Origin of the sequence: Actinomadura sp. SCN-SB, from assembly GCF_043906805.1 — a bacterium.
In the GTDB taxonomy this organism is placed as follows: domain Bacteria; phylum Actinomycetota; class Actinomycetes; order Streptosporangiales; family Streptosporangiaceae; genus Spirillospora.
In genome coordinates, this window is record NZ_JBIMPP010000040.1 from 1 (window position 1) to 54,595 (window position 54,595).

At 72.3% G+C, this 54,595-nt stretch carries 56 protein-coding genes, 1 tRNA gene and 1 pseudogene (1 of these 58 cut by a window edge); 32 read left to right on the forward strand and 26 right to left on the reverse strand.

Going from position 1 to position 54,595, the window contains the following annotated elements; translation table 11 throughout:
• A pseudogene (locus tag ACGWYJ_RS23935) lies at window positions 1-342 on the forward strand (alanyl-tRNA editing protein); the annotation flags it as partial.
• On the opposite strand, the gene ACGWYJ_RS23940 reads toward ACGWYJ_RS23935, so the two are convergent.
• On the reverse strand, window positions 332-973 hold the full coding sequence (locus tag ACGWYJ_RS23940; protein WP_395108554.1) for a TetR/AcrR family transcriptional regulator: 642 nt from the start codon (window positions 971-973) through the stop codon (window positions 332-334). The pseudogene ACGWYJ_RS23935 and the gene ACGWYJ_RS23940 overlap by 11 nt on opposite strands.
• A gap of 71 nt (window positions 974-1,044) precedes the next feature.
• On the opposite strand from ACGWYJ_RS23940, the gene ACGWYJ_RS23945 reads away from it, so the two are divergent.
• Window positions 1,045-3,435, forward strand: coding sequence for an MMPL family transporter (locus ACGWYJ_RS23945; RefSeq protein ID WP_395108556.1), 2,391 nt, complete (start codon window positions 1,045-1,047; stop codon window positions 3,433-3,435).
• Here the strand turns inward: ACGWYJ_RS23945 and ACGWYJ_RS23950 are convergent.
• A complete protein-coding gene (locus ACGWYJ_RS23950) occupies window positions 3,333-3,854 on the reverse strand; it encodes a helix-turn-helix domain-containing protein (protein ID WP_395108558.1) in 522 nt (173 codons plus the stop codon). The genes ACGWYJ_RS23945 and ACGWYJ_RS23950 overlap by 103 nt on opposite strands.
• 65 nt (window positions 3,855-3,919) lie before the next feature.
• On the opposite strand from ACGWYJ_RS23950, the gene ACGWYJ_RS23955 reads away from it, so the two are divergent.
• From ACGWYJ_RS23955 to ACGWYJ_RS23965, 3 genes are all read left to right on the forward strand, one after another.
• On the forward strand, window positions 3,920-4,807 hold the full coding sequence (locus tag ACGWYJ_RS23955) for a hypothetical protein (protein ID WP_395108559.1): 888 nt from the start codon (window positions 3,920-3,922) through the stop codon (window positions 4,805-4,807).
• 126 nt (window positions 4,808-4,933) lie between these two features.
• Entirely contained in the window at window positions 4,934-5,593 is a 660-nt protein-coding gene (locus tag ACGWYJ_RS23960; RefSeq protein ID WP_395108560.1) for a nitroreductase family protein, read from the forward strand.
• Window positions 5,590-6,594, forward strand: a complete 1,005-nt coding sequence (locus ACGWYJ_RS23965; RefSeq protein WP_395108562.1) for an isopenicillin N synthase family dioxygenase — start codon at window positions 5,590-5,592, stop codon at window positions 6,592-6,594. Before ACGWYJ_RS23960 ends, ACGWYJ_RS23965 begins: the two co-directional genes overlap by 4 nt.
• On the opposite strand, the gene ACGWYJ_RS23970 is transcribed toward ACGWYJ_RS23965, so the two are convergent.
• Window positions 6,554-7,672 (reverse strand): GDSL-type esterase/lipase family protein, encoded by a 1,119-nt coding sequence (locus tag ACGWYJ_RS23970; protein WP_395108564.1) that lies wholly within the window; start codon window positions 7,670-7,672, stop codon window positions 6,554-6,556. The two genes, ACGWYJ_RS23965 and ACGWYJ_RS23970, sit on opposite strands and share 41 nt — an antisense overlap.
• A gap of 108 nt (window positions 7,673-7,780) precedes the next feature.
• On the opposite strand from ACGWYJ_RS23970, the gene ACGWYJ_RS23975 reads away from it, so the two are divergent.
• On the forward strand, window positions 7,781-8,251 hold the full coding sequence (locus tag ACGWYJ_RS23975) for a MarR family winged helix-turn-helix transcriptional regulator (protein WP_395108566.1): 471 nt from the start codon (window positions 7,781-7,783) through the stop codon (window positions 8,249-8,251).
• On the opposite strand, the gene ACGWYJ_RS23980 is transcribed toward ACGWYJ_RS23975, so the two are convergent.
• A complete protein-coding gene (locus ACGWYJ_RS23980; RefSeq protein WP_395108567.1) occupies window positions 8,248-9,576 on the reverse strand; it encodes an NAD(P)/FAD-dependent oxidoreductase in 1,329 nt (442 codons plus the stop codon). The two genes, ACGWYJ_RS23975 and ACGWYJ_RS23980, sit on opposite strands and share 4 nt — an antisense overlap.
• A 109-nt stretch (window positions 9,577-9,685) precedes the next feature.
• On the opposite strand from ACGWYJ_RS23980, the gene ACGWYJ_RS23985 reads away from it, so the two are divergent.
• Entirely contained in the window at window positions 9,686-10,168 is a 483-nt protein-coding gene (locus tag ACGWYJ_RS23985; protein WP_395108568.1) for a hypothetical protein, read from the forward strand.
• A 4-nt stretch (window positions 10,169-10,172) separates the two neighbouring features.
• Here the strand turns inward: ACGWYJ_RS23985 and ACGWYJ_RS23990 are convergent, their stop codons facing one another.
• On the reverse strand, window positions 10,173-11,078 hold the full coding sequence (locus ACGWYJ_RS23990) for a cytochrome d ubiquinol oxidase subunit II (RefSeq protein ID WP_395108569.1): 906 nt from the start codon (window positions 11,076-11,078) through the stop codon (window positions 10,173-10,175).
• Entirely contained in the window at window positions 11,075-12,472 is a 1,398-nt protein-coding gene (locus ACGWYJ_RS23995; protein ID WP_395108571.1) for a cytochrome ubiquinol oxidase subunit I, read from the reverse strand. Before ACGWYJ_RS23995 ends, ACGWYJ_RS23990 begins: the two co-directional genes overlap by 4 nt.
• A 91-nt stretch (window positions 12,473-12,563) precedes the next feature.
• On the opposite strand from ACGWYJ_RS23995, the gene ACGWYJ_RS24000 reads away from it, so the two are divergent.
• The 4 genes from ACGWYJ_RS24000 to ACGWYJ_RS24015 all read left to right on the forward strand — a co-directional run bounded on the left by ACGWYJ_RS24000 (window position 12,564) and on the right by ACGWYJ_RS24015 (window position 16,599).
• Window positions 12,564-12,980: a BlaI/MecI/CopY family transcriptional regulator gene (locus tag ACGWYJ_RS24000; RefSeq protein ID WP_395108573.1), complete on the forward strand. Its 417-nt coding sequence runs from the start codon at window positions 12,564-12,566 to the stop codon at window positions 12,978-12,980.
• Window positions 12,977-13,888, forward strand: coding sequence for a M56 family metallopeptidase (locus ACGWYJ_RS24005; protein WP_395108575.1), 912 nt, complete (start codon window positions 12,977-12,979; stop codon window positions 13,886-13,888). The genes ACGWYJ_RS24000 and ACGWYJ_RS24005 overlap by 4 nt, the downstream gene beginning before the upstream one ends.
• Before the next feature lie 7 nt (window positions 13,889-13,895).
• Complete coding sequence (locus tag ACGWYJ_RS24010) at window positions 13,896-15,263, forward strand: GH1 family beta-glucosidase (protein WP_395108577.1); 1,368 nt, start codon at window positions 13,896-13,898, stop codon at window positions 15,261-15,263.
• 79 nt (window positions 15,264-15,342) lie between these two features.
• Entirely contained in the window at window positions 15,343-16,599 is a 1,257-nt protein-coding gene (locus ACGWYJ_RS24015; RefSeq protein ID WP_395108579.1) for an MFS transporter, read from the forward strand.
• Here ACGWYJ_RS24015 and ACGWYJ_RS24020 read toward each other — a convergent pair.
• On the reverse strand, window positions 16,541-18,049 hold the full coding sequence (locus ACGWYJ_RS24020; protein WP_395108580.1) for an MFS transporter: 1,509 nt from the start codon (window positions 18,047-18,049) through the stop codon (window positions 16,541-16,543). The genes ACGWYJ_RS24015 and ACGWYJ_RS24020 overlap by 59 nt on opposite strands.
• An 88-nt stretch (window positions 18,050-18,137) precedes the next feature.
• Entirely contained in the window at window positions 18,138-18,638 is a 501-nt protein-coding gene (locus ACGWYJ_RS24025) for a MarR family winged helix-turn-helix transcriptional regulator (RefSeq protein ID WP_395108582.1), read from the reverse strand.
• Between the two features lie 245 nt (window positions 18,639-18,883).
• Here ACGWYJ_RS24025 and trpS point away from each other — a divergent pair, with 245 nt between their 5' ends.
• Window positions 18,884-19,870, forward strand: a complete 987-nt coding sequence (gene trpS, locus ACGWYJ_RS24030; protein ID WP_395108584.1) for a tryptophan--tRNA ligase — start codon at window positions 18,884-18,886, stop codon at window positions 19,868-19,870.
• Here trpS and ACGWYJ_RS24035 read toward each other — a convergent pair.
• Window positions 19,860-20,477, reverse strand: a complete 618-nt coding sequence (locus ACGWYJ_RS24035; protein WP_395108586.1) for a TetR/AcrR family transcriptional regulator — start codon at window positions 20,475-20,477, stop codon at window positions 19,860-19,862. The two genes, trpS and ACGWYJ_RS24035, sit on opposite strands and share 11 nt — an antisense overlap.
• 25 nt (window positions 20,478-20,502) lie before the next feature.
• Window positions 20,503-21,327, reverse strand: coding sequence for a class I SAM-dependent methyltransferase (locus tag ACGWYJ_RS24040; RefSeq protein WP_395108588.1), 825 nt, complete (start codon window positions 21,325-21,327; stop codon window positions 20,503-20,505).
• Between the two features lie 123 nt (window positions 21,328-21,450).
• Between ACGWYJ_RS24040 and ACGWYJ_RS24045 the strand changes: the two genes are divergently transcribed.
• Entirely contained in the window at window positions 21,451-22,206 is a 756-nt protein-coding gene (locus ACGWYJ_RS24045) for a dioxygenase (protein WP_395108639.1), read from the forward strand.
• A 4-nt stretch (window positions 22,207-22,210) separates the two neighbouring features.
• Here ACGWYJ_RS24045 and ACGWYJ_RS24050 read toward each other — a convergent pair whose 3' ends face one another.
• Window positions 22,211-23,089 carry an NAD-dependent epimerase/dehydratase family protein gene (locus tag ACGWYJ_RS24050; RefSeq protein ID WP_395108590.1) on the reverse strand — a complete coding sequence of 293 codons (879 nt, stop codon included), beginning with the start codon at window positions 23,087-23,089 and terminating at the stop codon, window positions 22,211-22,213.
• Window positions 23,090-23,379: 290 nt separating this feature from the next.
• On the opposite strand from ACGWYJ_RS24050, the gene ACGWYJ_RS24055 reads away from it, so the two are divergent.
• Window positions 23,380-23,889 carry an O-acetyl-ADP-ribose deacetylase gene (locus ACGWYJ_RS24055; RefSeq protein WP_395108592.1) on the forward strand — a complete coding sequence of 170 codons (510 nt, stop codon included), beginning with the start codon at window positions 23,380-23,382 and terminating at the stop codon, window positions 23,887-23,889.
• Here ACGWYJ_RS24055 and ACGWYJ_RS24060 read toward each other — a convergent pair.
• Window positions 23,886-24,335 (reverse strand): universal stress protein, encoded by a 450-nt coding sequence (locus ACGWYJ_RS24060; RefSeq protein WP_395108594.1) that lies wholly within the window; start codon window positions 24,333-24,335, stop codon window positions 23,886-23,888. The genes ACGWYJ_RS24055 and ACGWYJ_RS24060 overlap by 4 nt on opposite strands.
• 56 nt (window positions 24,336-24,391) lie before the next feature.
• Window positions 24,392-25,180, reverse strand: a complete 789-nt coding sequence (locus tag ACGWYJ_RS24065) for a TIGR03084 family metal-binding protein (protein ID WP_395108596.1) — start codon at window positions 25,178-25,180, stop codon at window positions 24,392-24,394.
• 152 nt (window positions 25,181-25,332) lie between these two features.
• On the opposite strand from ACGWYJ_RS24065, the gene ACGWYJ_RS24070 reads away from it, so the two are divergent.
• Entirely contained in the window at window positions 25,333-26,175 is an 843-nt protein-coding gene (locus ACGWYJ_RS24070; protein ID WP_395108598.1) for a class I SAM-dependent methyltransferase, read from the forward strand.
• Here the strand turns inward: ACGWYJ_RS24070 and ACGWYJ_RS24075 are convergent.
• Complete coding sequence (locus ACGWYJ_RS24075) at window positions 26,096-28,759, reverse strand: PEP/pyruvate-binding domain-containing protein (protein WP_395108600.1); 2,664 nt, start codon at window positions 28,757-28,759, stop codon at window positions 26,096-26,098. The genes ACGWYJ_RS24070 and ACGWYJ_RS24075 overlap by 80 nt on opposite strands.
• A gap of 132 nt (window positions 28,760-28,891) precedes the next feature.
• Entirely contained in the window at window positions 28,892-29,653 is a 762-nt protein-coding gene (locus ACGWYJ_RS24080; protein WP_395108602.1) for an SDR family NAD(P)-dependent oxidoreductase, read from the reverse strand.
• 102 nt (window positions 29,654-29,755) lie between these two features.
• Between ACGWYJ_RS24080 and mshA the strand changes: the two genes are divergently transcribed.
• The 3 genes from mshA to ACGWYJ_RS24095 are packed head-to-tail and all read left to right on the forward strand — an operon-like array spanning window position 29,756 to window position 32,422.
• Window positions 29,756-31,063 carry a D-inositol-3-phosphate glycosyltransferase gene (mshA, locus tag ACGWYJ_RS24085; RefSeq protein ID WP_395108604.1) on the forward strand — a complete coding sequence of 436 codons (1,308 nt, stop codon included), beginning with the start codon at window positions 29,756-29,758 and terminating at the stop codon, window positions 31,061-31,063.
• Window positions 31,060-31,578: a YbjN domain-containing protein gene (locus ACGWYJ_RS24090; protein ID WP_395108606.1), complete on the forward strand. Its 519-nt coding sequence runs from the start codon at window positions 31,060-31,062 to the stop codon at window positions 31,576-31,578. The genes mshA and ACGWYJ_RS24090 overlap by 4 nt, the downstream gene beginning before the upstream one ends.
• 22 nt (window positions 31,579-31,600) lie before the next feature.
• Window positions 31,601-32,422 carry a phosphoglyceromutase gene (locus ACGWYJ_RS24095; RefSeq protein ID WP_395108608.1) on the forward strand — a complete coding sequence of 274 codons (822 nt, stop codon included), beginning with the start codon at window positions 31,601-31,603 and terminating at the stop codon, window positions 32,420-32,422.
• 84 nt (window positions 32,423-32,506) lie between these two features.
• Here the strand turns inward: ACGWYJ_RS24095 and phoU are convergent, their stop codons facing one another.
• Window positions 32,507-33,169 (reverse strand): phosphate signaling complex protein PhoU, encoded by a 663-nt coding sequence (phoU, locus tag ACGWYJ_RS24100; protein WP_395108609.1) that lies wholly within the window; start codon window positions 33,167-33,169, stop codon window positions 32,507-32,509.
• 205 nt (window positions 33,170-33,374) lie between these two features.
• Between phoU and ACGWYJ_RS24105 the strand changes: the two genes are divergently transcribed.
• Entirely contained in the window at window positions 33,375-34,571 is a 1,197-nt protein-coding gene (locus ACGWYJ_RS24105; RefSeq protein ID WP_395108610.1) for a sensor histidine kinase, read from the forward strand.
• Window positions 34,572-34,716: 145 nt separating this feature from the next.
• On the forward strand, window positions 34,717-35,397 hold the full coding sequence (locus ACGWYJ_RS24110) for a winged helix-turn-helix domain-containing protein (RefSeq protein WP_395108611.1): 681 nt from the start codon (window positions 34,717-34,719) through the stop codon (window positions 35,395-35,397).
• Between the two features lie 67 nt (window positions 35,398-35,464).
• Here ACGWYJ_RS24110 and ACGWYJ_RS24115 read toward each other — a convergent pair whose 3' ends face one another.
• Entirely contained in the window at window positions 35,465-36,463 is a 999-nt protein-coding gene (locus ACGWYJ_RS24115; RefSeq protein ID WP_395108612.1) for a hypothetical protein, read from the reverse strand.
• Window positions 36,464-36,583: 120 nt separating this feature from the next.
• Complete coding sequence (locus ACGWYJ_RS24120; RefSeq protein ID WP_395108613.1) at window positions 36,584-37,333, reverse strand: hypothetical protein; 750 nt, start codon at window positions 37,331-37,333, stop codon at window positions 36,584-36,586.
• 363 nt (window positions 37,334-37,696) lie between these two features.
• On the opposite strand from ACGWYJ_RS24120, the gene ACGWYJ_RS24125 reads away from it, so the two are divergent.
• Both ACGWYJ_RS24125 and ispF read left to right on the forward strand, forming a co-directional pair.
• Window positions 37,697-38,179, forward strand: coding sequence for a CarD family transcriptional regulator (locus tag ACGWYJ_RS24125; RefSeq protein WP_285701713.1), 483 nt, complete (start codon window positions 37,697-37,699; stop codon window positions 38,177-38,179).
• A 70-nt stretch (window positions 38,180-38,249) separates the two neighbouring features.
• On the forward strand, window positions 38,250-38,726 hold the full coding sequence (gene ispF / locus ACGWYJ_RS24130; RefSeq protein WP_395108640.1) for a 2-C-methyl-D-erythritol 2,4-cyclodiphosphate synthase: 477 nt from the start codon (window positions 38,250-38,252) through the stop codon (window positions 38,724-38,726).
• A gap of 41 nt (window positions 38,727-38,767) precedes the next feature.
• Here the strand turns inward: ispF and ACGWYJ_RS24135 are convergent, their stop codons facing one another.
• Window positions 38,768-39,556, reverse strand: a complete 789-nt coding sequence (locus tag ACGWYJ_RS24135) for a DUF2637 domain-containing protein (RefSeq protein WP_395108614.1) — start codon at window positions 39,554-39,556, stop codon at window positions 38,768-38,770.
• Window positions 39,557-39,737: 181 nt separating this feature from the next.
• Between ACGWYJ_RS24135 and ACGWYJ_RS24140 the strand changes: the two genes are divergently transcribed.
• Genes ACGWYJ_RS24140 through rlmB form a run of 3 tightly spaced genes read left to right on the forward strand, consistent with a single transcriptional unit; the run spans window position 39,738 to window position 42,944 of the window.
• Window positions 39,738-40,535 carry a DUF6585 family protein gene (locus ACGWYJ_RS24140; protein ID WP_395108615.1) on the forward strand — a complete coding sequence of 266 codons (798 nt, stop codon included), beginning with the start codon at window positions 39,738-39,740 and terminating at the stop codon, window positions 40,533-40,535.
• A gap of 51 nt (window positions 40,536-40,586) precedes the next feature.
• Window positions 40,587-41,990 (forward strand): cysteine--tRNA ligase, encoded by a 1,404-nt coding sequence (gene cysS / locus ACGWYJ_RS24145; RefSeq protein WP_395108616.1) that lies wholly within the window; start codon window positions 40,587-40,589, stop codon window positions 41,988-41,990.
• A 33-nt stretch (window positions 41,991-42,023) separates the two neighbouring features.
• Window positions 42,024-42,944, forward strand: coding sequence for a 23S rRNA (guanosine(2251)-2'-O)-methyltransferase RlmB (gene rlmB, locus ACGWYJ_RS24150; RefSeq protein WP_395108617.1), 921 nt, complete (start codon window positions 42,024-42,026; stop codon window positions 42,942-42,944).
• 18 nt (window positions 42,945-42,962) lie between these two features.
• Here rlmB and ACGWYJ_RS24155 read toward each other — a convergent pair whose 3' ends face one another.
• Together ACGWYJ_RS24155 and sigK are read right to left on the reverse strand one after the other, a co-directional pair.
• Window positions 42,963-43,679, reverse strand: a complete 717-nt coding sequence (locus ACGWYJ_RS24155; protein ID WP_395108618.1) for an anti-sigma factor domain-containing protein — start codon at window positions 43,677-43,679, stop codon at window positions 42,963-42,965.
• 8 nt (window positions 43,680-43,687) lie between these two features.
• Complete coding sequence (gene sigK, locus ACGWYJ_RS24160) at window positions 43,688-44,305, reverse strand: ECF RNA polymerase sigma factor SigK (RefSeq protein WP_395108619.1); 618 nt, start codon at window positions 44,303-44,305, stop codon at window positions 43,688-43,690.
• Between the two features lie 137 nt (window positions 44,306-44,442).
• Here sigK and ACGWYJ_RS24165 point away from each other — a divergent pair, with 137 nt between their 5' ends.
• Window positions 44,443-45,327 carry a universal stress protein gene (locus tag ACGWYJ_RS24165; RefSeq protein ID WP_395108620.1) on the forward strand — a complete coding sequence of 295 codons (885 nt, stop codon included), beginning with the start codon at window positions 44,443-44,445 and terminating at the stop codon, window positions 45,325-45,327.
• Between the two features lie 13 nt (window positions 45,328-45,340).
• Here ACGWYJ_RS24165 and ACGWYJ_RS24170 read toward each other — a convergent pair whose 3' ends face one another.
• The 3 genes from ACGWYJ_RS24170 to ACGWYJ_RS24180 form a co-directional block, all read right to left on the reverse strand.
• Complete coding sequence (locus ACGWYJ_RS24170) at window positions 45,341-46,849, reverse strand: AAA family ATPase (protein ID WP_395108641.1); 1,509 nt, start codon at window positions 46,847-46,849, stop codon at window positions 45,341-45,343.
• 96 nt (window positions 46,850-46,945) lie between these two features.
• Window positions 46,946-47,707, reverse strand: a complete 762-nt coding sequence (locus ACGWYJ_RS24175; protein WP_395108621.1) for a hypothetical protein — start codon at window positions 47,705-47,707, stop codon at window positions 46,946-46,948.
• Window positions 47,708-47,769: 62 nt separating this feature from the next.
• A complete protein-coding gene (locus ACGWYJ_RS24180; protein ID WP_395108622.1) occupies window positions 47,770-48,423 on the reverse strand; it encodes an RNA polymerase sigma factor in 654 nt (217 codons plus the stop codon).
• A 141-nt stretch (window positions 48,424-48,564) separates the two neighbouring features.
• Between ACGWYJ_RS24180 and ACGWYJ_RS24185 the strand changes: the two genes are divergently transcribed.
• On the forward strand, window positions 48,565-48,975 hold the full coding sequence (locus tag ACGWYJ_RS24185; protein WP_395108623.1) for a VOC family protein: 411 nt from the start codon (window positions 48,565-48,567) through the stop codon (window positions 48,973-48,975).
• 248 nt (window positions 48,976-49,223) lie between these two features.
• Window positions 49,224-50,066, forward strand: coding sequence for a slipin family protein (locus ACGWYJ_RS24190; RefSeq protein ID WP_395108624.1), 843 nt, complete (start codon window positions 49,224-49,226; stop codon window positions 50,064-50,066).
• Window positions 50,067-50,435: 369 nt separating this feature from the next.
• Here the strand turns inward: ACGWYJ_RS24190 and ACGWYJ_RS24195 are convergent.
• A tRNA-Thr gene (locus ACGWYJ_RS24195) sits at window positions 50,436-50,512 on the reverse strand.
• Between the two features lie 300 nt (window positions 50,513-50,812).
• Here ACGWYJ_RS24195 and ACGWYJ_RS24200 point away from each other — a divergent pair.
• Window positions 50,813-52,615 carry a S8 family serine peptidase gene (locus ACGWYJ_RS24200; protein WP_395108625.1) on the forward strand — a complete coding sequence of 601 codons (1,803 nt, stop codon included), beginning with the start codon at window positions 50,813-50,815 and terminating at the stop codon, window positions 52,613-52,615.
• A gap of 124 nt (window positions 52,616-52,739) precedes the next feature.
• On the forward strand, window positions 52,740-53,042 hold the full coding sequence (locus ACGWYJ_RS24205; RefSeq protein ID WP_395108626.1) for an SHOCT domain-containing protein: 303 nt from the start codon (window positions 52,740-52,742) through the stop codon (window positions 53,040-53,042).
• Between the two features lie 75 nt (window positions 53,043-53,117).
• On the opposite strand, the gene ACGWYJ_RS24210 is transcribed toward ACGWYJ_RS24205, so the two are convergent.
• Window positions 53,118-53,735: a MarR family winged helix-turn-helix transcriptional regulator gene (locus tag ACGWYJ_RS24210; RefSeq protein WP_395108627.1), complete on the reverse strand. Its 618-nt coding sequence runs from the start codon at window positions 53,733-53,735 to the stop codon at window positions 53,118-53,120.
• A 353-nt stretch (window positions 53,736-54,088) separates the two neighbouring features.
• Between ACGWYJ_RS24210 and ACGWYJ_RS24215 the strand changes: the two genes are divergently transcribed.
• A complete protein-coding gene (locus ACGWYJ_RS24215; RefSeq protein WP_395108642.1) occupies window positions 54,089-54,388 on the forward strand; it encodes a DUF3263 domain-containing protein in 300 nt (99 codons plus the stop codon).
• A gap of 61 nt (window positions 54,389-54,449) precedes the next feature.
• Window positions 54,450-54,595 carry the 5' portion of a trehalose-phosphatase gene (gene otsB / locus ACGWYJ_RS24220; protein WP_395108628.1) on the forward strand. The gene runs 661 nt beyond the window's last position, so the window shows 146 of its 807 coding nt (coding positions 1-146); its start codon is at window positions 54,450-54,452; its stop codon lies beyond the right edge, outside the window.

The window sequence follows — 54,595 nt, forward strand, 5'->3', positions numbered from 1 at the left end:
CTTACCGCCCGTATGGACTTCGATCTGCGTGAGGTGCCGCCCGGCTTCAAGCAGGCCGTCGAGGACGCGTGCAACAAGGAGATCGAGGCGGACCGGCGGATCGAGATCAGGACGCTGCCGCGCGCGGAGGCGTTCGAGATCCCCGACATCGTCCGCACCGCGACCAACCTGGTGCCGCCCGAGGTCCAGGACGTGCGGATCGTCGACATCGTCGGCCTCGACACCCAGGCCGACGGCGGCACCCATGTGGCGTCCACCCGGCAGATCGGTCACATCACGGTGGCCAAGGTGGAGAACAAGGGCCGCGGGTTCCGCCGTCTGAGAATCAAGATCACGGACTGATCCGCGGCTCGGTGAGCGCGGCGACCGAGCCGAGGCCGTTCTCGACGATGGCCATGGCGCGGTCGAGGGCCGCGCTCATCGACAGCGGGTCGTAGCCGTGCTTGCGGCAGTGCATGATGACCGCCTGCATGCCGCCGATCGCGATCCCGGACGCGGCGACCGCGTCGATCTCGTCGATGTCCGGGCACAGCTCGCGCAGCCGGCTCTCGATCTCCTCCTGCACGTCCATCAGCCGCTGGAGCGCCCGCGCCCGCAGCCCGGGGCGTTCCGTCACCAGGCGCACCTGGACGGCGCCGTACTCGCCCTGCCCGGTCACCAGCGCCTCGATGATGCCGACGATGCCGCGCCGCATGGTCTCCAGCGGGGCCTCGCCGGGCACGCGGCGGCTCAGCCGCTCGGCGACCTCCTCCAGCCGGTCGTCGATCTCGGCGAAGACCACGTCCTCCTTGCTGGGGAAGTAGCCGAAGAAGGTGCGGGGTGAGACGTCGGCCGCCGCGGCGATGTCGGCGATCGTGGTCTCCTCGTAGCCCCGTTCCGCGAACAGCTTGAGCGCGGCCGTGGCGAGCGCGGCACGGGTCCGCCTCTTCTTGCGGGCGCGCAGTCCCGTGGACGGCTCGCTGGCGTGACGCATATCACGAATATTACCACAACTGCAAAGTTGCATCGGTTGCAGAATTTCGGTCGTTGTGTTGTCCTTCCGGTATGGGGGGATTCCTGGAGAGGCTGGGCCGCTTGTGCGCGCGCAGGCGCACCGGGGTCTTCGCGGTCTGGGCCGTCCTCATGCTGGCCACCGGTGTGATCGGGACGGTGCACGGCGGCGTGTTCGTCCAGCAGAGCACCCTGCCCGGCACCGAGACGCAGCGCGCCATCGACACCCTCCGCGAGGACTTCCCCGCCCTCACCGGCCCCACCGCCACCGTGGTGTTCCACTCGACCCCGAAGGCCGCCTCCGGTGACTGGCGGGTCGCGCTGGCCGTCGGCGAGTCGATCGAGAACATCACCGCCCTCGACCGGGTCGCGTTCGCCGAGAACCCCTACGCCACCGGCATGGGCGGGCTGCGGAGCCACGACGTGGTGGCCATCCGGGTCCATCTCACCGGCGACATGGGCGATGTCGGCCAAGCCGACCTCGACGCGCTCAACCGGGCCGTGGAGCCCGCCCGGATGGCCGGGCTGGAGGTGAAGTTCGGCGGCATCACCGCGATGCTGCTCAACCAGCCGCGCGGCGGCCCGCAGGAGGCGGCCGGGATCGCGCTGGCCATGGTCGTGCTGCTGCTCGCGTTCGGCTCGTACCTGGCGGCGGGCATCCCCATTCTGGTGTCCCTGTGCGGGATGGTGGTCGCGTACTCGATCGTCCACTACTCGGCGTCGCTGTTCGAGGTGCACCCGACCGCGCCGATGGTCGCCGCGATGCTCGGCATCGGCGCCGGGATCGACTACGCGCTGTTCATCGTCACCCGCTACCGGCAGCAGCTCGCCGCCGGCGACGACGTGGAGACCGCGATCGGACGCGCCATGGCCCGCTCCGGGCACGCCGTGGTGTTCGCGGGCGGGACGGTGGTCTTCGCGATCTTCGGCCTGTTCCTGTCGGGCATCGCGTTCATCGCCCGCATCGGCCTGGCCTCCGCCGTCGCCGTCGGGATCATGGTGGTGGCAGCGCTGACCCTGCTGCCCGCCGTTCTCGGCGCCATCGGCACCCGCATCGACCGCTACCGGCTGCCCCGCGTCCGTCCCGAACGGAGCGCGGCCCGCTGGGAACGCTGGGGCCGGCATGTGGACCGCCGCGCCTGGCCGTACGCCATCATCGCGACGCTCGTCCTGCTCGGCCTCGCCATTCCCACCCTCAGCCTGCGCTTCGGCGTGATGGCCGACAGCATGGCCTCCCCGCGCATGGAGTCACGCCAGGCGTACGACGCGGTGGCACAGGAGTTCGGCGCGGGGCACTACAGCCCCTTCGTGATCGTCGCCAAGGTCCCCGGAAAGCCCCAGCGGGTCAAGCCGCCCAAGCCGCCCGCACAGCCGACCCCGAAGCCCAGCCCTCCCGGCGTCGAAGGGCTGGCCGGGCTCACCGGCCCCCCGCCCACCCCCAAGCCGTCCACGAGCACCCGCATCAAGGGCGCCCCGGACCTCACCAAGAAGCCCGACCGCCGGGCCACCCTCCTCGCCCAGGACCTCCAGCGGCGCGTCGCCGAGGTACGGGGCGTGGCGCATGTGGGGGAGCCCGTCATCGTCGGCACCACGGCCACCCTCCAGGTCATCCCGGAAGGCGCACCGCACGACCAGGCCACCACCGACCTGGTGCACCGGCTGCGCGACGTTGAGATCCCGGCCGTCCGTTCCGCGCACCCCGGCTCCGTTCTCTACCTCGGCGGCGAGAACCCCGCGATCATCGACATGGCCGACACCGTGGGGGACCGCATGCTCACCGTGGTCGTCACGGTCGTCGGCGTCGCCCTCCTGCTCCTGGTCGTCGCGTTCCGCTCGATCCTCGTGCCGATCAAGGCCGCGCTGATGAACCTGCTGTCCATCGGCGCCTCGTTCGGCGTGGTCACCGCCGTCTTCCAGTGGGGCTGGGGCATCCGGCTACTGGGCGTGGACCAGGCCATCCCGATCATGTCGTTCGTCCCCCTCTTCATGTTCGCCCTGGTCTTCGGCCTCTCCATGGACTACGAGGTGTTCCTGCTCTCCCGGATCAAGGAGGAGTACGAGCGCACCGGCGACCCGCACGGCAGCGTCGTCACCGGCATCGCCGCCACCGCCCGCCTCATCACCTCGGCCGCCCTCATCATGATCTTCGTGTTCCTGGGCTTCGTCCCCCAGCCCGACCCCACCATCAAGATGATGGCCCTCGGCCTCGCCGTGGCCGTCGCCCTGGACGCCACCATCGTCCGCCTGGTCCTCGTCCCCGCCCTGATGAGCCTCCTCGGCCACGCCAACTGGTGGTTCCCCGGCCGCAAACGCCCGACCACCCAACGCAACCTGGCCGCGCCTCAGCGCGGAACGCCGTCTGGCGCAGAGGGCATCAGCACACCGGACGAGATGCGCGACCAGACCCACTTGCCGCAGGGGCGCGTCCGCTCCACACCGCACTGAGCGGACAACGCCCGGACGATCGGCAAGGCAGGAAGCAGGGCCGCCAGCTCCGAGTAGCGGTCCGAGGAGAACAGAGGCATGGCCGAGGCGAGCGACCGGGCCACGCCCTCTACCGTGGGCTCCTCCGCGACCTCGTCCCGGGGCAACCCGTGCAGCGCTTTCCGCACGTCACGCCATTGCTCCGCATGAACGTCCGACGGGTCCTCCACCTCGGAACGTTCGATCAGCTCGGAGGTCGGGATCTTGAGAGCCGAAGCGAACCTGCGCAGCGTCTCGACCCGGGTGTCCTGCCGTTCCCCCTGTTCGAGCTTCCGGACCAGGGACAGGGACACCCCGGCGAGCCCGGCGAGTTCGCGTTGAGTGATCCCGCGCCGTTTGCGCCATTCCCGCAAACGCCGCCCAACGTTCCGAGCGCTCACAACCCCAGGCTATGCCCGGGGCTCCGGCGTATCGCAGGTATGGGTATCCGAGGTCTCGCGCGGGAGTGCCGTCTGGCAAGTCGTCGCTCTATCAGGACGCCGAGTACGTCACCACTGTCGCTGACTCGCCGGCTCGTAACCGGTACGAGCTGGGCGGCGTGCCACTGGCGGTCGCCGCTGTGGGCCACATCGCACGTGTGGAGAAAGTGCTCAACGGGTCGGGTGACGTAACCCTCCAGCGTGCGGCCTCGGCTCTTGTTAACCAGGCGGCGCTGGTGCTTTATGACGCAGGCAAGCCGGCCGCTGCCGACCAGGCCGACGCTCTTTCCCTGGAATTCGCCGTACGTGCCAAGGATCCCGAAGGGCAAGCCCGAGCGTACGAGGGGCTCAGTCGGATCAGCCTTTACCGTGGTGACTTCGCCCGAGCCGTCTCCTATGCAGAAAAAGGGCTCAAGGTCCAGGGCGCGTCCAACAGCCGGCGCGCGTCGCTGTACATGCGGTTGGGCCGGTCGCTGGCTCACGTTCCCGCGCAACAGCATGCTTCGCGTTCCGCGCTCGATCAGGCCCGTTCCGTGGGTGGCCTTTCCCCGTTCGGTGAGGCCGCTCTGATCGGGGACGTCGGCATCGGTCTTGGCCACCTTCGCGCCTACCGCGAGGCCGGAACGCTCCTTAGTAAGGCGGCCGAGCAGATCGGTCAGTGGTCGCCTCTTTTCCAGGCCCAGTATTTGGGACGGCAGATCCAGACGTCGTTTCGAGCCTCAGATCCCGCGTTCGCGGCCGATCGCATGACGGAACTGGCGCGGGCGCTTCCCTTCGTCGCCTCGGCCAGGGTGAACAGCCGGGTCACTGAGATCCTGAGCACGTCCCGGAAGTGGGAGCGAGTGCCGGAGGGCCGCGAGGCACGCGAGCAACTACGGTCCGTCGTTCCCGAAGGCCCGTCCACGGTGAAGTAGGCCAACTCGACGTTGGCTGTGCTCCGAGCTGGCCGGTCACATCGACGCGATCGCAGCCGGACACGGGGCCGAGCCGGTCTAGAGCCGCGCATCAAGGGAGGCGCGGCCAAGCGGTGGTGGTGCACCATGGGGATCATGGTGACTCTTTCGCTTGGGCCCGATGAGCTGCTGACGACCACGCGTACGGTGCGGAAGCGGCTGGATCTCGGGCGGCCGGTGCCCATTGAGCTGGTGCGTGAGTGCGTGGAGATCGCGGTGCAGGCGCCGTCGGGCAGCAACACGCAGGGGTGGCACTGGGTCGTGGTCACTGACCCTGAGAAGCGGGCGGCGATCGGGGAGTACTACCGGCGCTCGTTCACGGCGTACGCGAAGTCCAGGGCGTTCGCCGGAAGACTCTACGAGGGCGACCGGGGGCGTGCTGAGGTGCAGCGGCGCGTTGGTAGCAGTGCGTCGTACCTGGCCGAGCACATGGGGGAGGTGCCGGTCCTGCTGATTGCGTGCATTGAGGTGCCCAACGGCAAGCTGCCCGAAGGTAACCAGGCGGGTCTGTGGGGGTCACTGCTGCCTGCGGTGTGGAGCTATGCCCTGGCGGCGCGGGCGCGTGGGCTTGGTACCGCTTGGACGACCCTGCACCTGGCGTACGAGAAAGAGGTGGCGGCGCTGCTCGGGCTGCCTCCGGAGGTGCGGCAGGGGGTGCTCATGCCGACCGCGTACTACACCGGTGATTCGTTCAAGCCCGCGCCGCGTGTTCCACTGGACGACGTTCTGCATCTGGATACCTGGTGACCGCGGTACCGGTGGTCGATGTCGGGCCGCTGGTGAACGGCGGGGCGAGGATCGAGGTCGCGCGTGAGATCGAGGTCGCTTGTCGTGAAAGCGGGTTCTTCTACGTCGCGGGGCATGGGATTCCCGGTGAGCTGATCGCTCGGCTCTCCGACGCGAGCCGCCGGTTCTTTCGGTTGCCGCTCGTGGAGAAGATGGAGATCTCCATGGAGCGGAGCGGGCGGGCCTGGCGCGGGTTCTTCCCGGTCGGCGCGGAGCTCACGTCCGGGCGTCCCGATCTCAAGGAGGGCATCTATTTCGGGACGGAACCGCCCGATGACGATCCGCGGGCCGGCACGCCGCTTCATGGGCGGAATCTCTTCCCGAGACAGGTCCCGGAGTTGCGTGATGCCGTCCTGGAGTACCTGGATCGGATGGCCCGGCTGGGGCAGACGGTCCTGGGTGGTGTGGCCTTGAGTTTGGGTCTTCCCGAGGACTATTTCGCGGCGGGTTGCACGGCCGATCCCACCGTGCTGTTCCGGGTGTTCCACTATCCGCCGTCCGAGCCCGGGTCGCAGGAGTGGGGTGTGGGGGAGCACACCGACTACGGCCTGCTCACGTTGCTCGCTCAGGACGAGGTGGGCGGTTTGGAGGTCCGGGTGCGGGACGAGTGGATCGCGGCTCCGCCGATCCCCGGCACGCTGGTCTGCAATATCGGGGACATGCTCGACAAGCTCACCGGCGGCCACTACCTGTCCACCCCGCATCGGGTCCGCAACACCAGCGGCCGGGACCGGCTTTCCCTGCCGTTCTTCTTCGACCCGGGCTGGGACGCCGAGGTGCCGCCGCTCCCGTCCCGCGAGAACGCCGATGCCCGGCGCCCTCGCTGGGACGGGCAGGACCTTCGGGCGTTCAGCGGCACCTACGGCGACTACCTCCTCGGCAAGGTCGCCAAGGTGTTCCCCCAATTGGGGGCGGATGTCCTCACCGAAGATCGGCCACCGTCAGGAACGCCTCCGCCATGACGCGGGCTCCCTCGTCGTTGAGGTGCATGCCGTCCCCGCTGTCGAAGTCGGGACGAATGAAGTCGGGATCGTCCGGGTTCTCGACGGCCCGCGCGACGTCGGCGACCGCGTCGAAGGCGCCGCCGGTCCGGATCCACTCGTTGACGCGCCGCCGTGCCGCCAGGCCCTCGGGGGTGCTGACCCCCTCGTAGATCGCTCCGGCGTACGGCCCCATCGTGGCGGCGGTCACCGTCAGACCGGCGTCGCGGGCGCGGCGGGCCAGTTCGGTGAAGCCGGCGATCAGGTCCTCCGCGCGGGCGGGCGGTAGCCCGGCCATGCCCGGCAGCGCCAGGTCGTTGACGCCGAGATGCAGCAGGACGTGGGTCACGCCCGGCACCGAGAGGACGTCACGGTCGAACCGCGCCAGGGCGTGCTGCCCGACCTCGTCGGTCAGCAGCCGGTTCCCGGAGATCCCCTGGTTGACGACCCGGTCGCGGCTCAGCTTCTCGTTCAGCACGTCCACCGAGCGCCGGTTCGCGCCGACCGTGGTGCCGACCCCCTCGAACCACGAGTCACCGAACGCGACGGCGATCCGGGGCGTGTCGCTCGCCAGGACGTCCACGCCGCTGACGTAGTACCGTCCCTCGACCTGCTCGGCTCCGGGCAGGGCGGGCGCCGCGACCTGGTCCTCGCCGGTGATGTAGGCGGTTTCGAGGGCGAACACCGCGTAACTGGCGAGGCCGGTCTCGCCCGGCAGGAACAGGCTCAGCGCCAGATCGGTCCCCTCGGGCACGGCCAGGTCGACCGGGTCGCTGGTCAGCTCCTCGCCCGCCGGGACCGTCACCCGCGCCGCTCCGCCGAACAGCACCTCCCGGGAGGTCTCCGGGACGATCTCCTCGGCCGCCTTGCGCACCGCGACCCGTGCGCTCCCGATCACCAGCGGCCGCCGCCCGTATCGGTTGGACAGCCGCACCTTCAGCCGTTCACCGCCGCTCGCGAGGTGCAGCACCTGCCGTACGGTCTGGTCGCCGAAGGCGCGCGGCTCGGCGAGCTTGACCTCTTCGTACGGGCTGACCAGCGCGGATCGGAAACCTGCCACCCATCCCATCGTCATCACCTTCGTTGCCGTGAGGAATAATGCTTACGCATGTATCTATAACTAACTCTTCCTCGTGTCAACTATCAGCGCATCAACTACGCTGGGTGTGTGAGCGAGCTCGTCGACGATTACCGAGTGACGACCATGGGCCTGCTGTTCGAGGCGCACCTCGGCCTGGTCGGCAAGCTGGAGCCCACCTGGAAGCGCGCCGGGTTGTCAGGGCTCGACCTCAACGCCCTGCTGCGGCTGAGCCGTTCCCCTGGACGCAGGCTGCGCATGAACGACCTGGCCACGCAGATCAAGCTGTCCACCAGCGGCGTGACGCGCCTGGTGGACCGGCTGGAACGCGGGGGACTGGTCGTCCGCGAGTCCAGCCGGGACGACAGGCGCAGCACGTTCGCGGTGCTGACCCCGAAGGGCGCCGAGCGGCTGGACGAGGTTCTGCCCGGCTACATCGCCGCGATCGAGCGGTGGTTCATCTCCCTGCTCGACCCCGGGCAGCTTGAGGCGCTCACCGCCGGCCTGCGCATCATCCGGGACGCCACCAACCCGGAGGCCACCGCGCGCACCCCCGACTAGGGCGCGTGCGGGTGGTCGGGCGTACCGGAGGTGAGCGGGACGGCGTGCCCGCGCACCAGGCCGAGCTGGACGATCTGCCGGGAGAGCAGGGCGTCCAGCAGCCAGTCCGAGGCGGTGCGGACCCGGTTGCGAGGCAGCGAGAAGAGGTGGTAGCCGCGGGTCACGGCCTTGGCGGCGATGCCGGACAACGGGACGCCCAGCGGGTTCGCGGCCGCCTTGACACCGCCGAGGTCCACGACGAAGCCCAGGTCGTGGTGCTTGTACGGGCGGCGTGTACCCCGCCCGTGGGCGGCGGCGATGTTGCGTGCCACGTGGGTGCCCTGCCGTTCGGCGTGCTGGGCGGTCATCGCGGTCACCTCGCCGGGCCGGGTCAGGTCGGGCGCCGCCGCGGCGTCGCCGCACGCGGAGATCTCCGGGTGGCCGGGCACGGTCAGGTACTCGTCGACGACGAGCCTGCCCTTCGTCATCGGCAGCCCCATCGTCTCGATCAGCGGGTCGGGACGGACGCCGACGCACCAGATCAGCGTCCGCGTGGGCACGAACTCCCCGTCGGACAGCCGCACCCCTTCGGGGGTGGCCTCCTCGACGGTGGTCTCCATCCGGACCTCCACGCCACGGTCGGCCAGCACGTGCGCGGCGGTACGGGACAGCCGCGGGTCGAGCTCGGGCAGCACGCGGGGCGCGACGTCGACGAGGATCCACCGGATCGGCTGGGTGCGCAGGCCGGGCCGGCGCCGCGCGGTCTGCCGGGTGAACAGCTCGCCGGCGGCGGCCACCTCGGTGCCGGTGTAGCCCGCGCCGACCACGACGAACGTGCAGCGGGCGGTCCGCTCGGCGGCGTCGTCGGCGGTGTCGGCCAGTTCGAGCTGCCGCACCATGTGGTCCCGGAGGTACAACGCCTCGGCGATGCTGCGGAACCCGTGCGCGTACTCGGCCACTCCGGGGATCGGCAGCAGCTTGTTGACGCTGCCCGCGGCCATCACCAGCCGGTCGTAGCGCACGGTGTCCGGGTTGCCCTCGGGATCGACCACGTGCACGGTCCGGGCCTCGATGTCGATCCGGTCGGCCGTCCCGAGCTGGAGCCGGACGCCGCGGCAGGTCGTCGTGAGCGGCACCGCCACCCGGCGCGGTTCGAGGATGCCCGCCGCCACCTCGGGCAGCAGCGGCAGGTAGAGGAAGTAGTCGGTCGGATTGATCAGGGTGATGTCGGCGGCGCCCTTGAGCAGCCGGCCCAGCCCCCGTGCGGCGTGGAACCCGGCGAACCCGGCGCCGACGATGACGATGTGCTCGCGCCCGACCGGCATGATGATCCCCCCTCCGGCCATGATCGCACGTCAGCGCGCGAATGGCGGGGTACGCCACGGTCGCATGGTGCCGCCGGGGCGATTCACGCGTCATATTGTTATGCGCACCAAATCGCGCAAATATGCGCCGTTGGCCGTTCTGCTCGCCTGCCCGTTGCTGACCGCCTGCACGCCGCCGAACGCCGGTGTCACCGGCATGACGCTGGACGCGCAGGGACGCCCGACCGCGGTGGTGGCCTGGTGTCCCGGCAAGGCACCGGACACGATCATCATCTCGGACGTTGACGACGGCGACCTGGATTCGGACCGGACCATCATCCTCGAAGCTCCGGGCAAGTTCCCCGGGCGCACCATCCAGGTGCCGGTCACCGACCCGCCCGCGGGATGGAGGGCCACGCCCCCCTCGCCCTCGCTCGACCCCAACCTCGTCTACAGTGCCTACGCCCCGGTCACCGGCAGCGACTACACCGCCCGCGGCCCGAGATTCTCGCTGGCGAGGCTGCGCGGGAACGGCCAGATCCTGCAGCAGGAGTACGACGAGAAGACCGACCGGGACGTGGACATCTACATCGGGATGGACGAGCTGGTCCGCAGGGCCAACGAGTACTGCTGAGCCGTCATGGCCTCCGTGCGGCCGTGTCGCCGGGCCCGCGCTGGAACAGGACGTAGAGCCACACCATCGACGGCACGAGGATCACCGCGCCCACGCCGAGTGCCGCGAAGACCAGTTCCAGGACCGCGTCCTGCGCGACCGTGGATTCCAGGTCGAGCCCCGCCATCTCGGCGGCGCCCCAGAGGACGGCGACGACGGCCAGCGCGCCCGTCGCCCGTACGGCGAGGTACGAGCGCCGGACCAGCAGCGCCAGGGAGACGGTGCCCGCGATGACCGAAAGGAGCAGGAGCGGGGAGTGGACGCCATAGGCCACGGCGCCCGGTATGGCGAGCACCCCCACCACCACCCCCGAGATCAAGGCGTAGCCGCGGAAGCGCAGCGAGAGGGACCGGCTGCCCAGCCGCAGCGCGTCCCAGATCAGGTAAACGGCCGCCAGGTAGGCGCACAGGGCGGTGGTCAGGATGCCCCCGTACACGCCGGACGGGCTGAGCCAGGACGTGGAGCCGGTGGCGATGGTGGCGGCGACGGCGCCCAGGCAGTAGGGCGTGACGACGGAGGACAGCCCGAACGTCCAGGCGTACGAGCCCCGGTCAGGGGCGGTCTTGCCGAAGACGAAGGTGCTGCCGCGGGCGACGATGCCCAGGGCCGCCAGCGACAGCGGGACCCAGTGCGCGCTCATCACCTCGGCGAACACGGGCGGGAACGCCGTCCACGTCATCACCATCACGAAGATCAGCCAGACGTGGTTGGCCTCCCAGAGCGGGCCCATCGCGTGCTCGACCACCTCCTTCTCGGCGCGGCGGCGGGCGATCAGGTGCCAGAGGCCGGCGCCGAAGTCGGCGCCGCCGAACAGCAGGTACGCGGACAGCCCGAGCAGGATCAGGCTCAGGGCGATGTCACCGTGGCTCATACCGGGCTCCCTACGCGGGGTTCGTCCATGACGGGGACGGGACGGTGGCGGCGGCGCAGGCGGCGCAGCACGCTGATGGTGGCGATGGCGAGGACGGCGTAGACGACCAGCACGACGTAGAGGCCGAAGCGCAGCCCGGGGTTGGGGTTGACGGCCTCTTCGGTGCGCATCACCCCGTACACGATCCATGGCTGTCGGCCGACCTCGGTGGTGGTCCAGCCGGCCTCCATGGCGATCGCGGCGGCGACGCCGGCGCACGCGGCGAGCCGCAGGAACCAGGGGTGCCAGGGCAGGTCCGCGCCGCGGCGGCGGCGCAGCCACCAGGACAGCGCCCACCAGGCGGCGAGCGCCAGCAGCGCCACCCCGAGCGCGATCATGATCTCGAAGGACGTCCTGACCACCTCGCCGGGCGGGCGCGCGCCGGCGGGGAAGGAGTCGAGGCCGCGCAGCGTGGCGTGCGGGTCGAGGGTCAGCATGAAGGAGAGCGCGTTCGGGATCTCGAACACCGCGAACCGGAACGGCGCCCCCGCCTGGGTGTGCTCGACGCCCTCCATGGCGGCGAACTTGATCGGCTGGTTCTCGTGGACGAACCGGACGGCCCAGTCGCCGGCCAGCACCTGGAGCGGCGCGCACACCGCGCCCAGCGAGAACGGGATGGCGAACCCGATCCGGTGGTACCGGTCGACCCGCCCGGCCCGGTGGTCGCGCAGCAGGGCCACCGCGTACACGGACGCGACGATGAACCCGCAGACCATGAGCGAGGCCAGGACCAGGTGGACGGCCTGGACGGGCGTGGCCGGGTTGACCATCGCCGCGAGCGGGTCCACATCGGTCACCCGGCCGTCGACCAGCCGGAATCCGCGCGGCTGGTTCATCCAGGAGTTCACGGTGACGACGAAGGACGCCGACAGCAGCCCCGCGATCACCACGGGGATCCCGGTGGCGAAGTGGGCGCGGGGCGACAGCCGGTCCCAGCCGTACAGGTAGATCCCCATGAAGATCGCCTCGATGAAGAAGGCGATGCCCTCCAGGGCGAACGCGGTGCCGAAGACCTGCCCGTAGGTGTCCATGAACCCGGGCCACAGGGTGCCCATCTCGAACGACAGGACGGTGCCCGACACGGCGCCGACCGCGAACAGCACCCCGGCGGCCTTCATCCACCGCCGGGCCAGCTCGGCGTAGACGGGGTCGCCGGTGCGGAGCGACCGCCATTCGGCCAGCAGCGTGATCGCCGGGAGACCGATCCCGATGGAGGCCAGGATGATGTGGAAGCCGAGGGTGAACGCCATCTGCTGGCGCGCCGCCATGAAGTCGGCGGGGGACGCGGCGCCGGGCGCCTCGCGCACGGCGTCAAGGGCGCCGAGGACGTCGGGGACGAGAGCGACACTGCTCATACGACTCAGCGTAGTACTACAAGTCGTAGTACTAAAGCTCACGTACTACCCGCCGTGGTGACATTCCTCTCGATCGCATACCCTGGTCGCCGTGAGGGGTCTGGGAGAGCTTGAACGCACGGTCATGGAGGTCCTCTGGGCACGGGAGGACGCCGGTGCCGGGCCCGCCACGGCGCGCGACGTCAGCCGGGCGCTGGCGAACGACCGCGACCTGGCGCACACCACCGTGATGACCGTCCTCGACCGCCTGGCCAAGAAGGACTTCCTGGAGCGCGAGCGGGACGGCCGGGCCTGGCGGTACCGCCCGGTGGCCAGCCGTGAGCGCTACATCACCGAGCTGATGCTGGGCGCGCTGGACGAGACCGGTGACCGGGACGCCGCCCTGGCCCACTTCGTCAGGTCGGTCTCCGAGGACGAGGCCGACGTGATCCGCAAGGCCCTCGCCGCCCTCGACGGGGGCCAGGGCGCCCGCACCGAGACCGCCTCCGGCAAGGAGCCACCGGCATGACCGCCGCCGCCCTGCTCGCTCTGATCTCTCTCGGGACCATCGGCGGGGCGCACCTGCTCTCGCAGGCCCGGTGGACGTGGCACGCGCCCCGCACCGGGATCCTTCTGTGGCAGGCGCTCGGGCTGGGCTGGGGTGTCGCCACCATCGGGGCGCTGCTCAGCGTCGCCCTCCTCCCGTACGGCCAGGGCATCGTCCAGGGCATGCCCGCGCTGCTCGGCGACCGGGGCGCGCGGCTCGGTCCCGTGCATGTCGCGGCGCTGCTGGCCGCCGTGAGCCTCGCCGCCGTCCTGCTGGTCATGCTCGGGTACGCGATCATCCGCGTGGTGCGGGCGCGGCGCAGGCATCGGGCGCTGCTGGCGCTGGTGTCGCGCAGCGACGCGTCCGTGCCGCACGGCACGCTCGTGCTCGACCACCCGGAGGCCGCCGCGTACTGCGTGCCCGGGGTGCGCTCGTCCAAGGTCGTCGTCAGCGCCGGGACGCTCGCGCTGCTCGACCAGGCCGAGCTGGCCGCCGTGCTGGCGCACGAGCGGGCGCACGCGCGCGAGCGGCACGACCTGGTGCTGCTGCCGTTCGCCTCGCTGCGCCAGGTGTTCCCGCAGATCCGGCTGGTGGGCCGCTGCCTGGACGCGGTCGAGCTGCTGATCGAGATGGCCGCCGACGACCGGGCCCGCAGGCACCGTCCGTCCCGCGAGCTGGCCACGGCGCTGCTGCGGTTCGCCGCGGCGCGTCCCGCCGCGGCCCCGTCCGGAACGCTCGGCGTCGCCGACGCGGGCGGCTTCCCGGTGATGGCGCGGGTCAACCGGCTGCTCGATCCGATGCCGGTCGGCCGGTACACGCGGTGCGCGGCGACGACCGCCATCCCGCTCGTGGGCGTGGTGCCGCTGCTGCTCTACGCGCTCCCGCACTGAGGCATCGGTGCCGCCGGACTTCCCCGGGGACTTCCTCTGGGGCGTCTCCACCTCCGCCTTCCAGATCGAGGGCGCCCTGGACGAGGACGGCAGGGGCCCGTCCTCCTGGGACGCCTTCACCGCCGAGCCCGGACGCATCAAGGATGGCACGGACGCCCGGATCGCCACCGGCCACTACCACCGCTACCGCGAAGACGTCGCGCTCATGGCCGACCTGGGCGTCGGCGCGTACCGCTTCTCGATCGCCTGGCCCCGCGTCGTCCCGGACGGAAGGGGCACGGTCAACCCGCTCGGTCTCGACTTCTACGACCGCCTGGTGGACGAGCTGTGCGCCGCCGGGATCGCGCCCGTCCCGACCCTGTTCCATTGGGACACCCCGCTGCTCCTCGAAGAGGAGGAGGGCGGTTGGCGTGCCCGTTCGATCACCGGCCGCTTCGCCGACTACGTGTCCGCCGTCGCGGACCGCCTCGGCGACCGCGTCACCCGCTGGATCACGATCAACGAGCCGGCCGAGTTCACCCTGCTCGGCCACGGTATCGGCGAGCACGCGCCCGGCCACGAACTGCTCTTCGACGCGCTTCCGGTCGCCCATCACCAGCTTCTCGCCCACGGCCGCGCCGCGCAGGCGCTCCGCGCCGCCGGCGACGAGCACCGGATCGGCGTCGCGATGTCCCACACCCCCGTCTGGACGGCGGGCGGGACCGCCGACGACCAGGCCGCCGCCGATCTCTACGACACCCTGATGAACCGGCTGTTCGCCGACCCGATCCTCACCGGGCGCTACCCGGACGGGTTCGCCGAGGCCATGCCGGGCCCGGTCGAGGACGACCTGAAGGCCATCTGCGCGCCGCTCGACTTCTACGGCGTGAACTACTACAACCCCAGCCTCGTCGGGGCGCCGCGGCCGGGCGAGCCCGACCCGTACTCGGGCATCGCGCTGCCCCCCGATCTGCCGTTCGCCCTCCACGACATCGAGGGCTACCCGCGTACGGCGTTCGGCTGGCCGGTCGTGCCGGACGGCCTGCGCGAGCTGCTGGTCGCCCTGCGCGACCGGTACGGGGAGGCCCTGCCGCCGATCGTCATCACCGAGAACGGCTGCTCCTGCGACGACGCCCCCGACGGTGAGGGACGGGTCGCGGACCCCGACCGCATCGCCTACCTTGACGGGCACCTGCGCGCCCTGCGCGAGGCCATGGACGCGGGCGTGGACGTGCGCGGCTACTTCGTCTGGTCCCTGCTCGACAACTTCGAATGGGCCGAGGGGCACCGGCAGCGCTTCGGGCTCGTCCACGTCGACTACGCCACCCTGCGCCGCACTCCCAAGGATTCCTTCGCCTGGTACAAGGAGCTCCTCGGCCGGGAAAAGGCCCGGTGAGCGCGCGGTTCCCCGGACGTCCCGCTACTCTGACCTCCGTCGCCAACGCGGAACCCCTCATATCGGCCGGAGGCGCCCCATGACCGCACGGGACCGGCGGGCACGGCTTTCGGCCTACGCCGCCTTCGCCATCCAGGGCCTGTGCTTCGCCACGCTGGTCACGCGGGTGCCGCAGGTCCAGGACGCGCACGGCATCGGCGACGCGCTGCTCGCCCTCGTGCTGCTGCTCGTCCCGGTGATCGCCGGGGTGGGCAGCGTCGTGGCCGGATCCCTGTTCGCGCGCTTCGGCAGCGGTCCGGTCCTGCGGGTGGCGCAGCCGGCGGTGTGCGTCGCGATGGTCCTGGTCGGGTCCACCGGCGGCCATCTGGCTCCGCTGTTCGTGGCCACGGCGCTGTTCGGGACGTTCGTCGGCGCCGTGGACGCGGCGATGAACGCGCAGGCGGTCGCGGTCGAGCGCCGCCACGGGATGAGCCTGCTCACCGGTTTCTACGCGGTGTGGAGCGTCGCCGGCATCCTCGGCGGGCTGTGGGTGGCGCTGGCCAACCGCCTGGACCTGGGGCTGTTCAGCGGCTTCGTGGTCCCCGCCGCGCTGGGCGTGCTGGTCTCGCTCGTCACCGGACCCGGGCTGTTCCGCAAGGACGAGGAGGGGACGGCGCCCAGCGCCGAGGAGCTGAAGGCTGCGGCCAGGAGGGTGCCCTGGCGTCCCGTGCTGATCGTGGGCGTCGCGCTGGGCGTGTTCTACCTGGCCGACTCGGTCGTCTCCAACTACAGCGCCAAGTTCCTCCAGGACGAGCTGCGCGCCAGCGACTTCGCGGCCCCGCTGGGCTACGTGGCGTACCAGGTGGCGATGGTGGTGACGCGGGCCGCCGCCGACTTCGGCGTCAGGCGGTACGGCGCGGTCCTGGTCATCCGGCTCGGCGGCGCGGTGGGGCTGGCCGGGATGGTGCTCGTCGTGATCGCGCCCGGACCGGTCACCGCGATCGCGGCGTTCGCGGTGGCGGGGCTGGGGCTCAGCGTCGTCGCCCCGGTGGCGTTCTCGGCGGCGGGACGGGTGGACCCGACGGGGCTGGGCGTCGCGGTCGCGCGGCTCAACGTCTTCAACTACGTGGGCTTCGTGCTGGGCGCGGCCATCGCGGGCGCGCTCGCCTCGTCCGGGCTCCGGCTGGTGTTCCTCGTCCCGGCGGTGCTGGTGGTGACCATCGTCGTGGTCGCGAACGGCTTCGCGCCGCGGCCCGTGACGGCCACCGCGGCGCGAGGCGAGGAGGACGGGAAGGCCCTCACGCCCCCGGCGCTCCCTGAGGCAGATCCCGAGCCGCCCCGGGCGCCTCACGCGTGACGGGCGTCCCGGCGCCGCCCCGGCGCCGCAGGACGAGCAGCGTGATGAGGAAGGCGGTGGCCAGCAGCCCCGCGCCGATGCCGAACGCCAGGTGGAAGCCGCCGGTCAGCGCCTCGGGCTCGGCGCGTCCCGCGTCCAGCAGATGCCTGGTGCGGGACGCGGCGAGCGTGGACAGCACCGCGACGCCCAGCGCCATCCCGATCTGCTGGGTGGTGTTGAACAGGCCGGAGGCCAGCCCCGCGTCGTCCTCCCCGGCGCCCGACATCCCCAGCGAGGTCACCGCGGGAAGAACGAGCCCGGCGCCGCCCGCCAGCAGGAACGACGGCAGCAGGTGGACGGGGTAGGAGGCGTCCACCGGGGCCCGGGTCAGCAGGAGCAGCAGGAGGGCCAGCAGCGCCAGCCCGGTCAGCAGCATGGCGCGCTCGCCGAACCGGGCGTTGAGCCGGGCCGAGAGCCCGAGCGAGATCGCTCCGATCAGCACCGCGGCGGGGAGCATGGCCAGCCCCGTCCGGGCGGCCCCGTACCCGAGGACCTGCTGCATGTAGAGCGCGACGACCACCTGGAACGCGAACATCCCGGCGATCGCCAGCATCTGGACGATGTTGCCGCCCACGACGGCGCGGGAGCGCAGGATCCGCAGCGGCATCAGCGGGGTGCGCGCGGTGGCCTGCCGGACGAAGAAGCCGGCCAGCAGCGCGAGGGCGAGGGCGCCCAGTCCCAGCGTGTGCGCGGAGACCCAGCCGTGCTCCTCCGCCTTGACCACCGTGTAGATGCCGAGCATCAACCCGGAGGTGACCAGGACCGCGCCGGCGACGTCCGCTCCGGCGGGCAGGCCCAGACCGCGGTCGGAGGCGAGGACGGGCAGCGCGACGGCGATCGACGCGAGCCCGATCGGCAGGTTGATGAGGAAGATCCAGTGCCAGTCCAGCAGGTCGGTGAGGACGCCGCCGAGCACCTGGCCGATGGAGGCGCCGGCGGCGCCGGTGAAGGCGAAGACCCCGATGGCCTTGGCCCGCTCGCGTGAATCGGGGAACAGTGTCACCAGGATGCCGAGGCTGACGGACGAGGCCATCGCGCTGCCCACGCCTTGCAGGAACCGGGCGGCGATCAGCGCGCCGGGCGTGGTGGCGGCCCCGGCCAGCAGCGAGGCCAGCGTGAACACGGCGGTGCCCGCGACGAACATCCGCTTGCGGCCGATCAGGTCGCCCAGCCGCCCCGCGAGCAGCAGCAGCCCGCCGAAGGCGATCAGGTAGGCGTTGACGACCCAGCTCAGCCCGGCCCGGGTGAAGCCCAGGTCCTCCTGGATGGCGGGCATCGCCACGGTGACGATGCTGCCGTCCAGGATCACCATCAGGGCGCCGGTCGCGAGCACTCCCAGCGCGATCCAGCGGGACGGATCGGGCCCCCAAGAGGAGGACGGAGACGAGGGCGAGGACATGGCCGCTCCCATGCGTTCGACGACAACAGGAGAGACGGTAGCAGATAGTTCCGTTACAGACTATCTACTGCTGATTCACTCGCCTTGGTCATCACCCCGCTCAGGTGGTGCGCTGGCGGGCCCTCCGCACCGGCTGCGGGCACTCGACGGGTTCCGCGAGCAGCCCGGTGGCCAGGCGGTTCAGCGCCCGCAGCAGCACCTCGCCCTCGTCGCCCGGCAGCGCGTCCAGTACCTCGCGGTGCACCCGGTCGACGATCTCCGTGCTGCGGGCGGCGATCTCGGCGCCGCTCTCGGTCACCGCGATGATCCGCGCCCGGCGGTCCGTGCTGGACGAACGGCGCTCGGCGTATCCCGCCTTCTCCAGGGCGTCCACCGTGACGACCATCGTGGTCTTGTCCATGTCGGCGATCTCGGCGAGCTGGATCTGGGTGCGCTCCTCCTCCAGCGCGTGCACGAGCACGCAGTGCATGCGCGGGGTGAGGCCGATCTCGGCCAGCGCCGCGGTCATCCGGGTCCGCAGGACACGGCTGGTGTGGTCGAGCAGGAACGACAGGTCCGGCTGGGTGCGGGAGGGCGCGGCGGTGGGAGTGGTCGTGGCCATGCCCTCAGCCTACAACTTCGTCCCGTAAGAGATAATCCATCGCTTTCCCTATTTGGCGCGGCGCACGCTCGGTTACCCTGGAGTCATGCAGCGACACGCGCGCCTCGGCTGGTGGCCGTCCTAGGACGGCCATCCGACCACGCGCGACCAGCGACTTCCAGGGCCGTCCCTCCGGACGGCCCTTCGCCTTTCCTCGGGACGGGCGGCCACCGGCGGGCGGCCCTCCGGCATCACGAGGAGAGCCCATGCCCCCGACCGTCCCCAACGTCCTGACCGGCGACCGCCCGACCGGGCCCCTGCACCTGGGCCACTACTTCGGCTCGCTGGCCAACCGCGTCCGCCTCCAGCGCGAGGGCGCCGACCTGTTCGTCCTGATCGCCGACTACCAGGTGCTCACCGACCGGGACGTGGCCGAGCGCCTGACCGAGTACACCGAGGGCCTGGTCGCCGACTACCTGGCCGCCGGCATCGACCCCGGCCGGGTCACGATCTTCCAGCACTCGGCGGTGCCGGCGCTGAACCAGCTCATGCTGCCGTTCCTGGCCCTGGTGTCGGTCGCCGAGCTGTCCCGCAACCCCACGGTCAAGGAGGAGATCGCCGCCTCCCGGCAGGCCGCGGTCAGCGGCCTGATGTTCACCTATCCCGTGCACCAGGCGGCCGACATCCTGTTCTGCAAGGCCGACCTGGTGCCCGTGGGCAAGGACCAGCTACCGCACCAGGAGATCACCCGGACCATCGCCCGCCGCTTCAACGAGCGGTACGGGCCGGTCTTCCCCGTCCCCGAGGCGCTGCTGTCGGACACCCCCGTCCTGCTCGGCCTGGACGGTCGCCGGAAGATGAGCAAGAGCCGCGGCAACGCCGTCCCGCTCGCCGCCGGCCCGGACGAGACCGCCAGGCTGATCAGGCGTGCCAGGACCGACGCCGACCGGCGCATCACCTACGAGCCGGAGACCCGTCCCGAGGTGTCCAACCTGGTGCGGATCGCCGCGCTCTGCCAGGACCGCGACCCGCGCGCGATCGCGGAGGAGGTCGGCGACGGCGGCGCCGCCGCGCTGAAGAAGGTGGTGACCGAATCGGTGAACGAGTTCCTGCGGCCCATCCGGGCCCGCCGCTCCGAGCTCGGCCGCGACCTGCCGCGCGAGGTGCTCAAGCGGGGGAACGAGCGCGCCAACGCCGTCGCCGACCGGACCCTCGCGCAGGTGCGCGAGGCGATGGGGACGGTCAGCCCTTGATCCCGTCGAGCAGCACCTCGACCAGGGCGTCCACGTCCGGCCCCGGAGCGGCGGGGGCCTGGCCCGAAGGGGCGAACAGCACCGTCAGCACCGCCTCGTGGCACACGCCGACGATCATCGTGGCGGCGGCCTCGACCCGGGCGCCGGGCGCGAGCCTGCCCAGCCCGCGCTCGGCGCGCAGGTAGCCGAGCAGCCGGTCGCGCCAGTCCTCGCCCGGGACGCCCGAGGCGGCGAACCTGGCCATCACCTCCGGCCGTCCCACCATGCCCGCCATCGCGGGCAGGATTCCCCGGTGCAGCGCGAGACCGTAGGTGATGTGCGCGCGCAGGTTCTCCTCGAGAGTGCCGGTGCCGGGCTCGGGCAGCGGGTGCAGTCCCGCCTCGACCGACCGGACGTGGGCCCGCAGCGCCAGGCCCAGCAGTTCCTCCTTGTCGGCGAAGTGGTTGTAGAGCACCCCGTCGGCGACGCCCGCCTCCCGGGCGATCGCCCGCACGGTGAGGCCCGCCGTCCCGCCCTCGGCGATCATGCGTTCGGCGGTGGCGATCAGGTGCTCGCGCAGCGTCCGTCCCGTCCCGTCCCGCAGTGCCGCGGCTCGTCTCGGTGACATGAACCCGAATCGTACGCAGCGCCGCCTACCGGCGAGCGGTCACCAGCCAGCCGGTGCCCTTGGTCACGACGCCTGCGGGACGCTCGAACCGCTCCACCGCCTGTCCCAGAGCCGCGCGCGCCTTCTCCGCGGCGGCCGGTTCGATGAGGCCCAGGTTGTACTGGATCGGACCCCAGCCGGCGAGGAAGGCGGTCGCGTCCCGGGCGTCCCGGCCCCAGTGCTGGTCGGTCTCGACGCGGGTGGACGTCACGTCCAGGAACCCGGCGGCCTCCAGCACCTCCCGGATGCGCTCAGGATCGGAGAAGGAGAGCGGGCCATGGCCGTCCGGCCCGGTCGGCGGCGGCAGGAACTCGCTCATCGCCGCGAGGAGCGTTCCGAGGTCGGTGTCCTTCAGCGAGGTCATGCAGACGAAGGCCAGCCGTCCGTCCGCGGCCAGCGCCCGCCGGACGTTGCGGAACGCCGCCACCGGATCCGCGAAGAACATGATCCCGAAGCGGCTGACCGCCACCTCGAACCCGCCGGCGGGGAACGGGTGGACCTGCGCGTCGCCCTGCTCGAACGACACGTTCTCCACGCCCTCGGCCGCGGCGCGCTCCCGGGCGCGGGCGAGCATCGGCGCGGACAGGTCGATGCCCGTCGCCGACCGTGCCCGCCGTGCGGCGACCCGTGTCAGCTGGCCGTTGCCGCAGCCGAGGTCGAGCACCCGGTCCCCTTCGCCGATCCGTGCCGCGTCCAGGATGAACGGGTTGAACCCGGCGTTGACGGCGTCGTACCGCTCGTAGTGCTCGGCCCAGTGCCGCCCCTCGTAGCCGTTCCACGCCTCGGCCTGGCTCTCGTTCACGATCCTCATGGTGGCCCTCCATTGTGAACACTTGTTCATGAACGTATGTTCATAATGAGGGCCGGACGGGCGCCGGTCAAGGGGGCATGGGAAGTGTTTGAACCATCAACTAATCTGAGAGGCGTGTCGCGTATGCCCGTGCTCTACCTCAGCCATGGCGCCCCGCCCCTCGCCGACGACGCCGTGTGGGCGGGACAGCTCGCACGCTGGTCGGCCGGGCTGCCCAGGCCCGAGTCGATCCTGATGGTGTCCGCGCACTGGGAGGAGGCGCCGATCAGCGTCTCCGCCACCCGTCCGGTGCCCCTCGTGTACGACTTCTGGGGCTTCGAGCGCCGCTACTACGAGGTCCGCTACGACGCCCCCGCCGCTCCCGGCCTGGCCGAGGACGTCCGCAAGCTCGTCCCGGACGTCCGCCAGGACCAGGACCGGGGCCTGGACCGCGGCGCGTACGTCCCGCTGGTCGAGATGTACCCCGAAGCGGACATCCCCGTCCTGCAACTGTCGATGCCGACGCTGGAGCCCGAACGGCTCTTCGAGCTGGGCCGCCGCCTGGCGCCGCTGCGCGACCGCGGCGTGCTGATCATCGGCAGCGGGTTCACCACGCACAACCTGCGGGAGATGCGTCCCGGAACCGACGCGCCACCGCCCGCCTGGTCGGCCGAGTTCGACGAGTGGACCGACCGCGCCGTCCGGGACGGGGACGTGGACGCGCTGCTGGACTTCCAGGCCAAGGCCCCCGCCGCCCGGATCGCGCACCCGCGCACCGAGCACTTCGCCCCGCTGTTCGTCGCGCTCGGCGCCGCCGACGCGGGCGGCGACGGCGAGCGGAGGGCCGTCATCGACGGCTACTGGTACGGCCTCGCCAAGCGATCGTTCCAGTTCTCCTGAGCACTCAGGACCTGGACGACCGGCCGCGCCCGCCGGCGTGATCGGAACGGTGCATGTCGGCGAAACCGGTGCGCCAGGACGGCACCTGCGGCTTCCAGCCCAGGCCGAGCGCCTTCGCGTTGGACACCGGGCGTCCCGTCGCGGCCGCGTGCCGACCGGCCTCGCCCGGCGTGGGCGCGCCCAGCGCGGCGCTGTAGACCGGAAGCCAGTCGGCGGTGGTGGCGGGCTCGTCGTCGACGATGTTGACCGGGCCCGACGGCCAGTCCAGCGCGGCCAGCGCCGCGGACGCCGCGTCGTCGACATGGACGAACGAGGTCCACGAGGAGGAAGGCCGCAGGCTGCCCGCGCGGACGCGCTGGGCGATCGCGCCGTCCGGGGCGTACCAGGTGCCGGGGCCGTACAGCGCTCCATAACGCAGCACCACGCCGCGCGGCATCTCGGCGACGGCCTCCTCCAGAGCGGTGACCCCCTTGTACGGAGGCAGCTTCGGGTCCAGCGGGTCGGTCTCCACGGCGGGCTCCTCGCCCGGCTCGTACAGCCAGGCGATGCTCTGCGCGATCATCAGCTCGGTACCCGCCTCGCGCGCCGCGTCCACCAGGTTCCGCGTCCCGGTGATGCGCAGGCGGGAGTTGGCCGCGAAGTCCTCGTCGGACAGATCGGTCAGCTGGTGGATGATCGCGTCCGGCCGCTCGGCCGTCACCGCCTCGCGCACCGCCGCCTCGTCCAGCATGTCGACGATGACCGGCTTGGCCTTCTGGTCGGCCAGGGCCTTGGCGCGCTCCGGGCGGCGGGTGGTCCCTGCGACCTCGTGACCCGCGCGCACCAGCAACGGCACCAGCCTGCGTCCCACAACGCCGGTCGCCCCGGCGACGAGAATCTTCAAGGGGGGTACCTCCACGCATCAACACCCGGTCGTCCCGACGGCAGCTTAGGCAGACTCACGCCGCAGGTCATAGCCGGACCAGTGAATCGGACCCCGAACGTGCGTCCCCCCAGGACCACTGACCGTGGTCGAAATCCCCGAGCCGTCAACGAACGGGAGCCGCCGACCACGCATGAGCGTACCGCTGTTCGCTCGTGCAGGATGTGACGAGAGCAACACAGTCGGGATGAGGGCAGAGCACGATACGCGCTCGATACGCGCTCGACCGTTCGGGTGACAGGAGACGGGCTATGCGGATCAGTCTGGTCCAAGGGGACATCACCGAACAGCAGGTGGACGCGATCGTCAACGCCGCGAACTCCTCGCTGCTCGGCGGGGGCGGGGTGGACGGCGCCATCCACCGCAAGGGCGGCCCGGAGATCCTGGAGGACTGCCGCAGGCTGCGCGCGTCCCATTACGGCGGCGGCCTGCCCACGGGGCAGGCGGTGGCGACCACGGCGGGACGGCTGCCCGCCCGATGGGTGATCCACACCGTCGGCCCGGTCTACTCCGCCTCGGAGGACCGTTCGGACCAGCTCGCCTCCTGCTACCGGGAGTCGCTGCGGGTGGCCGACGAGCTCGGGGTCGAGACGATCGCCTTCCCCGCCGTCTCGGCCGGCATCTACGGCTGGCCGCTGGACGACGCGGCGCGGATCGCGGTGGGCGCCGTGCGGGCCGCCCAGACCAAGGTCGGCGACGCGCGTTTCGTGCTGTTCACGCCGGATGTCCTCGCGGCGTTCGAGAAGGCGCTGGAGCGCTAGCCGGCCGAGGGATGCGGGACGATCAGCACGGGCCGGTCCGCGTGGTGCAGGACGCGGTCGGACACGCTGCCCAGCAGCACCGACTTCACGCCCGACAGGCCCCGTGACCCGGTCACGATCAACGTGGCGTCCAGCTCGCGCGCGACGTCCACGATCGTCGCCCAGACCGGTCCGGCGCCGCGCTCGGCGCGCGGCCGGGCGTCGGGTAGGCCCGCGTCCAGGGCCAGCCTGGCGCCCTCTCCGGCGATCCGTTCGGCCTCCCGCTCCTCGGCCCACGTCTCGCCCGATAGCGGCATCGGCTCGGCCGTGGGCGGCCAGGCCGTCTGTGTCAGCAGCGGCTCCCAGACCGTGAGCACCACGGCGGGTTCGGGACGGATCCGGGCCCCGGCGTAGGCGATGGCCGCCCGCGCGTCTTCGGAGCCGTCGAAGGCGATCAGCATGGTCATATCGGGGACATGTCCGTGCCAACCCGTCCCAAACCGAGCGTCCTGCGGAGCGAGGCTCAGAATCGTTCACCCGCGGGCGGACGGCCGGGGCCGGGCGGGCCGGCGAACGCCTGGGCGAGGTCGAGCCACCGGTCCGCGTCGGGCCCGGTGGCGGTGAGGGCCAGGTCGGCGCGGTTGCGGCGCTGCGTGACGAGCAGGCAGAAGTCCAGCGCGGGCCCGGACACCGACTGCGCCGCGTCCTCGGGGCCCCAGGCCCACGTCCCGCCGTCCGGAGCGGTGAGGACGACCCGGAACTCCACGGACGGCGGCTCCAGACCACGGATTCGGTAGGAGAAATCGCGGGTCCGCACGCCGATGTGGGCGACGTGGCGCAGGCGGGCGGTCGGTTCGCGTACGGCGCCCAGCGCGTCCGCCACGTCCTGGCCGTGCGCCCAGGTCTCCATGAGGCGCGCGGTGGCCATGGACGCGGGCTTCATTGGCGGGCCGAACCACGGCAGGCGCGTCCCCCCGGGCACCGCGGCCAGGGCGTCGGTCATCGCGCTCCGTCCCGCGCGCCAGCGTTCCAGCAGCGCGGCGGGTGGTTCGCCGGTGCCTTCGGCGGCCCCCGCCTCCACCTGGCCGTCGGGGTCCTCGATCGCCTTGGCCAGCACCTTCTCGAACCCGGACGGGTCGGTGGCGGCCAGGATCGCCTGCCGGTCCGTCCAGGCGAGGTGGGAGATCTGGTGGGCGATCGTCCAGCCCTCGGCGGGGGTCGGGACGGTCAGGTCGGAAAGCGGGGCGACCAGCGCGTCCAGCGCCTCGCCCTCGTCCGTCAGGTCGGTCAGCAGGCTGCTCAGCTCGGGCATCAGACCAGGATGTCGTGTTGTGTCGTCAATGTCAGCGATCGGCTACCGTCTTCTGGCGGACGGGAGGCGGCGCTGCGGTGGCGAGGGCACACACGCCTCAGAGGCACGGGCTTCAGGGGCACGAGCCTCAGAGGAACGGGCCTCAGGGAGAGGTGACGCGGGGGACGACCGCGCCCAACCGGCTGCGCCGCGTCGACCGCTGGATCGCGGCCACGCAGAGCGGCGGCCTCCGCGCCGGGCCGGCCCCGCTGGCGGTCGACCTCGGGTACGGGGCGTCCCCGGTGACCACGGTCGAGTTCTACCGGCGCCTGCGCGCCGTCGCCCCGCGCCTGGAGGTCACCGGCATCGAGATCGACCCGGATCGGGTCGCGGCGGGCCGGGCGGTGATCGCGGGCGGCGCCTACGAGGGCCTGTCGTTCCGGCACGGCGGCTTCGAACTCCCCGTGGACCGGCCGCCCGACCTGGTACGCGCCTTCAACGTGCTGCGCCAGTACGCGGAGCCCGCGGCCTGGCGGGCCTGGGACGACCTGTGCGCGCGGCTCTCCCCCGGCGGCGTCCTCATCGAGGGGACGTGCGACGAGATCGGCCGCCGCGCCGTCTGGGTCGCCCTCGGCGGGGACGGCGCCGGGAGCGCGCGACCGCGGACCATCACCTTCGCCGCGCATCTCGCCACCCTGGAACGACCCTCCGACCTCGCCGAACGGCTGCCGAAGACGCTGATCCACCGCAACGTGCCGGGCGAACGGGTCCACGCGCTCCTCACCGACTTCGACCGCTGCTGGGCGACCGCCGCGCCCTACTCGGCCTTCGGGCCGCGCGCCCGCTGGATCGAGGCGGTGTCGTTACTGGCCCGGTCGCATCCCGTCTACGCGCGCCCCCCGTACGGCGGACGGGGCCGGTGGCGGCTGGGCGAGGTCACCCTTCCCTGGTCGGCTGTGGCTCCCGGAGATCCCCCGGCCCGGAGCCGACGTCCCCGTCCCGGCCGGACACGGTGAGGAGCCGGACGGTGCCGCGTCCCGCGTCCACCCGGACACGGTCGCCGGTGCGCAGCCGCATCGTGGCGTTCCCGCAGCCCACGACCGCCGGGACGGCCAGCTCGCGGGCCACGGTCGCGGCCGGTGACAGGGGCGCGCCGACGTCGGTGACGACCGCCGCCGCGACCGGGAACAGCGGCGTCCACCCGATGTTCGCCGCCGACGTGACCAGCACCTCGCCGGGCCGCAGCTCCCCGCCGTGCTCGGGGGCGTCGAGGACCCGCACCGTTCCCTCCACGACCGCGGCCACGCCGGGGAAGCCGCTGATCGAGGCGTTCTCGGGCCCGCGCGTCCCGTATCCGGCCAGCGGATCGGTCGCGTCGAAGAGGTCGGTGCGGCGCACCCGGGCGCCGGCCCAGGCGACCGGCTCGAACGGCCCCCTGATCAGCACCGGGTACGGGGCGAGCGCGCGATAGCGATCGTAGGTGCGCCGCCGGACCGCGACCCTCTCCAGCGGGCGGGCGTCCCCGTCCAGCACGGCCAGGATCTCGTCGATGGTCAGGTAGAACAGGTCGTCGCGGCGGCCGGTGAGCTCACCGGCCCGCAGCACGAACGCCCTGATCACCGCGTACACGCGCATGACCTCCGAGCGGGCCGCGTCGCGCTGGTAGGCGGCCCGCGCCCAGCGCCCGACCCGGCGCCGCACGCCCGCCACCCTCCCCGGATGGCGTGCGCTAAACCGTTTCCAGGCCGCACGGCTCGCGTCCCGCTGCCGTCCCAGCAGTTCCACCGCGTCATGGCCGGACGCCGAGTTCGCGGGGACGTGCACGCCCTCCGGCTCCTCGGCCGGGCGGGGTGCGGAGATCTCGAACTCGTGCGCGCCGCGATGCCCCCATTCCCGCAGGTAGGTCGCCCTGTCGATCTCGCCGCGGGCCAGCTCGGCCAGCCCGATGACCGGGCCGAGGCCCGCCGGTACGGGGCCGCCCGGCCTCCCGAGGCCGGCGAGCATCGCGTCGGCGTCCGCCTCGCCCGCCAGCCGGGCCAGCTCGCGCCGCAACATGATCAGGGAGGGGGCGCGCCGACGGCGGGCGGCGCCCAGCATGTGGCACGCCTCACGGAAGAACGGCAGCAGCGCCTGGCCCCACAGGTGCAGCAGCGCGCCCGGATCGGTCTCCACCTGGATCCGGTCGCGCAGCGCCTCGCACCGTCCCGGCGAGGACGCCAGGAAGTCGGGCAGCCGCCTGCCGTCCGCGCGGGCCTTCAGCCTGGCCTTGGCGGCGACCGGCAGCAGCCACCGGGCGACCTCCGCCTTCGACACCGGCAGCGGCGGGATCCTCACCTCGGGCGGCACCTTGCCGAAGACCTGTTCGAGACCCGCTCTGCCCGCCCGTTTCCCCGTTCCGAGCACGCGGGCGAAGGCGTTGGCCACGCTCAGGTTCATGTAGAGGCGGCCGCCGATGTTGCCGTACGCGCGGATTTCCGGGAACCCCGGGACCGTGGACGCAGGCATCGTCTCGTGCATGTACATCTGCACCAGTGACCAGGTGCAGGGCGTCATCACGTCCGGGACGGCCTCGCCCATGTTGGCGCTGGTCCACAGGTAGTCACCGGACAGGCTGTCGTTCCACTCCTCGGTGTCCTCCCACCCCCTGTCGTCCTCCAGGGGACGCGCCTGGAGGACGAACGGGTTGCCGTCGTGCAGGGCCCACTCGATCATCAGTGGCCGCCCGTACAGCGCCTCGATCCGTTCGCCCAGCCGCGCCAGCGCCGCCGCCTGGTCGTCGCCGAGGACGGGCAAAGTCCGCCACCGGTCCGGCACGGGCTCCTCCTGCGTGCCGGCCTCGCCCGGCGCCCTGCGCGGGACGGTCATCGTCGCCTTGTCGGCGGTCCGCCGTTCCAGGACGGTCCCGGTGCCCTTCTCCAGAACGAGGGCGTCCGGTGTGACCCGTCCCGTGATGACGGGCTCCCCCATGCCCCACGCCGCGTTCAGCAGGATCCGGCCGGGGCTCGCCGTCGTGGTGACCATGGTGCCGGACGCCTCCGCGGACACCAGGCATTGGACGAGCACCGCCTGCGTGGCCTCGCCGTGATCGATGCCGTTGCGGACGCGGTGCTCGATGGCGGGCGCCGACCACAGCGACGCCCAGCACCGGCGGATCGCGTCCAAGAGCGCCGCCTCCCCGCGCACGTTCAGGACGGTCTCGTGCCATCCCACAGGTGGCGGCCACCCGTCCAGGGCCGTCGCCGACGAACGCACCGCCACCGGATCGTCCTGGGCGCCCAGGCCCGCGTACCCCCAGCGGACCGGGCCCGCCACCTCCATCGGCAGGTCGCACCGTTCCATCAGCTCGGCGATCTGCCGCGCGGCCCTCTCCGCCGTGGCGGGAAGATCGGGATCGACCCGTGCCGCCAGCCCCAGGATCGGCTCAAGCAGCCCGTTGTCGTCGATGAACGCCCGGTACGCCTCGGCGGTCACCAGGAAACCCGCCGGGACCGGCAGCCCGGCCGCCGCCAGCCGCGCCACCGCCGCGCCCTTGTGGCCGGTCACGGCGGGATCGGCCGCCCCTGCGCCGTCGTAGGGCAGCACGAAGGTCCGCTGGGTCATCTCCCGCTCCGTCCCGGGATTCGGTCATGCCATCTGGACGCATACCCCGGGAACGGTCCAACGATCCTTGGTCCCGAGCCACCGTCCGCCGATCCCCGGCGGGGCGGGCGGCACACGACCCCCCGGCGCGGCTCAGTGCTCGCGATGGATCTTGGTGGCGGTGGCCTGGACGCGCGGCTGGACGTCGATCCGGTCGATGTTGACATGCGAGGGCCGGGTCACCACCCAGGCCACGCAGTCGGCCACGTCCTCGGCCACCAGCGGCTCGCGGACGCCCTCGTACGGCTTCTTCGCCCGCTCCGCGTCGCCGCGGAAGCGCACCAGCGAGAACTCGTCCGTCTTCACCAGCCCCGGCGCGATCTCGGTGATCCGCACCGGCTCCGCGACCAGTTCCAGCCGCATCACCTCGTTCACCGCGTACGCCCCCATCTTGGCCGCGTTGTACCCGGCGCCGCCCTCGTACGGGTTGTGCGAGGCCAGCGACGTGATGTTGACGACATGGCCGTCGCCGCTCCCGATCAGCTTGGGCAGCAGCGCCTTGGTCACCCTCAGCAGTCCCAGCACGTTGGTGTCGTACATCGCCTGCCAGTCCGCCGGGTCCGCCTCGGCCACCGGTTCGAGGCCGATCGCGCCGCCGGCGTTGTTGACGAGGACATGGCACTCGGCCAGACCCGCCGCCAGCGCGTCCACGGACGACTGATCGGTCACGTCCAGGGTGACCGCGGCCGCCTTGCCCGCGCCCGGCACCTCCTCGGCGATCTCCTTGGCGAGGGCGTCCAGCCGTTCCCGCCGCCGGGCGGCCAGCACCACGTTGAAGCCCTCCGCGGCCAGCCTCCTGGCCGTGGCCGCGCCGATCCCGCTGCTTGCTCCCGTCACCACTGCCGTCTTGCGCATGGACCCCAGACTCCCAGGCCCGGTTGATCGACGCCAGCGAGGGTCCGGCTTGGGGGAACAGGCGGGGAGATCGGTAGGTTTCCCCACTGGAGGTGGTGTGCGGTGCCGCGTCGGATCAATCGCGTCGCGACGATCAGCGTCCACACGTCCCCCCTGGACCAGCCGGGGACCGGCGACGCGGGCGGGATGAACGTCTACATCGTCGAGGTGGCCAGGCGGCTGGCCGCCAGGAACGTCCAGGTGGACATCTTCACCCGGGCGACCTCGCGGGCCCTGCCCCCCGTGACGGAGCTGGCCCCCGGCGTGCTGGTCCGCAACGTGGTCGCCGGCCCGTTCGAGGAACTGGAGAAGACCGAGCTGCCGCGCCACATGTGCGGCTTCACCTCCGAGGTGCTGCGCGCGGAGGCGTACCACGACCCCGGGCACTACGACCTCATCCACACGCACTACTGGCTGTCCGGCCAGGCCGGGCAGGCCGCCAAGCTGCGCTGGGGCGTGCCGCTCGTCCACTCCATGCACACCATGGCCAAGGTCAAGAACGCGGCGCTGGCCGAGGGCGACACCCCCGAGCCCCAGGAACGGGTGATCGGCGAGGAGCTGGCCGTCGCCGCGTCCGACCAGCTGGTGGCCAACACCGCCGAGGAGGCCCGCGAGCTGATCGAACTGTACGGCGCCGACCCGGCCCGGGTCGCCACCGTCGAGCCCGGCGTCGACCTCTCCCTCTTCCGGCCGGAGCCCCCGCTGACCCCGCCCGGCGCCGGCACCACGGCCCGGCGGCGCCTCGGCCTGCCCGACGACGCCCGCGTGCTGCTGTTCGTCGGGCGCGTCCAGCCGCTGAAGGCCCCCGACGTGGTGCTGCGGGCCGCCGCCCGGCTGCTCGCCGACGACCCCGGGCTGCGCGGACGGCTGGTCGTCGCGGTCGTCGGCGGCCCCAGCGGCAGCGCCCGGTGCCGTCCCGAAGGGCTCAAGTCGCTGGCCGCCGAGCTGGGCCTCACGGGCAGCGTCCGCTTCGAGCCGCCCGCCCCGCAGGGCGAGCTGGCCGACTGGTACCGCGCCGCCGACGTCACCGTCGTCCCCTCGCACAGCGAATCGTTCGGGCTGGTCGCGATCGAGTCCCAGGCGTGCGGCACGCCGGTCGTCGCGTCCGCCGTCGGCGGCCTGCGCACCGCCGTGCGGGACGGCGAGTCCGGCATCCTGGTGCGCGGGCACGACCCGGACGACTACGCCGCCGTCCTGCGCCGCCTGCTCTCCGAGCCCCGCCTGCGCGCCCGCCTCGCCCGCAACGCCGTCCGCCACGCGAGCGGCTTCGGGTGGGACGCCACCGTGGACAAGCTGCTCGAGGTGTATACCGGAGCCCTGTCCAATCTCGTCCGGCCGGCGCGGCTGGCCGCTGCGGAGGTGACGGTGTGACCGGCGATCCCATCGCGGTGATCGAGGAGACCCTGCGGGCGTCGGAGCTGGAGTACGAGCGGCCGAGGCCCGAGGCGTTCTTCGTCAAGCTGCCCGGACAGCACAAGCTCGCCACCATGACCTGGCTGATCGTCGGCGACCACAGCCTGCACGTCGAGGCGTTCTTCTGCCGCAGGCCCGACGAGAACCACGCCGACTTCTACCGCTTCCTGCTGGAGCGCAACGGCCGGATGTACGGGGTGAGCTTCGCGCTCGACGAGGTCGGCGACGTCCACCTCGTCGGCCGGCTGCCACTGGCCTCCATCACCCCGGACGAGATCGACCGGCTGCTCGGCTGCGTGCTGACCTACTCCGACGAGAACTTCGACAAGGCGCTCGAACGCGGCTTCAAGTCGTCCATCCAGCGCGAGTGGGACTGGCGGGTCAAGCGGGGCGAGAGCCTGGCCAACCTGCGGGCGTTCGCGTCCTTCGCCGACCCCGCCAATCGCGACCCGGCCGACGGCGCCCCGTCCTGACCCGCCCGATAGGCTTTCCGGCATGGCGACCCTGGTATTGCTCCGGCATGGCGAAAGCGTCTGGAACGCCGAAGGGCTGTTCACCGGCTGGGTGGACGTCGACCTGTCCACCAAGGGCGAGAGCGAGGCGACCAAGGGCGGCGACCTGCTGCTCGACGCCGACATCACGCCCGACGTGGTGCACACCTCGGTGCTGAAGCGGGCCATCCGCACGGCCAACATCGCTCTGGACGTCGCGGATCTGCTGTGGATCCCGGTGCGCCGCTCGTGGCGCCTCAACGAGCGGCACTACGGCGCGCTCCAGGGCAAGAACAAGGCGCAGACGCGGGAGGAGTTCGGCGACAAGCAGTTCATGATCTGGCGCCGCTCCTACGACACCCCGCCTCCGCCGATCAAGGACGACGACCCGCTGTCGCAGGTCAACGACCTGCGCTACGCGTCGCTGCCGTCGGAGCTGATCCCGCGCACCGAGTGCCTGGCCGACGTCGTGGACCGGATGCTGCCGTACTGGTACGACTCGATCGTCCCCGACCTCGCCGCCGGGCGCACCGTGCTGGTCGCCGCGCACGGCAACTCGCTGCGCGGCCTGGTCAAGCATCTGGACGACATCTCCGACGAGGACATCGTCGGGCTCAACATCCCGACCGGGATCCCGCTGGTGTACGAGCTGGACGACGACTTCGCCCCGCTCAAGCGCGGCGGCGAGTACCTCGACCCGGCCGCCGCCAAGGCCGCCATCGAGGCCGTCAAGAACCAGGGCGCCGCGCCCGCGCCGGCCGCGCCCGCCGCCGACCCCAAGGCCGGGAAGGACAAGGGCGGCAAGGGCCGCCGCAAGAAGAAGTAGTGGGCCTGCCTGGAGGCGCGGGACGGCTCCTGCGAAAGACCGCCCCGCGCCTGCAGGTGTCCGCGCCCGAGACTACCCTGCCGCTCAGGACAGGTCGATCATCTCCTCGGGGCGCTGACCCGTCACCAGGTAGACCACGTCCTCGCCGACCTGGACGGCGTGGTCGGCGAACCGCTCGAAGTACCGCCCGGCCAGGGTGATGTCCACCGCCGGCTCGACGCCGTGCTTCCACTTCGGCGACAGCAGGATGTCGAACAGCCTGCGGTGCAGCCGGTCCATCGCGTCGTCGTCGGCGTCCAGCTCCAGGCCCATCTCCACGTCCCTGGACGCGATCACGCTGCCCGCCTTGGCGATCATGCGTTCCGCGATCTGGCCCATCTCCAGCACCGTGGCCTGGAGCTCCGGCGGGACGGCCGGCTCGGGGTGGCGGCGGCGGGCGGTCTTGGCGATGTGCACCGCCAGGTCGCCCATCCGCTCCAGGTCCCCGCTCATCCGCAGCGAGGTGACCAGGGTGCGCAGGTCGCCGGCCACCGGCTGCTGCCGGGCCATCAGGTCGTAGACCGTCTCCTCGATCTCCTGGTCGATCTTGTTGACCTGCTCGTCGGAGCTGATCACCTCCTCCGACAGCCGCAGATCGGCGTCCAGCAGGGCGGTCACCGCGCGGGCCATCGCGGATCGGACCAGCCGGGTCATGTCGACCAGCTTGTCGGAGAGGGAGTCGAGCTCCTCGTGGTAGGCGTCGCGCAATTGTGATCCCGGGGTGCGAAGGGGTGAGGGTCTCTGGGGGGACGCGGGGGACGCGTCCGCCAGGCGCCGGGCGTACCGGCCCAGGGCACACCCTGTCCGACCAGCGTGAACCGTCCCGGAGAATGAGGTGAACTTTCGGGAAACGGGGTCGCGTCACCTGGTCCTACGTGCCGGTCACGCGCCGGCTCCACTTACGATCCAGGGTGTGGAGGTCGAGATAATCGCAGGTCTGGCCGGGCTTGCCGGGCTCGCGATCGGGCTCGCGACCGGATTGGCGGTGCGCGTGAGCGAGCGAGCGCAGAGGGCCCCGGCGCCGGCGGTCACGCAGGGCGCGCTGCCCCCCGGAGTGGCGTCGGTCCTGAGCGTGCTGCGCTCCTCGGCCGTCGTCCTGGACGGCGAGGACGTGGTGCTGCGCGCCAGCTCGGCCGCCCGCGCGTTCGGCATCGTCAGCGGCGACCGGCTGGTGGTGGACGAGCTGCTGGCGATGGCCCGGCTGTCCCGCCGCGACGGCGAGATCCGGGAGGCCGAGATCCAGGTCGGGCCCGGCCGTCCCCGCCGGGGCGCCGAGGGCCGCTGGTTCGCCGTGCGGGTGGCGCCGCTCGGCTCGCACGGCCTGGTGCTGGTGCTGGCCGAGGACCTGACCGAGATGCGCAGGGTCGAGGCGATCAGGCGGGACTTCGTGGCCAACGTCAGCCACGAGCTCAAGACCCCGGTCGGCGCGCTGTCGCTGCTGGCCGAGACCGTGGAGGGCGCGGCCGATGATCCCGAGGCGGTGCGCCGCTTCGCCGGCCGCATGCAGTACGAGTCGGTGCGGCTGACCAACCTCGTCCAGGACCTGATGACGCTGTCGCGGATCCAGGGGGACGAGCCGCTGCCCGAGCTGCGCCCGGTCGCCCTGGACGCGATCATCGACGAGGCCATCGACCGTACCCAGATCAAGGCCGCCGCCAAGAACATCGAGGTGACCGGCTGCGGCGGACCGGGCGAGCGGGTCCGCGGCGACGAGGAGCTGCTGATCACCGCGCTGCGCAACCTGATCGACAACGCCGTGGCCTACAGCCCCGAGAACACCCGGGTGGTCGTCACCACCCGGCGCTGCGACGACACCCGGGTCGAGATCAACGTGACCGACCAGGGCATCGGCATCCCCGGCGGCGACCTGGAACGGATCTTCGAGCGCTTCTACCGGGTCGATCCGGCCCGCTCCCGGCAGACCGGGGGCACCGGCCTCGGCCTGGCCATCGTCAAGCACGTCACCACCAAGCACGGCGGCGACGTGACGGTCTGGAGCAAGGAGGGGTCCGGATCGACCTTCACCCTCCGCCTGCCCCTGCTCGAGCCCGCCGGGCGGTCGGCCCAGGCCGACGCGTCCACCGCCTCACCCGCCCCGCCACCTTCCTGAGACCTCCGCCGTACAACGCCCTCGTCCCGAGCTCGAAATACCGTCCGAGACCCCCGAGATGCTGCACAATCGCGATGACCCGTCCTGCCACCGTAGACGGCCCCGCCCGGGGCGCTGAGATCGACAACGCCCAGGAGGCAACACCGTGACCCGCGTGCTCGTCGTGGAAGACGAGGAGTCGTTCAGCGACGCACTGTCGTACAACCTGCGCAAGGAGGGCTTCGAGGTGGCCGTGGCGGCCACCGGCCCCGACGCGCTGGACCTATTCGAGCGCAACGGTGCCGACCTCGTGCTCCTGGACCTGATGCTGCCCGGCCTGCCGGGCACCGAGGTGTGCCGGGAGCTGCGCGCTCGCTCCAACGTCCCCGTGATCATGCTGACCGCCAAGGACAGCGAGGTCGACAAGGTGGTGGGCCTGGAGCTCGGCGCCGACGACTACGTGACCAAGCCGTTCTCCACCCGCGAGCTGATCGCCCGGATGCGCGCCGTGCTGCGCCGGCAGGGCGAGGCCGAGGAGCCGGCCCCCGCCATCCTGGAGGCCGGCCCGGTCCGCATGGACGTCGAGCGGCACGTGGTCAGCGTCGGCGGCGAGAACGTCCAGCTTCCCCTCAAGGAGTTCGAGCTGCTGGAGGTGCTGCTGCGCAACGCGGGCCGGGTGCTGACCCGCATGCAGCTCATCGACCGCGTCTGGGGGGCCGACTACGTGGGCGACACCAAGACCCTGGACGTCCACATCAAGCGGCTGCGCGCCAAGATCGAGTCGACCCCGTCCACACCGCGCTACATCGTGACCGTGCGCGGCCTCGGCTACAAGTTCGAGCCGTAGGCCACGAAGCGAGCGGCCCGCCCGGGCCTGGAAGGCGCCGGGCGGGCCGCTGTCGTTTCCGGGGCCGTCAGTTGTGGCCGCCGCCTGCCGGTGCCGGGGCGTGGCCGCCGCTCTCGCCGCCCGTTCCGCCCGTTCCGCTCTCCGGGGTGGACGGGGTGGGAGAGCCGCCGGGCGCGGGGATGCCCGTGGAGACCGCCACGTAGGAGCCGTACTCGTTCTGCTGCGGCACGACCGGGACGAGGATCTCGATGGTGCCCGCGTGCTCGAACTGGAGCCGTACCCGGATGGACTCGCCGCCCAGCACCTGCCGCAGGTTCAGGTTCGACAGGACGACCAGCGGGACCTTGCCGCGGGGCGGGATCGGGGCGTTGGACGGCTGCGCGGTCGCGCCGCCCTCCGGAGGCGTGGGCGTGGCCGTGTCGGCGGGCCGGGAGGCCGCGGCGTCGGGGGACGGCGTGGTGGGCCGGGGAGAGGGCGCCGTGGTCGACCGCGGGGTCCCGGGCTCACGGGTGGGCGCCTCGCTGCCGGGCGTCGCCCTGCCGGTCGGCGTGGCCTGGCCCTGCTGCCCCTGCTGCTGCCCTTGCTGTTGGCCCTGCTGCTGCCCCTGCTGCTGGCCGGGCTGCCCCGGCCGGCCCTGCTGCTGGGCGGGCTGCGGCTGCTGGGGCGCCTCGCCGACCAGCGTGACCGGGGTGCCCTCGCCGGACGGCCGGGCGGGGGGCAGCGTCACCGCGCCACCGGTGATCTGCGCCGAGCCGAAGCTGGGCGAGGTGACCGAGACCAGCCGGTCCTGCCGTCCCTCGACCTGGTTGATGATCGTCCCGTACAGCGGCAGCGAGCTGCCCGCGGGAAGCGCCTGGTCGGGACGCGGGCCGAGCAGGAACATGTTGCGGATGTCCACCTGCGAGGTCGCCGCGCCCTGCGGCACCGAGGCGTTGACGCCCTCGGTCAGCTGGGTGGGGGCGGCGCTCTGGGGCCGGCTGCCGGCGCCGCAGCCGGAGATCACCGGCGCGACGGCGACGGCGCCCGCGATGGCGAGCGCGACCGCTCGGCGGCTGTTTCGGATCACGGCGTCGATCTCCTCGCAAAGGACGTTCTGGAAGCTGTGACTGATCGGCGGGACACGCCAAGCGAAGCCTAGCGAGGATGGGCGGCCGACCTGGTTTCGGGGTGGCCTTGCCGTGTCGCCTCAGCTGAGCGACTTGACCTTGGCGGTCAGGTCGGGCCCCGGCTGCGGCGCGTGCAGCACGTGCGTGACGACGCCGTCCGGCTGGACGAGCACGGCGGTCAGCCCTTGCGCCCCGGGCGGTCCCCCGTAGGTGCCCGCGAGGATGCCCTGCTCGTCCCGCACGATCCGCGGCGTGCCACCGTGCGCGGCCCCGGCCAGGGCCTTCAGGTCGCGGCGCACCTTGTCGGCGGGCGCCGGGTTCCCGCGCCGGTCGGCGGCCAGCCAGAAGTTGAGCTCGAACTCCCGCGTGCGGGTGGCCAGCTCCGCCACGATCCGCTCGCACCCGCAGGACGGCGGGACGATCCCGATCACGCCGGGCCGCAGCTCCCGTAGCCCGATCGACCTGGGCTCCGGGCCGTCCAGCGCGACCTCGCCCGCGGGCAGCACGCCGCCGATCTGCCCGGGCGCGGCGGTCGGGTGCGGCGCGAGCAGGCTGCCGGTGGGACGCGGCGCCGGGCGGGGCCCGAACGCCGTCATCAGCGCCCCGCTCACCAGCGCGACGATCAGGGCGCCCGCGATGAGCGGGACGGCCACCCCGAAGCGGGTGATCGGCCGCAGCAGGCGGCGGATCCGGTCGCGGCGGCGCTTGCGGCGCTCCTCGCGGTGGTAGGCGATGACGTCGGGATCCAGTTCGCGGGCGTCATCGGGCACGACGATATCGACACGGGGCAGCCCGTAGTCGTCGGGCTCGGGGTCGCCGCCTGGCCTCACACCGCACCTCACGTCCAGTCGCGGAACTGTCCTCGTCGTGTCCTTTCGAGGCCCCTTTTGAACCTTCCGGGCGCTTCGTACCCACGCGGCCCGTCATGTTCACCTTCTAGTATGAAGCCGTATGCGCGAATACGGAGGAGGAGAACCGAGTGCGGTTCACCGGGTCCTCGCCCTGTCGCCGAAGGCGCGGCGCGGCGGCTCTTTCTCCCTGTCCCCTGCGTGCCCGACAGGCCCCGAATGCACGTTCCAGAGCCTTTGTCAAGACCCCAATATGCGGTTTGACCTGCGGAAATGTCGCGAAGGTCGGTGCGGTCACCGCCGAGCCCGTGCTACCCTGGTAGTAGCGGAAGGGGTACTTGTCACATGACTTTCCAGGTCGGCGACACCGTCGTCTACCCCCACCATGGGGCTGCTCGGATCGAGGCCATCGAGACTCGCACCATCAAGGGTGAGGAAAAGACCTACCTGGTCTTGAAGGTCGACAAGGGCGACCTGACAGTGCAGGTTCCAGTGGAGAACGTCGAGGACGTGGGCGTTCGCGACGTCGTCGGCCAGGAAGGCTTGGAGAAGGTGTTCGAGGTGCTGCGCGCGCCCTACACCGAGGAGCCGACCAACTGGTCGCGGCGCTACAAGGCGAACCTTGAGAAGCTCGCCTCCGGAGATGTCAACAAGGTCGCCGAGGTCGTCCGTGACCTGTGGCGGCGCGATAAGGAGCGCGGCCTGTCCGCCGGTGAGAAGCGGATGCTCGCCAAGGCCCGCCAGATCCTGGTCAGCGAACTCGCGCTGGCCGAGAAGACCAACGAGGACAAGGCCGAGGCTCTCCTCGACGAGATCCTCACCAGCTGAATTGAACCCGGTGCAGGGCACGCCGGCCGCCGCCGGCGGCGCGGCCGCATCGCTTCCGGGACTGCCACGGGTGGGCGTCGGCACCGACGTCCACCCGTTCGCGCGTCCGGATGACGCCGACCGCCCGCTCAGGGTCGCCGGTCTCGACTGGCCCGGCGAGGGCCCGGGGCTGGCCGGCCACTCCGACGGGGACGTCGCCGCGCACGCCGCCTGCGACGCCCTCCTGTCGGCCTGCGGCCTGGGCGACCTGGGCGCGGTCTTCGGCACGGCCGACCCCCGCTGGTCCGGCGCCTCGGGCCCCGACCTGCTCGCCGAGGTCGCCCGCCGGGTCACCGAGTCGGGCCACGCCATCGGCAACGTCTCCATCCAGGTCATCGGCGTCCGCCCCAAGATCAGCAAGCGCCGCGCCGAAGCCGAGAAGGTCCTCTCCGAAGCCCTCGGCGGCGCCCCCGTCAGCCTCTCCGCCACCACCACCGACGGCCTGGGCCTCACCGGCCGAGCCGAGGGCCTGGCCGCCATAGCCACCTGCCTCGTCTGGCAAAGCTGACCCGAAACCGACGTGTTCACCCTGGCGGGGGCTTGGCGGCCTTAGTCGTCCGGTGGGGTGGGGGAGCTTCGGTAGGAGCCGGAGGGTGGGTCCCAGTTCCAGATGGGGAGGTCGCTGCGGTCGCCGGCGTCGCGGCCGGGGGTCGAGGTCTCCTCGGACTCCTCTTCCGGAGGCTGGTCCAGGTGAGGCGGCATGATGATGTCCGGCTGGGTGGTGGCGGCCTTCTGGGCGGACGGGCTGGGCGCCGGGGCGTCCGGCGCCCGCGCCACCTCGACGTCGGTGGGCAGGAGCGGTGGCGGGCCTGGCTCGGGTGGCGCCGGGTCCTCGGTGCCCGGATGTGTCGTCTCGGGCTCGGAGGCCACGGTCCGCGGCTCGGGCGGGGTGCGGAAGTGCTTGATCATGCGGTACCAGAGCCAGATGGCGATCAGCAGCATGACGTGCGGGGCCACCGCGACGCCCACCCGTACGGGAGTGCGGGGCAGCGAGTCGTACCCCCATACGGCGTGCTGGACGGCGATGGCGGCCGTGCCCGTCAGCAGGATCAGCAGCAGAGCGCCCCGGATCCAGCGGGACCACCAGGGAGCGTCCCGGGCGACGATGAGGGACAGGACCACGATCACGACGAGCGCGTCCGCCATGACCGGGTACGCGGCGGCACAGCGCTCCCCGGCCCTGCCCGCTATCGCGAAGTCGCGCAGCAGGTCGTAGGTGAGGGTGAACGCCCCACCGGCGAGCACCGCGAGGGCCAGGCCGCCCGCCACGGTGAGCAGCCGGCGCGCGTACCGGGGCGCGGAGCGCGATTCGGGCAGGACGGGGGGATCAGCGGGCATGCGAACTCGTTTCCGGGGGCGGCCGTACCGGGGTCAAGTGGAGGGTAGCCAGCCGTCGCGGCGGATAGCAGCGACTTCCGGCCGATCTTCGCGGTCCGCTTGCGGCTCGGGGTGGGTCGTACGGTATTGAGGGAGGGACAGTGCCGTCGGTCACCAACAAGAGTCGGGTAGTCACTCCTCCATGTCCTTTCCCCCCTCGATCCTGGAACGGGCCGTTGAACGCAAGCTCGGTGAGCCCGTTCGGGCGTTCGACGGCCGCGCGTCCCTCTGGCGGGCGCTCACGTGGACGGGCCTGTTCGGCCTCGCCGGGCTGGTGCTGGTCCCCACGGCGGTGACGGCCATGGTGGTCGGGCGGGCCGGCGTGGGGTCGGTGGCCGTGCTGGGCGTGGCGGCCCAGGCGGTGGCGGTGCCGTGGCTCGCCCGGAAGGGCCTGATCCTCGCCGGGCCGGCGGACCTGCGCGCCCGCAACAAGACCGTCTACCTGTTCGCTTGCGGGCTCATCCTGAGGGCCGGGGGCGAGCGGCCCGCCTACAGGTGGGAGGACCTGGCCTCCGTCACGGTCTCCGGGGTACGGGACGGGGCGCAGGGCCCGACCCGGTACCGGTTCGCCGTCTCCGCCGCCGACGGGCGGGAGATCGTGTTCGGGCCGGAGCTGCCCGGCGTCCGCGCTCTGGGGGAGCGGGTCGCGGCGGAGGTGACCGGGCGGGTGCTGCCCGACCGGCTCGCGCGGGTACGGGCGGGCGAGTCGGTGCGGATGGGGCCGTTCACGCTCGGGCCGGACGGGGTCGAGAAGGAGGGCGAGCGGCTCTCCTGGGCGGACGTGGTGAAGGTCGGTGTCGACAACGGCGTGGTGTACGTCGGGACACGCGACGAGGCCCACCGCCTGTCGGCGATCGCGTCCCGGATGCCGAACGCGATCGCCTTCGTCCAGGTGTGCAGGACGCTCGCCGACGACGAGGGAGCCGTGTCGCGCAACTGATGTCCGGCGCGAAGGCGGCGAGCGCTCCGGGGAATCCAATAGCCTGGACGCGTGAGCCTGCGCCTTTATGACACGAGCACCCGTACGGTCCGCGCGTTCGAGCCCTTGGAAGAGGGCCGCGTGGGGTTGTACGTCTGTGGTGCCACGCCGCAGGCCGCGCCGCACATCGGGCACCTGCGCTCGGGCGTGATCTACGACGTGGTGGTGCGGTGGCTGCGCCGGTCCGGCTACGCGGTGACCTTCGCGCGCAACATCACCGACATCGACGACAAGATCATCGCGACGGCGGCGGAGCGGGGCGAGCCGTGGTTCGCGGTGGCCGAGGCCAACCAGCGGCTGTTCGCCCGGGGCTACGAGCTGCTGGGCAACCTGCCGCCGACGGTCGAGCCGCGCGCCACCGGGCACATCCCGGAGATGATCGCGCTGATCCGGCGGCTGATCGAGCGCGGGCACGCGTACCCGTCGGGCGGCGACGTGTACTTCGACGTCCGGTCCTGGGTGGGGGAGGACGGCGTGCTGCCGCTGTCCCAGCAGCGGCTGGAGAACATGCGCTCGGCCGGTGACACCCCGAACGAGGATCTGAAGCGCGACCCGATCGACTTCGCGCTGTGGAAGGGCGCCAAGCCGGGCGAGCCGTCCTGGGAGACGCCGTGGGGCGAGGGGCGGCCGGGCTGGCACCTGGAGTGCTCGGCGATGGCGACGAAGTACCTGGGGCCCACGTTCGACATCCACGGCGGCGGGATGGACCTGATCTTCCCGCACCACGAGAACGAGATCGCGCAGTCGCGCGCCGCCGGTGACGGGTTCGCCCGGTACTGGATGCACAACGGGCTCCTCACGGTGGACGGCGTGAAGATGAGCAAGTCGGTCGGGAACGTGGTGACGCTGCCCGACCTGCTGGACAGGGCCCGTCCCGTGGAGATCCGGTACTACCTGGTCGCCGTGCACTACCGGTCGTTGATGGACTACACGGACGCGGCGCTGGCCGAGGCCGCGTCGGCGTACCAGCGCATCGAGGGCTTCGTGACCCGCGCCGCCGAGGTGGCCGGGACGGTGCCCGAGGCGGAGGACCTGCCGGAGGGCTTCACCGCCGCCATGGACGACGATCTGGGGGTGCCGCAGGCGCTCGCGGTCGTTCACGAGGTGGTGCGTGAGGGCAACAACGCGCTGGCGTCCGGCGACCTCGACCAGGTGCGGTCGCGGCTGGCCTCGGTACGGGCGATGACCGGGACGCTCGGGCTGGACCCGCTGTCGGAGCAGTGGTCCCAGTCCGGTGACGGAGACCTGCGTTCCGTGGTGGACGCGCTGGTCGCGGTGGCGCTGGAACAGCGGCAGGCGGCTCGGGCACGCAAGGACTACGCCGCCGCCGACGCCATCCGCGACAGCCTGTCCGAGGCCGGGATCGTCGTCGAGGACACTCCCAACGGCCCCCGCTGGGAACTGAAGCGCGCCTGATCCGACGATACGAGAACGCGAGGCTTACCGAAGATGGCCAAAGGCAAGGGGAGGGGTCCCACTCCCAAAGCGGAGGACCGGCACTGGCATGCCAAACGGCAGCGTGCCCGCGCGGCGAAGAGCGCCAAGCGGACCGGCACCCCGACCTTGGGGCCGGGCGGCCGTGGCAAGGCGCCGGTTGGGCAGCCCGCACGGCAGGGCCGTCCGGCGGGGGCGCGCCGCGCGACCGGGGAGACGCCGGAGCTGGTGACGGGCCGCAACCCGGTGGTCGAGGCGCTGCGGGCCGGGGTGCCCGGCAGCGCGCTGTACGTGACGTCCGGTGGCGACGACCGGGTCAGGGAGTCCATCAAGCTCGCGACCGACCGGGGCGTCCCGCTGCTGGAGACCGGCAAGCACGAGCTGGACCGGCTCACCGACGGCGCCGTGCACCAGGGCATCGCGTTGCAGGTCCGCCCGTACCGGTACGCCCATCCCGACGACCTGCTCAAGGGCGCGGCACCGCTGATCGTCGCGGTGGACGGGATCACCGACCCGCGCAACCTGGGCGCGATCGTGCGGTCCGCCGCCGCGTTCGGCGCGGCCGGGGTGGTGGTGCCGGAACGGCGTGCCGCGGGGGTGACCGCGGGGACGTGGAAGGCGTCGGCGGGCACACTGGCGTCCGTGCCGGTCGCGCAGGCCACCAACCTGACGCGGCAGCTCAAGGCGTACCAGAAGGCGGGCTGTTTCGTCGCCGGGCTGGACGCCCGCGGCGGTGTCACCGTCGCCGACCTGGAGCTGGCGTCGGGGCCCTTCGTGCTGGTCGTCGGCTCGGAGGGCAAGGGGCTCGGGCGGCTGGTCGCCGAGACCTGCGACCTGCTCGCCACGATCCCGATGCCGGGCACGGCCGAGTCCCTCAACGCGGGCGTCGCCGCGGGCATCGCCCTGTACGAGATCGCCCGCCGCCGGGGCGCCTGACCGTCCCGGCGTGCCGGTTCAGCCGAGCCGGACGCCGAAGAGGACGGGGGAGGTGGGCTGTGGCGATCCGCCCTGCGGCTCGATCGTGACGCCGATCTGCCGCGCGTCCCCGACACCGGACGCGATCAGCGTGCGCGTCCCGTCGCCGGAGCCGGGTTCCAGCGTCCCGGCGGAACGGGGCGCGCCGGTGCCCATGTACCAGAACTGGTAGGTCCGGGACCCGGGAAGGGGCCGCAGCCGTTCCGTCGTGATCAGCGCCCTGTCCAGGGATCGCGAGGTCACGACGGACGTGGCGCCGGTGGCGTCGGACCGTGCCGCGGCGCGCCGGGCGTCCGGCGCCGTCAGGATCGCGGTGATCTCCCGGTTGAGCGCGGTCGTCCGCTGGGCGTCGCGCCGCGCGTCCACCGCGACCCCGCCGGCGACCAGCGCCGCGACCAGGCACACGGCGGCGACCAGGAGGCCGGGGCCGGGTAGCCGCGGGACGCGGCGGCGGGACTGCGCGGTGCGCGGCGGTTCCTGCCGGGTGTGCTCGATCTCCGCGAACACCTTGGCGCGCAGGGACGGCGGGGCGGGCCGGTCGCCGGCCAGCGCCAGCCGCGCGACGGTCTCCCGCAGCTCCCGCAGTTCCTCGGCGCAGTCGGGGCAGCGCGCGAGATGGCGTTCGAAGCGGCGGCGTTCCAGGTCGTTCAGGGAGTGCAGGGCGTACGCCCCGGCCAGGGTGTGCGCCTCGTTCATCGGTCGGCTCATCGGTCCGCCCCCAGGCAGTCGCGCAGCCGGATCAGACCGTCCCGCATACGGGTCTTCACCGTCGCCAGGTTGACGTTCAGCAGCGCCGACACCTCACGGTAGGTGTAGCCGCCGTAGTACGCCAGGGTGATCGACTCGCGTTGCAGTTCGGTGAGGTCGCCGAGGCAGTGGCGTACCTGCTGCTGTTCGAGGCGCGCGTGGACCCGCTCGGCCACCTCGTCGTACTCGCGCTGCGACAGGGTGACCCTCACCTCCCGGTTCTTGCCCGCCTGCGCGGACCGTACCCGGTCGACGGCGCGCCGGTGCGCCAGCGTCATCGCCCAGGAGAAGGCGCTGCCGCGCTCGGGCCGGTAGTGGGACGCCTTGCGCCACAGCTCCACCAGCACTTCCTGCGCGACCTCCTCCGACTGGGCGGGATCGCGGACGATCCTCAGCACCAGCCCGTAGACGGGCCCCGACAGCCGGTCGTAGACCTGCTCGAAGGCCCTCTGGTCGCCCCTCGCGACGCGGCCGAACAACTCCCCCAGGTCGTCGCGCGCCGCCTGCCCGTCGGCGGGCCGCCGCTGCTCGGTGGACTGCCATGCGCGGGGGGTACGCGGGTCGTCGGTCTCCACATCGCTGATTCGTCGCGGACGGCGCCGCGGTTTGCCGTTTCCCTCCGCGGATTTCGGACGGCCGCCGGAAGGCCGGTCACCCCCGGGGTAAGGCCCTGGTGGCGGGGTAGTGCCGAGCCGGAGGAGGCGGGGGCGGTATGGGCATGACGAAGGCCGGGGAGATCAGCGATGTCGTCGCCGGTTACGACGGTTCGGAGGCCAGCGGCCGGGCGCTGGACTGGGCGGCCGCCGAGGCGCGGGCGCGCGGGGCCTCGATGACCGTGGTCTACGTGTGGGAGTTCGACTTCGGGGCGTCGATGGGGATGCCTGCCCTCGATCCGGAGGGCCTGGCCGAGCGGACGCTGGAGGCCGGGATGGAACGCGTCCGGCGGGCGGCCCCGGGACTGGAGGCGCGTCCCCTGCTGGAGCGGGGCTCGGCGGGTGCGAGTCTCGTCGAGATCAGCCGTCGGGCCGACCTGATGGTGGTGGGCTCGCGGGGACGGGGCGGCTTCGCGGGGCTCGTGCTGGGTTCGGTCGGCGCGCAACTGGCCGCGCACGCCAGATGCCCGGTGGTGGTGGTCCGGGGCGAGGGGCGGCCCGCGCCCGAGGGGACGGGGACGGTGGTGGTCGGCGTGGACGGTTCCCCGGCCTCCCGCGCGGCGGTGGAGCTGGCGTTCGGCGAGGCGGACGTGCACAGGGTCCCGCTGCGGGCGGTCGTCGCCTGGACCCCCGAGGTGGACGTCCGGCAGCTACCGCTGGTGGACGAGGAGGTCATGCGCGAGGCCGCGGAGAGACGGCTCGACCGCCTGCTGGCACCCGTGCGCGAACGCCATCCCCAGGTGGACGTCCAATGCCGCGTGGTGCCGGGGCCGCCGCGCGAGGTGCTGATGGAGGCCTCGGACGGCGCCCGCCTGCTGGTGGTCGGGGCGCGCGGGACGGGCGGCATCCGCGGGTTGCTGCTCGGGTCGGTGAGCGACGCGCTGGTGCATCACGCGCCCTGCCCGGTGGCCGTTGCCCGCGCCGAAGGCGACACCGGCGCGTAGGGACGTCCGCCGCTCAGTCCGGGGGGATTCTGGGACGGCGGTGCCAGACATGCTCGGCGCCGTGCGGGCGGATCGCCGTCAGTGCCTGATCAAGGGAATCGCGTAGGGGGCCGCTCGTGTCGATGGTGGTGGCCTCCGGCCAGGGATCCGCGGTGGCGGCCATGGCCTCGGCGATGCTCGCGTCGGCGTCGGACGGGCTGGGGGCGCGGTCGCGGAGGCGTCCGGCGGTGACCTGCTCGTCCGCCATGCACCGCAGGGGGTGCAGCTCGGCGCACGCCCGGTGCCCGACCTCGCCGATCAGGTCGCGGTTGCGCCGGGACGTCCAGGAGGCGTCCAGCACCACCGTTTCGCCGAGGCCGAGGAGCCGCTCGGCTCGCCGGGCCAGCTCGGTATAGGTACGGCGGTCCCACTCGGGCGTGTAGATGCCCTCGCCGTATGGCGCGGCGGCCGAGTCGCCCGGGGACAGGCCGGCCAGTTCCTTGCGGACGCGGTCGCTGCTGAGCAGCGTGCATCCGAGCCGGTCGGCGATGGCACCGGCCAGGGTCGTCTTGCCGGTGCCGGGAAGCCCGCCGACCAGGATGAGCCCGACGGCGCCGGCGCGCAGGTGGCGCAGGGCCATGCCCGTGAGCGTCCCGGCCTCGGCGGCGGCGTCTTCGTCGCCCTGGTCATGGCGCAGGCAGGCGACCTTGGCGCGAACGAAGGCCCGGTACGCGACATAGTGGTGGCGCAGCGAGGGCGGCGCGGGGTCGGCGGCGAACTCGGAGTACCAGCCGATGAACCGTTCGGCCAGGCCGGGGTGGCCGAGCCGTTCCAGGTCCATGGCCAGGAACGCGGCGTCGTCCACTCCGTCCAGGTAGCGCAGCCGGTCGTCGAATTCCAGGCAGTCCAGGACGCGGGGGCCGTCGTCCAGAGCGTAGATGTCCCCGGCCAGCAGGTCGCCGTGGCCGTCCACGACCCGGCCCTCGTCGATGCGCCCCGACAGCAGCGGTTCGCGTCCGGCCAGGAAGTCCAGGGCGCGGCGGCGGATCTCCTCGGCCTCACCGGCGTCGATCACACGGCCGTGGAAGGGGCCGACCTGCTCGAAGCTCTGCGTCCAGCGCTCCCTGAGGGCGTCGCGGGTGCCCTCGGCGGAGATCTCGGGTCCTCGGGGGGCGCGGGCATGCCAGGACGCCAGCGTGCGCGCGACGGCGCGCAGGGCCTCGTCGACGGGCGCCCCGGCCCGCACCAGATCGGAGAGCCGCCGGTCCGCGGGCATCCGCCGCATCATCAGCAGGTGATCGCAGGGCTTGCCCTCGGGGTCGTGGACATCGAGCACCCCCAGGTAGACATCGGGGGCGAAACGCTTGTTGAGCCGGGACTCCTGGTGCAGCGCGCGCTCGCGCGCCTCCCGGGTGGTGAAGTCCAGGAAGCCCAGATCGACCGGTTTCTTGAGCTTGTAGGCGCGGTCGCCGACGAAGAACACCACCCCGATATGGGTCTCGCTGATCGCCGCGCCGCCCCCGCCGATGGAGGTCACCGTCATCACGTCCCGGAACCGTCGGTCATCGGACCCTGGGCGCTCCAGGTCCTCGCTGTCCTCGTACCCACAGTCCCGGCGATGTCGCGGCCGGACCGGCGGCTACTCCTTGGGTCCTTGGCCCGGCTTTTCGGGCTTTCCCGGCTTCGGCTTCTTCTCCTTGCCCGGCTTCTTGTCCTTCTTGGACCCCTCCGGTCCTTTCTGCGAAGGGTCGCCGGGCTTCTTCCCCTGGTCCTCGCGGTTCAGGAGCTTGGCGCAGTAACTCTTGACCTTGCCGGGTGTGCCCGCTGCCGCGATCAACGGAGCGAACGCCGGGTCGGAGACGTGCCGACCCGGCTTGCCGGGGGCCAGGAAGGTCCGGCACAGCTCGGCCTGCGACGACGGGACCGGCGCTCCCCGCTCCGGAGTCATGGGGGACGGAGTGCGGCGCGGCTGCCCGGGACCGGAAGCGGTGGTGCTGGACGTGGCGGAGGCCGAGGGGCGCGAGGGCGACAGCCGCTCCAGAGCGGGAAGGTTGCCGGTGCCCGTGGCCAGGGCGGCGCCACCGGCCGCCGTCGCGCCGAGCACCAGCGCGGCGATGGCCTTGGCGGTGGCGATCTTCAGCAGGGCACGGCGCACCGTCCGCCCCCGGCCGGGCCGGTGTCCCGCGGTGAGCCGGGCCTGGCGGAAGGCGGCCACGGCCGCGTCCTCACCACCGAGCTCGTCACCGCGGGCCGGTGCCGCCGCGGCGGCGAGCACGCCCGCGACCGGATGCGCGGCCACCTCCGGATCGCGCCAGACGCCCGCCAGCAGGTCCTCGGCGGCGGCCCTGCCGAGCCGCCGATGGCTGCGCCGGTCGCGGCGATCGTGGTGGTCGAAGCTCATCAGCGGCTCACCACATGCCTTTCAGCATCGCGTACACCGGCCGTGTCACCGTGCTCTCCGCCCTACCGTCCGCTCCGCCGGGACCGGCGGGCGGCGGCTCCAGGCTCCTCCGGCGGGACGGCCGCCTGATCCAGGCGGTCGGCCAGGTGCCGCAGCCCCTGGAGGGCCACCGCCTGGACGGCGCCCGCGCTCCCGCCCATGACCATGGCCGCCTGCGCGTTGTCCAGGCCCATGACCGTACGGAGCATCACCGCCTCCGCCTCGTCGCCCGGCAGGGAGGCGATCAGGGCGATCGCGGCGTCGGTGGACGGCGGCTCGCCCGCCGGATCGTGATCATGGCGCCGGGCCCGTCCCGGCCGCTCCTCGATCACCTCGGCCGGCGAACGCCCGCCCAGGTGATCGATGGCGCGGCCGCGTCCGATCACCGAGACCCAGCCCAGGAAGCGCTGGAAATCGCCGTGGAAGCCGGGCAGGCCGGCCGCGACCTCCCGCCAGGTCCGCGCCGCCACCGGGGCGGCGTCGTCGCCGACCAGAACCCGCAGGTAACGCAGCAGCCGTGGCTGAACGGCCCGGTACAGCCTGCGGAACGCGTCCTGGTCGCCGCATCGCGCGGCCCGCAGGGCCGACGACAGACGTTCGTCGATGCCGGCACCTGAGCTCGCCCGCTCTCCTGGGACCATCAGACCCTTCGCCCACGCTCCTTGTGCTGCGTCCATGATGCGACGTCGATCACGCGCAGGTGTGCGAATCCGCACACTCCGCACAAGGTCGGAACCTCACCCCCATCACGGACGGTGAGCATGGACTCGTCAGGAATCAAGAAGTGCTGGTCACGGGGCCGCGGGTAGCGTGACGGCATGGAACTCACCGTGCACACCACCGTTCTTCCGCATGACGACCCGGACGCCTCCCTGGCCTTCTACCGGGACGTCCTCGGATTCGAGGTCCGCAGCGACGTCGGGAAGGGCGCGATGCGCTGGATCACGGTCGGCCCGGCCGGGCGTGGCGGCACGTCCATCCTGCTGGCGCCGCCGGCCGCCGACCCGGGGATCACCGACGACGAACGCCGCACCATCGCCGAGATGATGGCCAAGGGCACCTACGGGTGGATCCTGCTGGCCACCCCGGACCTCGCCGGGACGTTCGAGAAGGTGCAGGCCGGGGGCGCCGAGGTCGTCCAGGAACCGATGGAGCAGCCCTACGGCGTTCGCGACTGCGCCTTCCGCGACCCCGCGGGCAACCTCATCCGCATTCAGGAGGCGCGCTGAGCGAGAATTCCACGATCCGGTCGTGGTGGTCGGCCGATAGGTTCGATGTGTTATTCGGATGACGACGGGCAAAGCGTGGCCTATCGTTCCGTACGGGTCGCCCCGACGGGTCCAGGAGCGAGTGGCCTTCCGGAAACCGTGCACTCGGAACAGTCATCCACTGATAACTGGTTTCCCTTCCGAAAACTCGTCCTTCGCATCGGGCGCGGTACGGGGCGGCTCCTTCACAGCCCTTCATGGAGACCGTCATGGCTCGTACGCGCGACATCATCATCAAGTCCACCCACCGCGGCCTGCGGTACGAGGACGGCCGGCTGACCGACGTCCTGGAGGCGGGCCGTTACCGGATCCCCGAGCGGCGCCGCAGGAACACGCCCGTCGTCGAGATCGTGCTGGTGGACATGCGCGAACGGGAACTGCTGCTCAAGGGCCAGGAGATCCTGACCTCGGACAAGGTCGCCGTACGGGTCAGCATCATCACGCAGTACCGGGTCGTCGATCCCGCCGCCGCGCTGGAGAAGGTGGAGTCCTACACCGACCGCCTTTACAGCGACGTGCAGCTCGCCGCCCGCCGTTCGCTGGCGTCCATGACGCTGGAAGGCATTCTCACCAACCGCAACCAGCTCAGCGAGGACATTCTCGGTGACGTCCAGGACGCGGCGTCCGGATACGGCATCGCCATTCTGCGCGCCGACGTCAAGGACCTGGTGTTCCCCGGCAACCTCCAGGAGATCATGAACCGGGTGCTGGCCGCCGAGCGGCTCAGCGAGGCGCAGCTCGTCGAGGCCAGGACCAAGGCCGAACGGGAACTGATCGAGGCCCGGTCGAAGGCCGAGACCGAACGCGTCTCCGCCCTCGCCACCCGCGAGGCCGAGCAGATCAAGGCGGAGAGCCACGCCCGGACCCAGCGGTTGAAGGCCGAGGCGGACGCCGAGGCCCTGCGCCTGCACGCCGACGCGGCCACCGCCTACTCCGAGCACCCGGTGCTGCTGCGCGTACGCGAGCTGGAAACGCTGGCGCGCCTGGCCACCAACGCCGCGGCCCGCCTCTACATCGGCTTCGACAAGCACACCGAACTCCGCGCGGAATGACCGCCCATTCTCCCTGCCAGAGGGTCAGATCGAACCTTGGAATTCCGTGATCCTGACCAATTCCGGTCTGGAACTCCCTGACTTCAATCAGGCCCACCAGGCCGGATTCGGTGATGACGCACATGGAGCGCCCTGCGGTCACCGACTCCAAGTCCAGCCACGTGGACCGGCCCGTCCGCTTCTGACACACCTGGTACCCACCGCGAACGTCCTTTCCGGCAGCACGCTCCGACCTGGGTGCCGGCCGAACGTCCATCGTTCTCCCTGGGGCGGTGCCCAGAGCGGCGAGGCGGGAAAGCCAGGACCGAGGGCGCTCTGCTACCAGGGGCACAGGGGGGACGCTTCCTCGGTCTCGCGGTGGCCCTGACCTGGAGCCCCCGGCCGGGTTCGAACCGGCGACCTGCCGCTTACAAGGCGGCTGCTCTGGCCAGCTGAGCTACAGGGGCGTGCCGGCTTCGGCGCCGACGGGCACACAATACCGGCGCCGCGGGGCGGACGCTGCGTGAATTACCGGGGGTCGGCGGGGTGGCGGGGGAGGTGCGGGCCGGGGTGTCCCGAGGCCGCCCGATTGTGCCGAGTGAGCCGGGCGGCGGCATCGCCGCGTGGCACAATGTTGCCTTCCTGCCCATGGCGTTTCCCGTGGCGCCGCGCCGGCGGGATGAGGGCTGGGCTCCCGGGGCCGGGTGTTCGCGCGGAACCGGGGTGGCGATCCGGGCGGGCCGACGGCCGGAGGAGGTGCGGGTGGCGTGTCGCGAGCTGGCCGTCGCGGGCGGGCCCTGGCCGTCAGGTTCGGGGCGGCGGTCCTGGCGCTGACCCTCGTTCCGGGCGGGGGCGCCGGTCTTCTGTGGGAACCGGAACGTGCCGCCGCCGAGCCCGTCGACCAGATCAGGGCCCGGCAGTGGCATCTCGACGCGATGCGGATCCCCCGGGCATGGCGGACGTCCAAGGGGGAGGGCGTCACGGTCGCCGTGCTGGACACCGGTGTCGACCGCCGCCATCCCGACCTGGTGGGTCGGGTCACGACCGGGCCGGACCTCACCGGCGGGACGCGCAGCCCGGGCGGCAAGTACTGGGGCCTGCACGGGACGTCGATGGCCAGCATCATCGCGGGCCATGGCAACGGCCCCGGCCGGCAGCGCGGCGTGATCGGCGTCGCCCCGTCCAGCAGGATCCTCTCGATCAGGGTGACGTGGGAGAACGACGACCCGCAGCGGCGGAACGGCGGCGAGGGCAACCGGAACAGGGACGCGGTGGCGCAGGGCATCCGGTACGCCGCCGACCACGGCGCCGACATCATCAACATGTCGCTCGGCGGCGGGCGGCTGTTCTACGACGGGAACTCCACCGAGGAGAGCGCGGTCCGGTACGCGCTCGGCAAGGGCGTGGTGCTGATCGCCTCGGCCGGCAACGACGGCGCCGGGCCGAACCGCAACAACTTCCCGGCCGCGTACCGAGGGGTGATCGCCGTCGGCGCCCTGGACCGGCGGCTCCAGCTCTGGAAGGACAGCAACCGCCGTCCCTACGTGGCCGTGTGCGCCCCGGGCGTGGAGATCGTCAGCGCCGACTCCAGCAGCGGGTACGTGATCGGTACGGGGACCAGCCCGTCCTCGGCCATCGTCGCCGGGGTCGCCGCGCTGATCCGGTCGCGTTATCCGAAGCTGTCGCCGGACGAGGTGCGGGAGGCTTTGGTGAAGGGCACCGTCCCCGACCGTCCGACCGGCTCGTCCACCTGCACGGGCCCGCTGGACGCGGTGCGGGCGCTGTCGGCCGCCGCGCGGATCGACCGGACCGAGGGCGGCGCCGAGGACCGGCCGCGCGGCCCGAGCCCCGCGCCCGTCACCTACGAGGAGAGCGCGGGGAGCCGTAAGGGCCTGCTGCTCGCCGCCGTGCTGGGCGGCGGTGGCCTCATCGTCGGCGTCGCCGTCCTGCTGAGCCTGCGCCGCCGCCCGCCACCGGACGATGAGCCGGACGACTTCGCCGAGGTCGAGGACTACGGGCTCGGCGCGCACCGCATGCCGCGACCGCAGCCCGCCCTCGCCGCGCACGACGTCGGTCGCGAGACGTACACCGCCCCCGCCGGCGCACCGGTCTGGCAGAGCAACGAGGTGTACGCGCCGCCGCCGTCCATGCAGCCGGAACGTCCGGGAAGCCGGTCCGGCGACGCCTCGGCGGGAGAGGGCGTGAGCGTGCCTCCGATCCCCAGCGAGCTTCGCCCTTCGTTGCCCTACGGCGGTACGCGTCAAGGCGAGTTCCCGGGCATGGGAGACGACGCGTGGGACCGGTTCCGCCGCGATGCCCTCGAAGAAGCCTCCCTGCCGTCCATGCCCCAGGGGGAGCAGAGACCAGGGGAGCCGTCAACGCTTCAGAACGGCTTCACGCCGCCCGTACGCCATGTGGACGAGCTGCCCGGCAAAGCGTTCCCCGCGGCGCCCCCGGTCGACCACGATCCGCCGGACCGGTCCGTTCCGCCGGACGACGACTGGCGGGGCCTGCCGAAGCGGAGCCGCCGCCGGGCGGGCGGGGACGAGTCGCTGCCGCCCTGGTGGTGACCGCGCCGGACGCCGCCTCGCCCCGCGCTACTCCATCGGGCGTACTCGGGGTGTCTCCGGCCGGACGATGACGGTGCCCCGACCCGTCGCCGAGCATCGACTCATCCGCTGAAAGAGGAGGTCGATGACCATGGTGATGACGCCGGCGGCCGGGTTCCACCCCGGTCCGTGGCACGACGGCGGCCCGTACGACGCGCCCGCCTTCTGGCCGGTGTTCCCGATCACCTTCGGGCTGTTCTGGGTGGCCGTGGCGGTGGGCGTGTTCTACCTGCTGCGGCGCCGGATGATGACGGACGCGGCGGCGACGGCGGCCACCTCGTCCCCGATGAGCAGGGCGCGCGCGGTGCTCGCCGAGCGGTTCGCCCACGGCGAGATCGACGAGGACGAGTACCACACCAGGATGGCGGCCCTGCGCGACGACGCATGACGTCGCGGCGCACATCGCGAAGGCACCGGCGGCGCCGGCCGTGCGCTCACTCCGGGACGGTCGGCGCCGTCGCCGTCAGTCGGCCTGGGCCGCCTTGAAGATCTTGTCCACGCCGTCCGGGTCCATCGGGGCGCGGATGGCCGCCTCGGCGAAGCGGGTGAGCAGCCGGGCGAACTCGGAGCGTTCGGTGGGCGTCCAGTCGGACATGAGCTCGTCCAGGTAGGCGCGCCGGAACCGGTCGGCGACCTGCTTGACGCGGACCCCGCGGTCCGTCAGTTGCAGGTTGGCGCGGCGCGCGTCCACGGGGGACGGGCGCCGCGACACCAGGCCCGCGTCGATGGCGTGGCCGACCAGCCGGCTCGCGGTCGAGGGGTCGATCTCCAGGCGTTCCGCCACCGCGCCCACGGTGACCTCCGCGCCCTCCTCCGCGGCGGTGGCCGCCGTGGAGAGGCCGGCGACGGCGTGCACCACCATCAGGTTGGACCACTGCAGAGGGCGGGCGCCGGGACCGGCGGACGTCTGCGCCCGGATCCGCTTCATCAGGTCGGGCTTGGCCCAGATCCGGCGGAGGTGGAACAGCGCCAGCGACACCTCGGACAGCACCGGGTCCGGCAGCTCGCCCGAAGGGTCGGCGAACTCCGCGGGCGTCGCCTGCGCCGCATCGTTCGCCCTGGTCTCCCTGGTGTTGTTCATGATCTCCCGTCCGCCTCGGGGCCCCGAAGAGCAGGGGTTCGCACCCTGACGCATGTACCCTGCATGTGTCCAACGGCGAGCGTCCCCGAGGGGTTCCCGTACCGTTCATACGGAACGTCACGAGGCCCCGCGGCGCCGTTCCAGGACGCCCCGGGGCGCCCTCGCCCGTTCCTCGGGAACCTCCGGAAGATGTCGTCCGGTACGCGTAGCATGGCACCGCCCGAACCCGGACGACCCGGGATCATGACCCCAGAGGGGACTTCATGCGACAGGCATCCGCCCACGGTGACGGTCCCCGACAGGACGGAAGCATGGACGATGGCACAGCCAAGGACATGACCGCCGAAGCGGCCATGGAACCGGTGACCGAGGGTCTGGACGACGAGCGAGCCTTCCCGGCCGACCTGCTGTCCGAGCGCGATCGTCAGATCCTCGCCTTCGAGCGTCGCTGGTGGAAGTACGCCGGTGCGAAGGAGCAGGCCATCCGCGAGCTGTTCGACATGTCGGCCACGCGGTACTACCAGCTCCTCAACATCCTGATCGACAGGCCCGAGGCGCTCGCGCACGACCCGATGCTGGTGAAGCGCCTGCGCCGGATGCGGACGCAGCGGCAGCGGCAGCGCGCCGCGCGCCGTCTCGGCATCCGCCCCTGACGTGGCCGACACTGGTCACGTGAGCCTTTCCCGTTCTCACCCTTCTCCGCACTCTCCGTCGTTGACGGCCGCCGGCGCCGCCGGCCTCGACGCACTCCGCCGCGATCCCTCCGCCGCCGTGCTCGGCTTCGACTTCGACGGCACGCTCGCGCCCATCGTGGACGACCCCGCGGCCGCGCGCGCCCATCCCGGGGCGGCGCCCGCGCT

Bases quoted from the DNA above. Each gene is read 5' to 3' on its own strand.
- ACGWYJ_RS23940 (WP_395108554.1), bottom strand. From the start codon at position 973: ATGCGTCACGCCAGCGAGCCGTCCACGGGACTGCGCGCCCGCAAGAAG.
- ACGWYJ_RS23945 (WP_395108556.1), top strand. From the start codon at position 1,045: ATGGGGGGATTCCTGGAGAGGCTGGGCCGCTTGTGCGCGCGCAGGCGC.
- ACGWYJ_RS23960 (WP_395108560.1), top strand. From the start codon at position 4,934: ATGGGGATCATGGTGACTCTTTCGCTTGGGCCCGATGAGCTGCTGACG.
- ACGWYJ_RS23980 (WP_395108567.1), bottom strand. From the start codon at position 9,576: ATGGCCGGAGGGGGGATCATCATGCCGGTCGGGCGCGAGCACATCGTC.
- ACGWYJ_RS23990 (WP_395108569.1), bottom strand. From the start codon at position 11,078: ATGAGCCACGGTGACATCGCCCTGAGCCTGATCCTGCTCGGGCTGTCC.
- ACGWYJ_RS23995 (WP_395108571.1), bottom strand. From the start codon at position 12,472: ATGAGCAGTGTCGCTCTCGTCCCCGACGTCCTCGGCGCCCTTGACGCC.
- ACGWYJ_RS24005 (WP_395108575.1), top strand. From the start codon at position 12,977: ATGACCGCCGCCGCCCTGCTCGCTCTGATCTCTCTCGGGACCATCGGC.
- ACGWYJ_RS24015 (WP_395108579.1), top strand. From the start codon at position 15,343: ATGACCGCACGGGACCGGCGGGCACGGCTTTCGGCCTACGCCGCCTTC.
- ACGWYJ_RS24020 (WP_395108580.1), bottom strand. From the start codon at position 18,049: ATGGGAGCGGCCATGTCCTCGCCCTCGTCTCCGTCCTCCTCTTGGGGG.
- ACGWYJ_RS24025 (WP_395108582.1), bottom strand. From the start codon at position 18,638: ATGGCCACGACCACTCCCACCGCCGCGCCCTCCCGCACCCAGCCGGAC.
- trpS (WP_395108584.1), top strand. From the start codon at position 18,884: ATGCCCCCGACCGTCCCCAACGTCCTGACCGGCGACCGCCCGACCGGG.
- ACGWYJ_RS24035 (WP_395108586.1), bottom strand. From the start codon at position 20,477: ATGTCACCGAGACGAGCCGCGGCACTGCGGGACGGGACGGGACGGACG.
- ACGWYJ_RS24040 (WP_395108588.1), bottom strand. From the start codon at position 21,327: ATGAGGATCGTGAACGAGAGCCAGGCCGAGGCGTGGAACGGCTACGAG.
- ACGWYJ_RS24045 (WP_395108639.1), top strand. From the start codon at position 21,451: ATGCCCGTGCTCTACCTCAGCCATGGCGCCCCGCCCCTCGCCGACGAC.
- ACGWYJ_RS24055 (WP_395108592.1), top strand. From the start codon at position 23,380: ATGCGGATCAGTCTGGTCCAAGGGGACATCACCGAACAGCAGGTGGAC.
- ACGWYJ_RS24060 (WP_395108594.1), bottom strand. From the start codon at position 24,335: ATGACCATGCTGATCGCCTTCGACGGCTCCGAAGACGCGCGGGCGGCC.
- ACGWYJ_RS24065 (WP_395108596.1), bottom strand. From the start codon at position 25,180: ATGCCCGAGCTGAGCAGCCTGCTGACCGACCTGACGGACGAGGGCGAG.
- ACGWYJ_RS24075 (WP_395108600.1), bottom strand. From the start codon at position 28,759: ATGACCCAGCGGACCTTCGTGCTGCCCTACGACGGCGCAGGGGCGGCC.
- ACGWYJ_RS24080 (WP_395108602.1), bottom strand. From the start codon at position 29,653: ATGCGCAAGACGGCAGTGGTGACGGGAGCAAGCAGCGGGATCGGCGCG.
- ACGWYJ_RS24095 (WP_395108608.1), top strand. From the start codon at position 31,601: ATGGCGACCCTGGTATTGCTCCGGCATGGCGAAAGCGTCTGGAACGCC.
- ACGWYJ_RS24125 (WP_285701713.1), top strand. From the start codon at position 37,697: ATGACTTTCCAGGTCGGCGACACCGTCGTCTACCCCCACCATGGGGCT.
- ACGWYJ_RS24135 (WP_395108614.1), bottom strand. From the start codon at position 39,556: ATGCCCGCTGATCCCCCCGTCCTGCCCGAATCGCGCTCCGCGCCCCGG.
- ACGWYJ_RS24140 (WP_395108615.1), top strand. From the start codon at position 39,738: ATGTCCTTTCCCCCCTCGATCCTGGAACGGGCCGTTGAACGCAAGCTC.
- rlmB (WP_395108617.1), top strand. From the start codon at position 42,024: ATGGCCAAAGGCAAGGGGAGGGGTCCCACTCCCAAAGCGGAGGACCGG.
- ACGWYJ_RS24155 (WP_395108618.1), bottom strand. From the start codon at position 43,679: ATGAACGAGGCGCACACCCTGGCCGGGGCGTACGCCCTGCACTCCCTG.
- ACGWYJ_RS24165 (WP_395108620.1), top strand. From the start codon at position 44,443: ATGGGCATGACGAAGGCCGGGGAGATCAGCGATGTCGTCGCCGGTTAC.
- ACGWYJ_RS24170 (WP_395108641.1), bottom strand. From the start codon at position 46,849: ATGACGGTGACCTCCATCGGCGGGGGCGGCGCGGCGATCAGCGAGACC.
- ACGWYJ_RS24175 (WP_395108621.1), bottom strand. From the start codon at position 47,707: ATGAGCTTCGACCACCACGATCGCCGCGACCGGCGCAGCCATCGGCGG.
- ACGWYJ_RS24180 (WP_395108622.1), bottom strand. From the start codon at position 48,423: ATGGACGCAGCACAAGGAGCGTGGGCGAAGGGTCTGATGGTCCCAGGA.
- ACGWYJ_RS24185 (WP_395108623.1), top strand. From the start codon at position 48,565: ATGGAACTCACCGTGCACACCACCGTTCTTCCGCATGACGACCCGGAC.
- ACGWYJ_RS24190 (WP_395108624.1), top strand. From the start codon at position 49,224: ATGGCTCGTACGCGCGACATCATCATCAAGTCCACCCACCGCGGCCTG.
- ACGWYJ_RS24205 (WP_395108626.1), top strand. From the start codon at position 52,740: ATGACCATGGTGATGACGCCGGCGGCCGGGTTCCACCCCGGTCCGTGG.
- ACGWYJ_RS24210 (WP_395108627.1), bottom strand. From the start codon at position 53,735: ATGAACAACACCAGGGAGACCAGGGCGAACGATGCGGCGCAGGCGACG.
- ACGWYJ_RS24215 (WP_395108642.1), top strand. From the start codon at position 54,089: ATGGAACCGGTGACCGAGGGTCTGGACGACGAGCGAGCCTTCCCGGCC.